The organism is Algoriphagus formosus (genome assembly GCF_002807035.1).
GTDB classification, from domain to species: domain Bacteria; phylum Bacteroidota; class Bacteroidia; order Cytophagales; family Cyclobacteriaceae; genus Algoriphagus; species Algoriphagus formosus.
Map to the genome: position 1 here is coordinate 1 of NZ_NIUC01000004.1, position 57,671 is coordinate 57,671.

Consider the following 57,671-nt stretch of genomic DNA (forward strand, 5'->3'; position numbering starts at 1 on the left):
ACCGTACTCAATCAAATACAGAAATGGATGAATGAATACAATACATATGCACCACATTCCGCTTTAGAAATGAAAACACCAAATGAATTTTATAACTTTAAAATCGCTGCTTAACTAGTCCAACTTTTTAGCGGAAAGAGCAAATGTAAGTCTAAAGAATATAATGGGATTGAAGCTCAACAATTAAATTACTTTGTAAATGAGCTGAAGAATGGAGATTTTATATTTGTCAGTAAGGGGAATAAATATCTAAGGGCCTTAGGGAAAGTAAAAGGAGATTATAAATTCAATTCGGACTCCGAAATCAACTATGAACACTTCAGAGAAGTAGATTGGATATTCAAAAATGAACTAATTCCTGTAGACACTATTTATGATCGGTCATTTACTCAAAAAACATTGTACCCTTTAGACAAGTCTGGATTAAAGGAAAGGTTTTTTATCAAGACTGAAGATTCTCAAGAATCTGTAACTCAAAGAAGTTTTGTTTTAATTATTGATGAGATCAATAGGGGTAATGTATCATCCATATTTGGAGAATTAATTACCCTTCTTGAGCCGGATAAACGTAAAGATAAAGCTGAAGAGATGACTGTAACCTTACCTTATTCAAAGAACTCTTTCAGTGTACCGTCTAATGTTTATATCATTGGAACGATGAATACTGCTGATCGAAGTATCGAGGCTTTAGATACCGCTTTGAGACGGCGATTTTCTTTCCGAGAAATGTCTTCCAGACCAGAGTTACTTCGATCCGAGGGGAAAATTGGAAAGGAAAGAGGGGGCGAAATCCAGGGAATCGATGTGGTAAAGATGCTTGAAAAAATCAATGAACGAATCGAGAAACTAATCGATAAGGATCATAAAATCGGCCATGCCTACTTCATGGAAGATATCACTGCTGATGATCTGAAAAAAACTTTTAAGAACAAGGTAATCCCCTTATTGGAAGAATACTTCTTTGGTGACTTTGGTAAAATCGGATTGGTTTTGGGTTCTTCCTTTATTGGTGCCGATCAGGCCAAAGAGTTTGATTTCGCAGACTTCAAAGATTATGATTCAAATATTTCTTCAGATCTAAAACAGCGGAAAGTTTATAAAATTAAACCGGAAGGTCAGTGGAATTTTCAGAGTATATACTCTCCTGAAACCTAATAAGCTTTTTTATGAGTCGAAGTTCTCTCATTCGGGTTTTTGAATATGAATCTTTAACAACTAATGTTCAGGATGGTGGGCGCTATTTGACTAAATCTGAATTAGATAAACTCTATGATTACAATGATCGGAATAGGAATATCTACTTTACAGGAATCCGAAATGGAATTAAATTCAACAGCTATGTAGGGGTTATCCAGATTGGAGGTCTCACAATTGAAATCCTGCCTAAGACGGACCGAAAAGCTGATTCCACAGAAAATGAATATCAGAATTGGCAAAAAGCCCTTTTGGACATGCTTAATTTCTGTCATCATATCAAGGTAGATTCGGTCTCAGAAGCAGCCCTTGAAAAAAGGTATAACAGCATTCTGGATCTGTATTTCCAATTATTCCTGGACGAAGTCAAATACCTATTGAGAAAAGGGTTGATTAAACAGTATCGGAAAAACTCAGGGAACCTAAATGTGGTTAAGGGCCGAATCCTCTTCACCGAACAGATCCGAAAGAACCTTATCCACCAAGAGCGAGTCTATACCGAGCATCAAGTTTATGATACTGAAAACCTGTATAATCAGATCCTTTTGAGAGCTTTGACTATACTTAATCAGGTATCTTCCAACCCTTCCATCAAAGATCAAATTCACCGAATTAAGCTTGACTTTCCAGAGATTCAGGAAGTACAGATCACCCAAGCCCATTTTACCCGGCTTAAGGAAAACCGTAAAACCAAGCCCTATCAAAATGCGCTGCAGATCGCTAAAATGATCATTTTGAATTACTCCCCTGACATCCGAAATGGGGGAGAAAATATGCTGGCACTGCTATTTGACATGAATAAACTGTGGGAAGAATACATTTATCGAGTCTTACAAAATGATTCTGACTCCGAATACGAAGTCAGCTTCCAGAACTTCGATTATTTCTGGGAGTTCAAGACTATCCGACCTGATTTAGTTCTGAAAAACAAAGAAACCGAGGAAGAATACATCATCGACACTAAGTGGAAAATCATCGATGCCAATAATCCCTCCGATGATGACCTGAAGCAGATGTTTGCTTATAATATCTACTGGGACACAGGAAAGAGTATTCTGCTCTACCCCGGTTCGGAGACAATAGAAGAGAAATTCGGGAACTTCCATAAAGGAAGGCCAAATGGAAATCAATGCAAGGTTGGCTTTATTAATGTTATGAATAAAGAGGGCAAGTTGGATCGAGGGATTGGGAGGAGAATTTTGGAGAAAATTATTTGAGAATTTAATTTTCTTAGTTAATATTAGTTGATGTCTAAACAACGCATCCTTTATAAATTGTTGTTTAGGTAAGATAAATAATGAGTTTTATTTTTCCACTCTCTAAATATGATAAGCCTTAGGCCCTATCAAATTGATGCCATCAATTCAATAAATGAAGCTTGGGAACGATGTAATAGAGTACTGCTTCAAATGCCTACTGGCTTAGGGAAAACAACCGTATTCTCAGAGATAGTTAAAGATTTCCAAACGAATAGATTTCCAAGCAAAAGGATTTTGATTCTCGTCCACCGAATTGAATTATTAGATCAGGTCAAAGATAGATTGGTGCAATTTGGAATTAGAGCGACTACAATTAGTTCAGACAGAGATTTTGACATTAATAATCAAGTTGCAGTCGCTACAATCCAAACGCTGGTAAAAAGACTCGATAAAATTGCTAATTTTTCACTTATCGTGGTTGATGAAGCACACCATAGTATTTCACCATCATATTTAAGAATATTTGAACATTACACCACAGAATCTTTAAAGATCCTCGGTGTAACAGCTACACCTCAACGTTTAGACGGGCGGGGATTTGATCAGATTTACGATGTCTTAATCCCATCAGGACAAATAAGGGATTATATACCGGAGTATCTCTGTGATGTTTCTCAACGAGCAAGCTCGTATCCAGACCTATCTACAATAAAAATTGATTCAATAACTAAGGATTATGAGTCAGAATCGGCCAAAATGATTATGTCAGAATCTAAGGTTATGGCCGATATGGTAAAAAGCTTTAAAGAGTACTGTATTGGAAAGCGAACCTTAATATTTGCTGTAAACACAGAGCATTCTAAAGATATCGTCAGTAGGCTTCAAAAGGAAGGAATAAAGGTTCAACATATTGATTATAAAACTCCGGCTTCACAAAGAAGACAACTTGTTGAAAATTTTAGAGAGGGAAAAATTGATGCCTTATGTAATGTGGAAATTTTTACTGAAGGGTTTGATTGTCCAGATATTGATGTGGTAATCATGGCCAGGCCCACTAAATCCCTTTCACTCTACCTTCAGCAGGCAGGTCGTTGCTTGCGTCCAAAGCCAGACGGAAGAAAAGGTCTCATCTTAGATCATGCTAAACTATGGATTGAACATGGCTTAATCAAAACCAATAGGTATTGGAGTTTGGCTGGAACTAAATCAAAACAGAAATCTGAAGAAACCAATGATCAAATAAAAAAATCAATACTTTCAAAAGAAATTGAACTCCCTGTTGAACTCCAAGAACTTATAATGGAGGAATTTCAATTAGGGGAGGAGAAGAAGATTAATAAATTTGACGATAAAGTTGAGATTGATTTTGAATGGTGGAATTCTCTTTCCGAAGAGCTAAAAGATATGCTGAGCAGTAGTGCTGAAATTTCTAAATCAAGTCCAACAAATTTATCAGAAGAGGAACTTCGAGCAATTTGGGACCTTGAAACTATTGATTTGCGGAACCGAACAATAAAGTCAGGCTTAGTTCCATTAAGAGCCTTAAAGAAAATCAGAAGGGCTGAATGCAGTATGCTACACTATCATACTGTTAGTAGCTTTAGCGATTGGGAATACTTGGAATATCTTGATTTAAGCTTTTCTACTATCAATGGATTAAGACCAATTATTGATCTAAATTCATTAAAATATTTAAATATTTCCAATACGCAGATAGAGACGATCCGTCCAATTTTGAATAATATTTCACTATGCGAACTGGACATATCCTTCTCCAATGTTAAAGAAATTGGTCTGCTTGAACGGCTTCCAAACCTTGAAAGGCTTTCCCTTGCAGGATTGCCAATTAAAAGTGTTGAATTCTTAAGAAACCATCGGAGGCTGGAATTTTTAAATATTAGTCACACCAATTTGACAGAACTGAATTTCTTGAATAATAATCACCCACTTAAGAATCTTATCGCTCATGATTGTAAAAATCTACAGTTCAAAAGGATTGAAATTACTAACCTGGAATCACTGGATTGCTCTTATTCTTCTTTTGATAGAATTAGAAATTTAACTAAAGGATCTCGAAACGTAAATCTTGAATGGTTGAATATTAGTGGCTGTAAAGTGGTCGATTTAGACGAATTATTTTATTTTGACAATCTCAAAGTACTAATTGCGGATGACATTGATGTTGAGGATGATTTTATTCAAAATCTATTAATCAGAAATACTCAACTAACAATTTATCGAAACGGTGAATTAACCTACGACAATCATGTGCTTGCCTAAGAAGTCAAATTTTCACTTATTTCTTCAAACGAGAATTAATTTCTCGATTTTTTACCCTCCTTCTTATTTAAAGTGAATTTTTACCCACGTTTGACAAACTTCTTCTTAAAACAATCTTCTTTAATTCATCAAAAGATTCAAGGTCAAGCAATTTATTGATCATAAACTTTTGCCTGTCCTTCATTGCTTTTACGGATTTAAATTTCCAGGCACGAAAACAATATCATTGGCTAACTGATTTTTCTTAAAAATTCAAACATTTTATCATAAAATGGGATTGCTTTAGGATCAATTTCGCCTTTGACTATTAGTGGTAGGTTTTCCTTCAAAATTTCAATCCCTTCTTCTTTCGGGAAACTGTTTTCATTTAGTATTAGTAAGTAAGTCTGATTACATAAGTTGAACGTGATTTTAGAGTTGTGACCAGCAATAAACTGTGCTCCTTGAAGGGCTTTCAAATGAGTAATATCTCCGTGTTTAATTTTGATTTGAAGAAGGACATTTAAAAGCATTTCTTCTAAAGAAGCATAATCAAAAAAGTCAATTAGAAGAACAGCTAATTTCCTAAAGTAACTTATAGAAAACTCATGGTTTCCAAATGGATATTTTTCTTTATACCCTATCAAAATTCCCTTCAGCAAATTTTCTGGACCTACTTCAACATCCTCATCTTTTTCCTCAAAAACTTTTTCTTGATTCCCCTCTAAAAAGTAAGGGAGGTAAACATCTTTTTGAAGAGACAAATCTTGACCTATTTCGGATTCTGGGGAGGTAATAATCCAAATCAAACTATATGTTTTCATATCTTTTTCAATAAATCCTCGATTGTATTTATTCGGTTTAAACCTACATTTTGTTTTAAAGTAGTCAATTGAATACCCTGAAAATCTTGGTACTGTTAGAAAAATAGGAATAGATGCCTATCTGACCAATGGGGAAAAAGTGGATAAGGCAAAATAATGGCACACCATCCAAATTGATTGCATTTTATGGGGTTGTGTTTTTTTTAGACAAGTTTCAAGACCATTTAAAAACTTAATACATTTTATATCTGCACAATATGTGGAGGCGAGAATCGCTAAGCTCAAAAATCACATTTTAATTTGAAAACAAAGGTCTTCAATTTACCAACAGCCCTATTCTCACCATTTACCATATTATACTGTGGGTTGAGTTATCCCCATCTTCCAAACGAGAGTAAATTTTACCTCCATTATCGAAACGAGGGTAAAAAATCGATGGATTTACCCTCATTGCTTCTATGAGTATAAATTTCGCTCTGATCATGGCCCATGCTGCTGGAAATTATTTTCCGTCTCCCCTATACCAAGAGACAATCCTTAATCGATGCTGGATTGGGCACTCCTAAGACAGTAAGCAACTACCTGAGCGAATTAGAAGCTGCGGGATTTTTGACTTCCAAAAAAGTAGGGAATGAAAAACTCTATCTGAACACTGCCTTAATGAAAATTCTTGAAAACAGCTCACTCGGGTAATCAAAGGACCTGACATCGATCAAATTCAATGGCGTGTACTCCAGGTTCGAATCCCCTAACATACCGCTCATCACAAATTTTTCGAAAAAAAGCGGGTCAGAAAAATCGAGACCTATGGCACTTTACCCGTTACAAAAACCTGTTTATCAAGTAAATAAGGTCGAATATTCGAATCCCTCCTCCTCTGCAAAAAGCTTAAGGCGAGCGAAGAGAGCAAGCTTTTCTTTTGCAACTCCTCCCAAAACGGGATCGACGATGTCAATCCATCCTCCTCCGCATAATTCTAAACTATATCAAAAAGTCGAGCTGTTTTTTTTATCGTTTTGATTAGGGACTATGGATTGAAAAGTAAAGTTTTAAATGATTTTTCAACCCTGGACCCAATCCTTAATTTTTTGACTACAAAAAATAGTTTAGAATACACTACCTAACCAAGCTTTTTTAAATCAATGGGTAGATTCCTTCTTTTTGGCTTAGAATTTCACTAAACTAATAAGGAAGCAACCTTAAAATCTATGCCTGTCAAACAAAAAACTCAAGAAATAGCAAAGTATCTTTTATCCCTTTTTTTCTTTCCGCCTTTTCTAGCTCATTCACAAAATCAACCTGGAATTCCAAAGCCAAGCGGTCCCGTGGATCTGAACGATACTTCTGATTTGGTTATCTACATTATCATTCCTGCGATTATTCTGATCCTATTTCTTGTATTCCGAAAAAGAATTTTCAAAATAAAAGAAGAGAAGCAAGAAGAAAGGGAGGAGAAAGGAAATTGATATTCAATGAGTTTTGTCCTGAAGCTTAGCCTGCTTTCATCCTTTTTTGAAAAAAATGCGATCCTCGTAAACTTTTTCAATCTAACTTTTGTCTAATACCCTATAAAATCTATAGACTTTAAACAAAATAATTATGGCATTACGACTAGGAGATGAAGCTCCGAATTTTACAGCAGAAAGTACAGAGGGTACGATCAACTTTCATGAATATCTAGGCGACAGTTGGGGAGTGCTATTCTCTCACCCTGCTGATTTTACGCCGGTTTGTACCACGGAATTGGGAGCTGTCTCAAGATTGAGAGATGAGTTCTCCAAGCGGAACGTGAAAGTGATCGCCTTAAGTGTAGATGGCTTGGAAAGTCATAAAAGCTGGATCGGTGATATCAACGAAACTCAAAATACGGCTGTGAACTTTCCCATTATTGCCGACGAAGACAAGAAAGTTTCCACACTCTATGATATGATTCACCCAAATGCGAATGAGAGTTTCACCGTTCGTTCGGTGTTTGTCATCGGCCCGGACAAGAAAATCAAATTGACCATCACCTATCCTGCAAGCACAGGCCGAAATTTTGATGAATTGCTTCGGGTGATTGATTCCTTGCAATTGACAGCAAGTTACAGCGTGGCAACCCCAGCTGACTGGAAAGAAGGGGAGGATGTGGTCGTTTCACCTGCGATCAAGACGGAAGACATTCCAGCTAAATTCCCGAAAGGTCATCGAGTAATCAAGCCTTATTTGAGAATGACTCCACAACCGAACAAATAATTCCGTCAGCAATTGGATCTATTTGTAAAGGCAGCGCTAAAGATAGAGCTGCTTTTTTGTTGCGGGTTTTTTGCGATTAGATTTTTTTGAGAAACAGGCTACTTGAAGATTAGACTAAAAACCGTTCGCTTGTCCTGCTCAGACTTTACGACCAAACTGCCCCGATGCAGATTCATTATTTGACGGGAAATTGCCAAGCCAATTCCTGACCCGGTCTTTTTGGTGGTGTAAAAAGGCACAAATATTCGCTCCAAAGCCTCTGGCACAATACCCGGTCCATGATCTTCGACTTCAATCCGGATACCCATATCTCCTTGTGAAATACCCCGAAGGATAATCTGTCTGTCGGCGAGTTTCTGCATGGACTCAGATGCATTTTTTATCAGATTGATCAATATCATCGATATCTGATCCCGGTCACATTGTATTTCCAGCTCTTTGGGATGAAGCTCTGTCTTGACAAAGACGCTTTGGGACTTGAGTTCTTCTTTCATTAGGTTAAGTACATTTTCAAAAAGATCCTGAACCCGAACCAGTTCCTTTTCAGGAATGGGGATATTGGTATAATCCCGATAAGCATTGACAAAATTCACAAGCCCTTTACTACGGTTGGAGATGGTATCCAATCCCTCTTGGATATCCTGAAATCCATCCTTTTTGATCAGCATTCCCTCTTTTTGCACATAGCTGTCTTCATCTAGTATGGTTCGAAGGGATTCGACCAGGCTGGAAATGGGCGTGATGGAATTCATAATCTCATGACGGAGCACCTTGGTAAGATTTTGCCAGGCTTCCAGTTCATTGGATTGTAATTCCGCATTGATGTTTTGGAGGGAAAGCAAAGTCCAACTCTGACCGCCCATTTTCAAAGCCGTGGTTTGGATAATCAGGTGAAGGTTTGAATTGACCTTGTGGGAGATTCGTTGACCGGGTTTGATCTCCATGACTTCCTTCAAAAGTTTTGTGGAAAGCTTTCCCAAATCACTGATATCCCGAAACTGAGGAATCTGAAGCAAGTGCTTGGCGGCATTATTGATGACACCAATTTTGCCTTCAGCATTGAAAGATATGATTCCCGTATTGATGTGTTGAATAATCACCTGCAGGAAAAGCATCTGCTCCTCCTTTTCAGCACGGGTTTGCTTGAAGACTTCCATCACCTCGTTGAAAGCCATGTTGACCTCTCGAAAGGAGTTCCCCATTTTACTGTCTGAGGTAAAAGAGCTTGAGAAATCCGCAAACCGGATGGAGTCAAGGAATCGCGCTAATTTCTGGTTGATCGAGTTCACGTAATAAATCATCTCACCGACGATTCCAGAGACGAGTAATCCCAAAATTGCGGGAGCTAGCAGCAGGCCTTGACTAAAGTAGAGCCAGAGTCCCAAAAAAATACAGGTAGTAATGAGAAGGATCCGGAAGGTGATCCCGACAGAAAATCGCCTATAGACCATATTTTTCCAATCTTCTGTAAAGCGAGGATCGCGTCAAACCCAGTTCCTCAGCCGCTCGTGTGATATGTCCGTTGTGCTTTTGCAGTGCTTTTCTGATGAGTATTCGCTCCACATCTTCAATATTCAGGTGTTCCAAACTCACATTTTCTTCGGATTTCTCCGGCTGTCCCATTTTTTGCAAAAACAAATCCTCGGGCTGAAGCACATTGTGATTGCTCATGATGACTGCACGCTCGATGCTGTGCTGAAGTTCCCGGATATTTCCCGGCCAATGATACTTGGTCATCCGCTTGATCAAAGGCTCGGAGGCTTTTCGGATGTCTTTGTTGTATTTTTTTGAATAAAAATTAATGAAATGGTCTGCCAACAATGGGATATCTTCGACTCGTTCCCGAAGTGGGGGAAGTTGGATTTCGATGGTATTGATCCGATAAAGCAAATCCTGTCGGAAGCTATTATCATACACCATGTTGTGAATGGGCATATTGGTAGCCGAAATCAGGCGGATATTGACTTCCACAGGTTTATTCGCACCCACACGGGTAACTTGTCGGTTTTGAAGAGCTGCCAAAAGCTTGGCTTGAAGAGGTAGGGGAAGGTTTCCGATTTCATCCAAAAATAGTGTTCCTTTATGCGCCTGCTCAAAACGCCCTGCCCGGTCTTCTTTGGCATCGGTGAAGGATCCTTTTTTGTGGCCAAAAAGCTCCGATTCAAATAGCGTTTGGGTGATGGATCCCAAATCCACTCCTACAAAAGCTTCTCGACTTCTTCGGGAGTTTCGGTGAATAGCTCTGGCAATCAATTCTTTTCCCGTTCCGTTTTCTCCAAGAATCAACACATTGGCATCGGTAGTAGCCACTCGTTCGATCGTTTCGAAGACTTTTTGCATGGCCGGGCTTTGGCCGATGATATCCTTGAATTTATTGTCAATATCTTGTTGAAGGGTAGTTTTCTGATCTTTTAGGAGGTTGACCTCCAGTTTTTTCTGACGGAGTTGAAGGGCAGAATTCAGTGTGGCAAGTAGTCGTTCATTTTCCCAAGGCTTCAAGACAAAGTCCGTTGCGCCTTCTTTGATGGCTTTGACGGCAAGATTGACATCACCGTAGGCTGTGATCAAAACCACGACGGCAGATGGATCAAGTTCCAAGATTCGATCCAGCCAATAGAAGCCTTCCTGTCCCGAGCTCACGTCCTTGGTGAAGTTCATATCCAATAAAATCACATCATAATTTTCATTATGTGTGAGAATAGGTAAAAGATCAGGGTTGGTTTCGGTATCTACTTGGGCAAAGTGCCTTTTAAGAAAAATCTTGGCAGCCTTTAGCAGGTCTTCGTTGTCATCTACAATGAGAATTTTACCGATTCGTTGCTCTTCCATACATCTTGTGGTTTTTGTGGTAGGCTGTATAAAGTTCTAAAAGCTTGCCGAAAATTTCACTTTTGATCAAAATTCTGAAAATGGGCGAATCCGAACAATTTTGGCCATTTTTTCTCAATATCGACTTTTTGAATTGAAATTCTATTCGCTTCGCTTTTGAAAGGGATTGTTCGCTGGCGGACGAAAATGTTCGAGTTAGAATTGAGCTTTTTTCTCAAAAACCCATCAAAAAGCTCCTAAGCCCTGATTTTTCCATGGCATAACCTTTGGCATAAGATGGACAGCCTCAAAAAGGCCAACACACAATGGATAGAAAATTAGAAAAGAAAACTTGGACTCCTAGGCGAATTGCCTATATCATCGGAGGTGCGCTTTTGGTCGCCGGAATCATTTATCAATTGGGCTTTGCAGATCACCGATCTACTATGAATGTAGAGCAGGATCGATTGAGTATCACCACCGTCAAAACGGGGGAATTCACCGATTACATTTTGGTTTCAGGTCAGATTGAGCCTGCCCAGACTTTTTTCTTGGATGCAGTAGAAGGAGGGATGGTAGCAGAGGTGATTCGAGAGTCAGGAGCCACCGTCAATCGGGGGGATACGATTTTGGCTTTGACCAATTCTAATTTACAGCTTGACGTCATGCAGCGGGAGACGATGCTTTATGAGCAAATCAATAATCTCCGTCAGACGCGCTTGCTTTTGGATCAAAATGACTTGAGCCAACAAGGTCAATTGGCTGAGATCGATTATCAAATCTCGCTTTTGGAGCCTCAGTACAAGCGATTCAAGGAGCTGCATGAGAAAAAACTGGTTTCAGACCGGGAATTTGAGGAAGTGAAGGAGCAATACGAATACAATTTGAAAAGGAGAAGGCTTACCTATGAGTCTTATAAAAATGACTCGATTGCCAGATCGATTCAATTGAATCAGCTCCGTAATTCTGAGAACCGTATGCAGGCCTCCTTGCAAGGCGTGGGGAAGATTTTGAATAATCTGATTATTACCGCTCCTATTGCCGGGCAATTGGCCATGGAGCAGATCGAAGTAGGTCAGGCGATTAACCCCGGGCAACGATACGGGCAGATTGATGTATTGGATGAATTTAAAGTTCGGGTGCCTATCGATGAACTTTACCTTCCGAGAATCGGCAGAGGGCTTCGGGGTAAGTTTACCCTGAGTGGGCAGGAATACGAGCTGGAAATATCCAAGATCTATCCTACGATCACCAATGGGCGCTTCGAAGTGGACATGGTATTCACTGGAGAAAGTCCTCAAGGTATTAGACGTGGACAAAGTGTTCGGATCCGTCTTGAATTGGGTCAAAGTGAGCAAAGCCTATTGCTGGCCACTGGAGGCTTCTTCAAAGATACCGGTGGCAATTGGGTCTTTGTCATCAATCCGTCAACAGGAAATGCCGAAAAGCGGAATATCCGTCTGGGAAGAAAAAACCCTGAATACTATGAAGTCCTGGAGGGATTGGTAGAAGGTGAAAAAGTCATCGTTTCCGGATATGAGAATTTCGGGGATAATGAGGTTTTGGAGATGAAATAGAGGAGAAGGAAGTTGGAAGAGGGGAGATGGAAGATGGGTGTAGAAATAAATTATTTATTAGTTAAATTGAAGTGATTAACTATTTACTAACCAATCAAATACACCATGAGCTTCAAATTTGAAAATTTATTGATATGGCAAAGGGCAATGGATTTGGCAGAAAGTATTCAAAAATTATCTAAAAACTTTGCGAAAGAGGAGCTTTTCAATTTGACGAGCCAAATCAATAGAGCTTCAGACTCCATAGCATTGAATATCGCAGAGGGATCAATTTTGCAGTTTAATCCCGAACAAAGTAAGTTTTTAGGCTATGCGATCCGCTCTATTGCCGAAGTAGTAACTTGTTTACATAAGGCAAGAAGGAGAGCGTATATTTCTGAGAATGAATTTAAAAAACACTATCAAGATTGCTTTGACCTAATGAATATGACTATTGGATATAGGAGTAAAATCAAAACAACGAATTAAGATGAATCTATCTATCAAAAGAAGACTCAGCGATTTATAAAAGATTTTCTAAAACAAATAAATAATCTGGAATTGGACTTGGGACAACTTCCCTCTTCCTACTTCCATCTTCAAACTTATTACCATGGAACACGTCATCAAAACCAACAACCTTCGAAAACTCTACACCACGGAGGAAGTAGAAACTACCGCTTTGGACGGTATTCAGATCGAAATCAAAAAAGGCGAATTTGTTGCCATTATGGGACCTTCGGGTTGCGGAAAGTCTACTTTGCTAAATATCATCGGACTATTGGACAATCCCGATGAAGGAGAGTATTACTTTCTGGATCAAGAGGTCGCCAATTACTCCGAGAGACAGCGTTCTTCACTGAGAAAAGGAAACATCGGATTCGTTTTTCAGAGCTTCAACTTGATTGATGAATTGACAGTATTTGAAAACGTAGAGCTGCCGCTGCTCTATCTTAAAATACCAGCTGATGAGCGCAAAAAGCGGGTAGAAGAGGTCTTGACTCGGATGAATATCATGCATCGAAGAAATCACTTTCCGCAGCAGCTTTCGGGTGGTCAGCAGCAGCGCGTGGCGATTGCAAGGGCTATTGTCGCCAAGCCATCCGTGATTTTGGCGGATGAGCCAACGGGTAACTTGGATTCTAAAAATGGTGAAGAAGTGATGAGACTGTTGGAAGAGTTGAATAATGAAGGAACAACCATTGTCATGGTAACTCACTCACCCCACGATGCCAACTACGCCCACAGAATCATCAATTTGTTTGATGGAAAAGTTGTGACCGAGAATATCCGGGAGCAGTTTCATGTGTGAGAGGTAGGAGGGAAGGAAGTTTGGAAGATAGGAGGTCCGATTTCCTTAAGAACTTAAGCCTTTTTCCTCGATTTACTTCCTTTCCTTTAAAGTTGCTCGAAAAGCTCCCATGCTATTCATTAAGACAAAAGCTTGTTTGTAAAAGGCTGAAAATTCAGAATCATTTAGATATTTCCTTCTTTTCGCTTTATGCAAGCAAGTGACTACTTCAGCTAGAGACCTTAAAGAATAGCCAATAAATTTCCTAAACTCTTTATTGGTTTGGCCAGTGGACCCTTCTGCAATATTTAAGGCGATTGAATCAGCCGCCCGACGTATTTGAGAGATTAAATTGTATTTCTCATCATTCGGAAATCTACCAGATACCTCAAAAATCAACTCCCCAAAATCCATGGAGGTATGTCAAATTCTCAGTTTCTCAAATTTGAAAGTTTCCATAATTACAGCATTTAATTGGTTACAGGCTAACTAAAAATCAAATTATAAGAATGGGTAATAAAATCCAAAACGTTATTTCTTAACCACCTACTATCTCCCAAACCTCCCAACTTCCCAACTTTCATGCTACCTCATCAGATCAAATTATCCCTCCGAAGCTTCCTCAAACACAAACATATCTTTGCCATCAATCTATCTGGCCTTGCCATTGGGTTGACGACAGTGATTTTGATTATGCTTTGGGTTCAGGATGAGTTGTCTGTCAATCGGCAGCATGCTAAAATTGATCGAGTCTATACGGTTCTGACCAATCATGACAATGCCAACGGTCTTGTGACAATTCCTTTTACTCCGGCTAGAATGGCCGAAGCCATGAAGGAAGAATTCGCGCAGGTTGAAAAAGCTTCCGCAATTTCTCCTTTCATAGAAGGGATGACCTTTGAGCAGGGAGAGGTAGTTCTGGAGGCTTCAGGCTTTTTTGTGGATCAGGATTACCTGGAGATCTTCAATGTTCCTTTTCTGGTCGGGAATCAGGAAAAAGCTTTAACAGGTATCAATTCGGTGATTTTATCCGAATCTTTGGCCACCAAATTGTTTGGATCCCCCCAACTAGCGCTAGGAAAATCGCTGCGTTGGCAGGTTTTTGATTTCAAAAATGAGGTGGAAGTCACCGGGGTATACAAGGACCCGTCGAACCTGGAAACCCGTCAGCCTGAGTACTTACTTGCATTTCCTTTTTTCCTGCAGATGCTAGGAGATGGAGCCCATTGGGATAATTTTAATTCCGGGGCAGATATCCTTTTGAAAGCGGGTGCTGATCCCGAGCTTTTTAATGAGCAGATTATAGATTTTATCAAAAAGAAGGAAGCTGAGTCCAATGTGTCCGTGATGATACAGAATTATGGAGATTCTTACCTCTATGGAACATACGAACAAGGAAAAGTGGTGGGGGGAAAGATCAGCTATGTCCGTCTATTTTCTGTCATTGCCATTTTTATTTTACTCATCGCTTGTATCAATTTCATGAATTTGGCCACCGCCAGATCCATGAGTCGCATGAAGGAGATTGGTGTGAAAAAGTCCATGGGAGCCAGCACCTCAAGTCTTTTTGGGCAGTTTATGACAGAATCCTTACTCTTGACATTTCTTGCATTGGTTTTGGCAGTGCTTGGCGCTTACCTTTTACAGCCTTTTTTCAATCAGCTTACTTCAAAAAGCCTAAACCTCCAGTTTGAGCTGGATTTTATTCTTCTTTTGGGAGGAGTTTGGATCATCACAGGATTAATGGCAGGAGCTTATCCGGCGATTTATCTTTCCCGATTTAAGCCTGTTCAAGTTTTGAAAACTCAAGTCAAAGGGAGTTTTGGAGAGCTTCTGGCCAGAAAGGGGCTGGTTGTATTTCAATTTTCGATTTCCTTGCTTTTAATCATTGGGATTTTGGTGGTGAGCAAGCAGTTGAATTTCATCCAAAATCAGAATCTTGGCTACAATCAGGCTCATCTTTTAGAAATCAACTCTTCTGGTATCAATCCTGAAAACCTTCCTTCCTTTTTAGAGCAGACCAAAAGCCTTCCTGGAGTGGAGAATGCTTCAAGCCTGTCCCACCCCTTGGTCGGTTTGGGGAGCTCTACGATTGGATTGACTTGGGAGGGGAAGGACTCTGATGATCAAATCAAATTTGAAAATATCACGGTCAATATGGACCTGATCGAAACGATGGGATTTGAGATGTTGGCGGGAAGGGCCTTTTCCCCTGAGTTTGGAGAGGAAAGGAAAAAAATCATCCTCAACGAAACTGCTGTGAAAACAATTGGTTTTCAGGATCCTGTGGGTCAGATCGTGAATCTTTGGGGAGAGGATATGGAAGTAATCGGTGTAGTCCGAAACTTCCATTTTGAATCGCTAAAGGAAACCGTCAAACCGGCTTTCCTAAAATTTGATCCCGATTTTGCTCAAAAAATTATGGTTCGAATTCAGCCTGGAAATCAGGCAGAAAGTATTGCTGCGATTGAAGATCTTTTCCATGATTTTACCGGGAAAGCCTTGACTTACCAATTCTTAGATGAAGATTATCAAAACCTTTATGTTGCCGAGCAGCGTACCGCTCAACTGGCCAATTATTTTGGGGTTACAGCAATCTTTCTCTCTTGTTTGGGACTTTTTGGTTTGGCAGCTTTCACAGCAGAGAAGCGTCGAAAAGAAATTGGGGTTCGGAAGGTACTGGGAGCTTCCACGGTAGGGATATTGACACTTGTGTCCAAAGACTTTGTCTCTTTGGTATTGATATCAATTATCCTAGCCATTCCGCTGGCTTGGTATCTGGCCGATTTATGGTTAGAAAGTTATGCCTTTCAGACTGATCTAAGTTGGTGGATATTTGCCGGTTCTAGTCTGCTTCTTGTTTTGATAGCTTTATTGACTGTTGGTTACCAGGCATTTCAGGCCGCCCGAAATAATCCAGTGAATTCTCTGAAAAGTGAGTAATTGTTTTGACCGCAAGCGGACATTTTTGTTCGAACTACAAATATGTGAAATAGTAAAAAAGGCCTTCTATATATCAGGAGGCCTTTTTTTGGTGGCACAAAACCTGAATAATATTTGGCAGAAGAAAACCAGCACTAAAGAAAATCGGAATGCTTCAAAATTATTTTAAAATCGCACTGAGGAATCTTCGCAAGCAAGGTTTCTATTCTTTCATCAACATCTTTGGTCTTTCGGTGGGAGTTGCCGTTTGTATGGTGATTGCCCTTTTCGTGATCAACGAATCATCCTATGATAAGCATTTTAAGGATGGAGACAGGATTTATAGAATTTCAAATAAAACGGTTTTTGGAGGGAGGTCCTCTCATAACTTATATACTCCAGCAGCTTTGGTCAGAGCTTTGCCGGAGGAAATTCCCGAAGTGGAAGCGGCCGTACATTTTCGTGAGCAGGGACCCTATTTGGTCAAAAGACCAAATGATTCAGAAAACCTACTGGAGAGAAGAGTAATATGGGCCAGTAAGGATTTTTTCAAGGTTTTTGATCTTGAAATGGTTAGCGGTACCCAAGAAGGAATTCTGGATGAACCAGGTACTGTGGCGATCAGTGAATCTATGGCTAAAAAATACTTCCCAAATCAGGAAGCCGTTGGAGAATCGCTGATACTAGATAATGAATTGGAATTCAGAATTACCGGAGTTTATAAGGATTTGCCTGAGGAAAGCCATTTTCATTTTGAATTTTTATTGAGCGCTGAAGGATTACAAGAAGCCCAAGGTGAAGTTTGGTTCAGTAATAATTTCCAGACCTATTTCAAGGCCTATGAAGGGGCTTCGCCTGAAGCTATAGAGGAAAAATTCTTCCCAATGCTCAAAAAATATATGGAGTCTCAGCTCTCTTTCTTTTTTGGAGAGGGAACTACTTTTGATGATTTGATTGCGCAGGGAAGCTCACTTGAATACATCCTCCAACCATTACATGATATTCACTTAAAGAGTGATTTGGAAGGTGAGTTTGAGGCAAATTTCAGTGAGCAGTATGTGTACATTTTTGTAGCTATAGGCTTATTTATCCTTCTGATTGCCTGTATCAATTTCATGAACCTTTCTACAGCAAAATCTGCCAGCAGAGCCAAGGAGGTAGGAATCAGGAAGGTGATGGGCTCTTTTCGAATTAATCTAATCCGACAGTTTTTAATGGAGTCTATCCTGCTTAGTTCCATAGCATTTTTGATTGCGATTCCTCTGGCTACTCTTATGCTACCATTCTTCAATGATTTGGCAGAAAGAAGTCTCGAAATGCCTGTTGAATCTGCCGGTTTTTATGCAGCCTTATTCCTTGGAGCAATTGTAACCGGATTGATCGCGGGGAGCTATCCTGCTTTTTTCCTCTCTGCTTTCAAACCTGTAAGTATCCTGAAAGGAAAAATCAGAATGGGGATGAAGAGTGGTAATATCCGAAGTACTTTGGTGGTTTTTCAGTTCGCTATTTCGGTGATTTTGATCATCGCTACGATTACTGTGAATAATCAGTTGAACTTCATTCAAAACCGTGAGATAGGATTCGAAAAAGATCAGTTGATCACGGTGTTTAATACCTACGCCTTAAATGATCGGCTTGTAGGTTTTAAGGATCGGATTTTGGCTGATAACAGTATTGAACAGGCGACCATCAGCGGATATTTGCCAGTAGCAGGATCTTATAGAAGTGATAGTCCATGGCTTGTGGAGGGACGGGATCTGGCCGATATGGAAAGCACAGTAAGTATTCAAAATTGGCGAGTCGACGAAAACTATATACCAACATTAGGTATGGACTTAGTCTCTGGAAGGAACTTTTCTCTTGATTTCCCCTCTGACAGTAGCGCAGTGATTCTGAATGAAACTGCGGTGAAAAAGTTCAATTTTGAAGGTGACCCGATCGGCCAAAAAGTATATTCTCAGATCCTTGGGGATGGGAATGAAGAGATTTACCAAATCCGGACAGTAGTAGGAGTGGTGAAGGACTTCAATTTTCAATCTATGAAAGAATCTGTTTCTCCAGTTATGCTGCTATATTATCAGGTTCCGGGAGGTCCGGTCTCATTTAAATTCAGAGCTGAAAATACGCAGAATGTCATCCAACTGATCGAGGAATCATGGAAAGAAATGGCACCCGGTCAGCCTTTGACTTACGAATTTATGGATGAGCAATTCAGCAAAATGTATCATGCAGAGACCCGGTTGGGTAAGGTGTTTGGGGTTTTTGCCGGATTCGCCATTTTCATTGCCTGCCTAGGACTTTTTGCTTTGACAGCATTTACGGCAGAGCAAAGGACCAAAGAGATTGGGATAAGGAAAGTCTTGGGAGCCACGTCTTCAGGAATAGTAGTTTTGCTCTCCAAGGAGTTTTCAAAACTTGTTTTGATTGCATTTGTATTGGCAAGCCCATTAGCTTGGTGGAGTATGACAAAATGGTTGGAAGATTATGAATACAAAGTAAATTTGGGTCCCTCCATTTTTCTCCTAGCCGGTCTTTTCGTGGCATTTATCGCCTTTGTCACCATCAGCCTTCAAGCCTTTAAAGCCGCATCAAGCAATCCAGTCAAATCACTTAAAAGTGAGTAATCCTTTCTCTTAAACCTGAATTTATGATCTTTAACTATCTAAAAATCTCAGTTCGAAGCCTGCTGAAGAGGCGGGTTTTTTCGGCCGTTAATCTGCTGGGACTCACCTTGGGATTGCTCACTTTTCTGGTTCTTTTTGCCTATGTGGCAACGGAGTTGACCTACAATGACTTTCATGATAAAAAAGAGAATATCTATCGTGTGGTGGTAGTTGAAGGAAATGGCGAGGCTGAAATTTTTCTTCCACCGGGCTTTGCCAATATTCTCGAGGATCAATTTGCTGATTTGGATCATGTGACTAGAGCGGCGGGTTTTATCGCTGGGGGATTAATTTCTAATCGGGAAGCCAATATTGCGATCAAGGAAGCAGACATCAGTTTTGTAGAAGGAGACTTTTTCCAGACTTTCTCCTTTCCTATCAAGCGTGGAAATGCGGATTTATCAGACCCCCAAACTGCCGTCATTTCCCAAGAACTTGCCAAAAAATTATTTGGAGAGGAGGACGCGCTGGGTAAAAGCTTCACGCTAAGCAACAATTTTGGCAAATCGGACTACACCATTTCTGGGGTGCTGGATGAAATTCCTTTGCGTTCAGACCTTCGTGCAGAGGTTTTTCTTTCCATTCATTATCTGGAAAATGAAGCAAATCGAAATGGAAACAGTTGGGCCGATCCGAATGGAATGGACTCTGGATTTGCAAACCTCTATTTGCAAACCAATCCAGGCACCGATGGAGAGCAACTCGCCAAGCAAATGACAGACTACTTCAAGCGGTTTCCAGGTCTTGACGGTATCACTGTGCACCTACAACCCCTTACCGAATGGCATCTGGGTAGATCTATCGATGATCCGCTTCCTACTTTTGGAAGTAGGGCAGGTGTCTTTGTTTTTGGAGCTATGGCGGTTCTGATTTTGGCAATTGCTTATGTCAATTACCTCAATCTTTCTGCAGCGAGTATTCTGACACGTCTCAAGGAGATCAAAATGCGAAAAGTGCTTGGAGCAAATACTTGGCAGCTTGCACAGCAATTTGTACTGGAAACCTTGGTGCTCTTTCTTATTTCAGCACTTTTGGCTTTGATTGGTGTTTTTCTGATGGAGCCCTTAGTCGTAGCGGTTTTAGGTAAATCCATTTGGCTTGGAGCCTTCAATCTTATGATTTTTTGGTTTTTACTCATAGCTATTATCGCCTTATGCTCGCTTATATCCGGTTTTTATGTGGTATTACTTTCGGGGAAATTTGATAAAAAATCCCAAGTCAATTTGAAACCTGAAAGTGGACAATGGCTTCGGAAATCGTTGGTGGTTTTCCAGTTTGTCATATCCATGGGAATGATCATCTCTACCTTGGTGATCCAAGATCAGCTTTCCTTCATGCAGAATAGAGACCTCGGAATGAATCTTGACCAATTATTGGTGATTTCTGGGCCTGATGAGTTGGGAGAAAATGCGAAGGAGAAGTTGGTAAGCTTTAAAAACCAACTCAATAATTTTGCTTTTGTAAAAGGATCAGCCTCATCCAATGTCCTTCCAGGTCGATCTTATAATTTTTCCGCAGCTGGGATTACCCCTATGGTGCCTCGGCCGGAGGACCGAGATCAGAGTTATGCCATGGGAATCATCGATGAAAAGTTTTTGGAGGTATACGAAATTGAAATCAAGTCGGGAAGGAGTTTCAGCCCTGGAGAAGCAAGACAAGGTTGGTATGCAAGCAGAAAGCTCATGGTCAATGAATCAGCAGCCGAAGCACTTGGGTTTGATGGAGCTGAGAATGCAGCTGGTCAAAACATCAAATGGGGCGAAGATGTATATGAGATTGTAGGCGTAGTGGCAGATTATCATCACCTTTCGCTCAAAGAAGAAATTCTCCCTATGATTCTTCTTCCAAATGAAGGTCAGGCCTACTTTTCGCTGATAGTGGATCCTGTGAATTTGGAAGAAAGCTTAACTTCTCTGCAGGCGACATTTGAGGAGATTTTTCCGGGAAATCCTTTCGAATATTACTTTATGGATGAGCAGTTTGCTTCTCAATACGCGGAAGATCAACAGTTGAGCAAAGCCTTTACCACGGCAGGAATTTTAGCGATTTTGATTTCTTGTCTAGGTTTATTTGGCTTGGCGGCCTATGCCGTGGAGCAGCGGACCAAAGAGATCGGTATTCGAAAAGTACTCGGTGCCAGCAGTCCCAGTGTGATTAGGTTGATTATCAGTGATTTTGTGATTCTTCTTTTGCTGGCGATAATTTTAGCCTTTCCGCTGGCTTGGTATGGGATGAAAACCTGGCAAGCGGATTTTCCATATCAGGCTGGTCTTTCTATATGGACCTTCCTATTTGGTGCCTGTGTGACGATTTTCATCGCTTTGCTCACAGTTGGTTTTCAGGCTCTAAAAGCTGCCTGGTCCAATCCCGTTGATGCCATTCGAGCGGAATAGTGTCCGAACTAGCTGAAAACGGACAGTTTTAAATACGTCTGGATATTTCAAAATGCCCTTTAAATAGCTTTAAAGGGCATTTTTATTTTTGGAATTAGGCTTGCAACCTTTCCATGAAAAGCTGCATCTCAGCACTAGAGACTAAGCCAACTTATTTTATTTGCCCAGAAAATACCCAGCCAATCATGTTTAAGAACTACTTGAAAATTGCCTTTCGGAATCTTTTGGAAACGGGGCGCATTCGTGAATCAATTATCTTGAGTTTATCGTCCGCTCGCGGTCATATTTTAGGCAGATCGGACAATCAATATTAATTAACCCGCTAAAAGAGCTTGTAAAGGCACTTTTTGCTCTTGGCACCATCTCTGAATTAATAATTATAAACCAACACATATTATGAATCTGATAAAAACAACCGCTGCAGTTCTGCTCCTTTTTCTTTTAGGTTTTTCTGCTAATGCTCAAGGTACGGAAACACGTACTCCGGGAGCTTTTACGAGTATTGAGTCTGGTGGTAACTGGAATGTATATGTCTCCATTGGTGATCGGGATGAAGTGACCATAGAATCCGGTAATATCGCTCTCAACAAAGTCATCACTGAGGTAAAAGACGGGAAGCTCAAGCTGAAGCTTGAAAAAGGAAATTATCGAAATGTCAAACTCGACTTTTACGTTACGGTTCGTGAGCTGACAGGGCTCGGCTCTTCTGGCTCTGGAAGCATTATCGTGGAGGATGATGTGGAGACTAAGAAAATGAATCTTGGAGTATCCGGATCAGGCTTAGTACAGATGAGAAATGTCTTTGCTGAGACCGTTAATGTAGGGATCAGTGGCTCTGGCGATGTAAAAATTGAAGGTGGAGAAACCAAGAAATTATTGATCGGACAGTCAGGATCAGGAGATTTTAGTGGACCCGGCCTAGTAGCTGAGCAAATCAATGTTGGCAAATCTGGCTCAGGAAAATCCTATTTAGGAGAGTGCAAGTCACTGAAAGTAGGTGCCTCTGGCTCTGGAAATGTGTATTACAAAGGAAATCCAGAATTGAATGTAGGTGTCTCCGGATCTGCTCGTGTAATCAAGCAATAATATTAAACCCAGCCTTATGAAAGTCAAATGCCGGTGAGTACGTACTTATCGGCATTTTTTCTAAACCCCAGCCTCTTATGTTCAAGAATTACTTCAAAATCGTATTTAGGAATGCCAAAAAGCATCCATTGTATGTTTTTATCAATCTCTTTGGCTTAGCAATTGGGATGGCCGTGAGTCTGGTGATTCTGCTCTATGTTCGCTACGAATTGAGCTATGACAACTATCATCAGGATGTCGATCGCCTTTACCGGGTATCTCGGGCTTGGTTCAACCCAAGTGGAGAGGAAAGCCTTCATTTGGGTCATGCAGCACCTCCTTTTGGCCCGCTGATTCAATCTGATTTTCCAGAGGATGTGGAGGCTTCAGCCCGATTGATGAATGCCGATCCATTGATAAAAAATGGGGAGGATTCATTTGTGGAAGAGGACTTTTTCTTTGCCGATCCAGAGGTTTTTGATGTTTTCGGATGGGAGCTTTTAGAAGGAGAGTCGCGAGATGCTCTGACACAGGCGGATGGACTTATCCTGACTGAAGAGACAGCTCAAAGATATTTTGGTGATCAAAGTGCTGTAGGTAAGGATTTGTTGGTAGAGATTCAAGGGATGCAGTTTACCATGCAGGTGCGGGGTGTGATCAAGGATATCCCTGAAAACTCCCACTTCCATGTGGATTTCCTTGCTTCCATGATACCGGTCATCCAATTTTTTGGAGGACAGGAAGCATTTATGGGAAATTATGGATCGAATAATTTTTCAACTTACCTCAAACTCGCTCCAGGTGTAGATTATCAGGCATTCGAAGATAAGCTTCCTACTATGATTGATAGACATATGGGAGAGACCAACTCAGGTATCCCTATGTCCCAAACCACCAAGCTGTTCCTTTGGCCGATTCAGGACATACACCTTTATTCTAATCTAGACTCGGAAATCGAAGCAAATGGTAATATTGACTATGTCTACATCTATGCCGCAGTAGCTCTATTCATTCTTTTGATTGCCTGTATCAACTTTATGAACCTCAGTACTGCTCGCTCATCGCTCCGATCCATGGAGGTTGGTCTGAGGAAAGTAATGGGTGCCGACAAGCTGGTTTTGGTTAGGCAATTTATGGGAGAAAGCTTCGTCATGACCTTTATTTCCATGATAATAGCTGTTGGCTTGGTATATTTATTTTTGCCGACTTTCTCCAACTTTTTAGAAAGCCCACTTTCCCTAAATTTCATTTCCAATCCAGAGTATTTCCTTTGGATTGCAGGTATTGTGCTTTTTGTGGGATTGATATCGGGAAGCTATCCTGCCTTGTTTTTATCTGGTTTTTCACCTGCAAAAGTTCTCAAAGGTGCCTTCAAAGCTGGAAAAGGTCATGAAAACTTCCGAGCTGTCTTGGTCGTGGGTCAGTTCGCCATTTCCGTTATGCTTATTGTCGCCGTCTTGGTAGTGATAGGGCAGTTGAGCTTTATGCAGAATAAGGACTTGGGATTTGACAAAGAAGATATTGTAGTCCTTCCTAGCTCCAATCAAATCAATGAAAACTACCTGATCATCAAAGATAGATTGGAAAATCACCCAGGCATTCAGGAGGTGAGTTTATCTAGTCGGGTTCCTTCTGGTCGATTGCTGGATTCTCAAGGCGCAACAGCTGAAGTGGGAGGAGAATTGACCCAATTAAATGTTCGGATCGCAGATATCCATGTGGCTCATAATTTTCTGGATACTTACGGGATTCCACTGGCAGCGGGAAGAGATTTCGATTATCTACGTGCCAGTGATTCCACTGAAGCATTTATTTTGAATGAAGCTGCTATCCGGGAGATTGGATGGACGTCTTCTGAGGAGGCTATCGGAAAGCAGTTTCTCTATGGAGGAAGACGGGGATTTGTGACCGGTGTGATGGAAGATTTTCACTTCGAAAGCCTTCATCAGCCGATTGTACCCATCGTATTTTTGATTTCTCAGGATAGAAATAATCAGGTCAGCATCAAATTCGATGCAAATCAGCGGGAGCAGGTTTTGTCTTATTTGAGAGGAGAGTGGGCAGAATTCAGACCTGACTATCCCTTCGAACCAAACTTTATCGATGAAGGGTTTAATCGTCAATATGAAGCTGAGGCAAGAGTCAAAACCATCTTTACTTTCTTTTCAGTCCTTGCAATTGTAATTTCAGTATTGGGTCTCTTAGGATTGGTAACTTTTGCCACCGAGCAACGAACCCGAGAAATCGGAATCCGAAAAGTAATGGGGGCTGAGACTTCCAATATTCTAGTACTTTTGGGTAAAGATTTCCTGAAGCTGGTCGGAATTGGGTTTTTGATTGCTATTCCGCTTTCTTATTTCGGAATGAGTAGTTGGCTGGAGGATTTTGCATACCGAATTGGCATATCTTGGACTACTTTCCTATGGGCTGGATTGATTGCAGGGCTAATTGCGGCAGTGACAGTGACCAGTCAAACAATCCGTGCTGCTTGGGCCAACCCCGTAAAAAGTATTAAAAACGAATAATTATAACCCACAATTAAAATCTATAGCTATGAGAACTAATCTAAAACTGTTTGTCTCGGCATTTGCCCTTTTGGCCATGGTGTCTTGTGTACAAGCTCAACAGTCTGAAACTCGAAATCTGGGAAGCTTTTCTAAAGTCAGTTCCGGCGGAAGTTGGGAAGTAATTCTGACCGAGGGAAACCAAGAAGAGGTCCGAATTGAGGTAAGAGGGGTCGACCTGAGTAAGGTGAAGACTGAAATCAATGGCGATGAATTAAATCTTGGACTAGAGCGCGGAAGCTACCGAAATGTGCAGCTGAAATTCTATGTCACCTACCGCAATTTGGAAGGAGTAAGTGTATCAGGTTCAGGAGATATGGAAGTTACCTCTCCGGTAAGAGCAGATCAGTTTTCCATTGGGCTTTCAGGTTCAGGAGATATTTCCATGAAGGAGCTCGTGGCGGGTCAGTTGATGGCTTCGATTTCGGGTTCTGCTGAAATAAAAATCGAAGACGGAGAGGTAGAATCAGCTGAAATCAAGCAGTCCGGTTCTGGTGATTTCAAGGGAGAAAACCTTGCAATAGAAAGTTTGTATGTTTCCAAATCTGGTTCTGGCGACACGCATGTTGGAGACTTGGGAGAAATCTCGGTAAGGTCTTCCGGATCAGGAGATGTAGTGTATTCCGGTTCGCCAAGACTGGGAGAGATCAAAACTTCAGGATCTAGCCGAATCCGAAAGCGATAAGCTGACTATAATCCCCCTAAAACCTGCAAGAATTTATTGCAGGTTTTTTTATGTCTTTTTGTCTCTCCTGTTGAGGATTATCCTAGCTATGCTATGACCAAGAACAAATTCACTTTTCTGCCCGATAGCGAACAAAATTGTCCGTAGTTTCTGATGCTTGTTTTTTGAAAACATTGAAAATGAGCCGGATTGGGGCTTTTTGACTGGTATGGAAGTGGGAAGAGAGAAGTAGGGAGAGGGGAGTAGGAAGTAAGTGGTAAGAAGTAAATTGTGAAAAGTGAAACTTAAAAACCTTCCAACGGTATGTGGAAAAACTACTTTAAAATAGCTCTAAGAAATCTACTGAAGCATAAGCTTCACACGGGAATCAATTTGATTGGATTATCCATCGCTTTGGGAGTCGGGATTTTGATTTTCTTCTTTGTTCAGTTTGAACTGAGTTTTGATTCATTCCACCCGGAGAGCGAGAAAATCTATCGAATCCAAAGTCATGAGCTAGTGGATGGAGAGATGATTGAATCTTTCTCCTCACCTATGATTGTGGAGTCTACTTTCAGGGAAGAATTTCCTCAGATCGAAAAAAAAACCGGATACATCACTGCCGGTGTGCAGGCAAAACTTCCCGATGAGAGCAAAGAAAATCAAAGCTTTTCGCTGGTTCATCCGGATTTCCTGGAAATGTTTGGCTTCGAATTGATCCAAGGGGACATCAGTAAACAACTGAGGGATAAGTATGAAATCGTCATCACGGAAGCTACCGCACAAAAGTATTTCGGAAGTGAAAATCCCATCGGCAAAAGCATAAGCCTCAAGATGGGAGAGGATTTCCAAGAGTATCGGGTATCAGGGCTTTTGAAAGATATTCCTGCCAATTCCTCTATCCAATTTGAAATTTTGATGCCTATTGCCAATATGGACTTTTTCTCTGACCCTGAGGGAATGACCTCTTGGTACAGCGTGTGGGGACAGAATATCGCCAAACTTCGAAACCCGGAAGATGTCAATGTAATTCATGAGCGAATGGATGCGGTTATGAAATCCGCTTTAGGAGAGGATTATGCACAAGGAGAATTTTACTTCACTTTTCATCCAATTGCCGGAATGCACTTTTCTGAAAGTCAGGGTGACGGAGGCTTAGAGACTACACGAAAATCTTTGCTTTGGATTTTATCCGGCATAGCCTTTCTGGTACTCTTGATTGCTTGCATCAACTTTACCACCATGGCAATTGGGCGCGCGACTACTCGAGCCAAGGAAGTGGGAGTACGTAAAACGATGGGTGCTAATTATTCCCAATTGACTTTCCAGTTTTTGACAGAAGCATTCCTGATCACCCTAGTTTCGGCCATTGTAGGGGTGATCCTAGCCGAACTTCTATTGCCGACTTTCAACACCCTTTTTGAAAAGCAACTAGACTTAAATTATGGCTTGGCACAGATTGCCATCTTGATTGGTTTGGTCCTTTTAATTACTGCATTAGCAGGTGCATATCCCGCATTTTATCTTTCCAGCATGCGACCGATTCGGGTTTTGAAAGGTTCTCTTTCAATCCGATTTGGTAAGCAAAACCTTCGGAAAGGACTGGTTGGATTTCAGTTTTTTATATCCTTTCTCCTGATAGCAGCCACGCTTATTATGGTTAATCAGATGAATACGATTCGAAATTATGACCTAGGCTTTGATACCGATCAGGTGTTGGTGATTGATATTCCCGATGTGCCTTCCACGAGCTTCGTGACTTCGCTGAAAGAAAGTTTCCAGGAAGCCGATACTTACCAAAAGGCATTAGCTGCGCGCTCAGAAGTTGCCTCTGCAGGAATCACTGTAGGAACATACGGAGATCAGGCATTTTGGGAGGTGGCTTTTCCTTTGGAAGATGGATCTCAATTTAATTTCTATGTGAATTTTATTGGTGGGGACTATTTGGATGCTCTTGGTTTGGAGATCGTGGATGGAAGAGCATTGAATCCCCAAATAGGGTCGGATAGCAGTGCATTTTTGATCAATGAAGCATTTGCCGAAGCTTTTAACTGGGAGGATCCGACGCAGGAACTATTACCAAATACCCGTTTTGCTCCGCATCAGATTGTAGGTGTAGTCAAGGACTTTCATCATGCATCCTTGTATCAACCTATCGAGCCCATACTCTTTGCCAAAACGCCCGAGGCGGTTTTTAGTGGAATCAGCAATCTCATGATCCGCTCAAATACCAATCCGCGAGTATTGGTGAAAGCTAGTTCTTCTGATTTCGATGCCTTTAAGGCAGCCTTGGAGCAGGAGTGGAATCGGGTGTTTCCGGGTGAAAGTTTCGAATTCACATTTCTAGACGAATCAGTAGAATCTCAGTATCGAGCAGACGAACGTTTGGGTAAAATGGTATTTATCGCTTCCTGCATCGCGATTTTGATTGCATCCATGGGGCTTTTGGCCATGGTTGCACTTTCGATCGCTGGGAGAACCAAGGAGATTGGAATCCGAAAAGTACTGGGTGCCTCAGGCTGGAGTATTTCCTGGATGTTTGGTAAGGAGTACCTTCTGATTACCCTTGCTGGATTGCTGATTTCCTTGCCGCTGAGTATTTATTTGATGCAAAGCTGGATAGCGCAGTTTGCAGTCAAAGCCTGGCCATCTTGGATCAGTTTCACACTGCTGGGCTTGGGCGGAATCGGCTTTACGCTACTGATAGTCTACCTCCAGTCCTTTAGAGCGACGCAGGTCAATCCGGTAAAAACGCTGAAAGACGAGTAAGTGAGTAGCAAGTATCTGGTATCAAGTATCAAGAAAAGAAACAAGAAGTAAGAGCCAAGAAGCGAGAGTTTAGTGTAAGTTTTCTTACCTCTTTCAAAAGCCAATTTTAAGCTCTTATAATCTTTCAATTTCGAAAAACATGTGGAAAAATGACTTAAAAATTGCCTGGAGAAATCTTTTGAAAAATAGGGTGGACTCCATGATCAATCTAGGAGGACTGACGATCGGTTTTTTCGCAGTTTTCTTGATTGCGTTGTATGTGAATTTTTCAAAGAGTTTTGATAAGGACTTGCCTCAGACAGAACAGCTGTATCGAGTAAACTTGAATTCTCGAGTTTCCGGTAAGGAAATGGACAAAAGTGCTCGCACTGCTCCTGCGATGGGAATGGTTTTTAAAGAAGATTTGGCAGAAGTAGAGGATTTTTCCAGATTAATTATCATGGGAGAAGTCATTGCAGGGCAGGATGATTCTTTCGTAAGAGAAGATCAAATTTTTATTACCGATGAAGCGTATTTTGAATTTTTCGATATCAATCTGACCCAAGGAAGTGAAGAAGGAATAGGGCAACCGCTTCAAGTCTATCTTTCTGAGAATATTTCAAAAAGGATATTTGGGGATAAAGACCCCGTGGGACAGACTCTCGATATAAACAGTACGAATTTCGATGGAACGGTAGAATTTCAGGTGGCAGGTGTTTATCAGGATTTGCCTACCAATCGACATTTAAGGCCTGAATTGATGATTTCATATGCTACCCTCCATCATTTTCTTGGTTCCGAAATTGACAACTCCTATGACTGGCTCAATCAATACACATATCTGAAATTAAGTCCCGGAGTCAATATCGAGGAGACCACTAATAAGCTAAATGCAAGTCTTCAAACCCATCACGGTGATCAACTTAATACCAGTGGTACGGAATGGGATGTGGATTTGATTGCTGTAGGAGATATCCATAATAGTCTTGCCTATTCAGGGGAATACAACCAAGGTGTGGATGGTCGAAAGCTTACCTATTTTGTTTGGATCGGCTTTTTTGTGTTGGTTATGGTGTATTTGAATTCCATGAATATAGCTACTTCCAAAGCTCAAAATAGAAGTAAAGAAATAGGAGTCAGAAAAGTATCTGGAAGTTCAAGGATGCAACTAATCAGGTTGTTTCTCATGGAGTCCTACCTAAGTCATTTTATCGCAATTCTAATTGCCTGCTTTTTGATTTTTGGCTTTGGTGATTGGGTCAATCAGATTTTGGGTTTGGGTTTGCCAATTGATAGCCTTCAGCTAAGTCACTATCTAGGATGGATTCTATCCTTTTGGGTACTTGGGTCATTTATTTCAGGTATTTACCCCGCTTTGCTTTTGACTTCATTCTCAGCCCACAAAACCATCAAGGGAGAAAGCAAACTTTCTTTTCGACAGGCATTTGGAAGTCCACTTTTGGTTGTTCAATTAGTTTTTTGTCTGGTTATTCTAGCAGGTATAATGACAACATATAAGCAGATTGACTTCATGCGTAGCAGGGATTTGGGTCTAGAATTAGACAATAGAATTGTGGTACGCTCGCCTATGCTTTTTGTAGATGGAAGTGGCAATTACCAGGAAAAAATGAAAGCCACTACAGGAGCATTACCTGAAGTCCAATCAATCGCGGCAGCCAATGAGATTCCGGGTAATGAAATTTATTGGAAGACTGAAGATTTTCATCTGGAGGGAAAGGAAAAGAGTGGGGTGATGTATAGCATGCTTAGTGTTGGAGAGGAGTACTTCAAACTTTTTGATCTTAAAATACTAGCCGGCAGACAATTTAATCCAATCGGAGAAGGAGAAGAAGCAATTATCAATCAACAGGCTCTCGCAGGTCTCGGACTGGATAATCCTGAAGATGCTTTGGGAAAAAGTTTGATTTCTGGACGCGGTGAGGCAAGAATCGTCGGAGTGGTAGAAGATTATTATCAAGAAGCGGTCAATTCTCCATTGGATCCTATAGTTCTTAACTATTCTCCAGGTGACTTGAATTATTATATTCTGAAAGTTAATTCTTTGGAGGAAATGGGAAATCTTTTGCAAAAAATCGAAAGTTCCTTTCAGGCCAATTTCCCACAGTCGCCTTTTGAGTATTTTTTTCTAGACGAATTTTTTGACAAGCAGTACAAAGCCGAGCTCCAATTTCAGAAACTCTTTGCTTTGGCTTCTTTGGTGGCCATTTTCATTGCCGTCATGGGAATATTCGGTGTGACTTCACAGGTTTTGCTAAGCAGACTGAAGGAGGTAAGCATTCGGAAAATATTGGGAGCATCTTCTTCCTCGATTCTTATGATGATTTCTAAGGACTATTTCTATTGGCTAGGCGCCTGTTTTTTATTGGGTGTTCCATTGGCCTATTTTCTTTTTACAGAATGGCTACAGGAGTTTCCAGTGAGGATCGAAATAGGCTGGTGGTTTTATACTCTTCCGATACTGTCTATTTTGCTCATTTTCTTTAGTACAGCACTGGTCTTGACAATTCGAACTGTCTTTGTCAATCCGGCTAAAATTTTGAAATCAGAATAACCAACAAAACCATGCTCAAGAACTACTTCAAAATAGCTTGGAGAAACCTCCTTCGCAATAAGGTCAGAACTACAATCCATATTTTGGGTCTTTCACTGGGGATTGCAATCTGCTTTTTGATCTTTAATATCGTCTGGCATGCCTATAGTTTTGACAATTTCCATCCGGATAAGGATCGAATTTATAGAATCACGACAATGAATGATTACGGGGACATGCAGTATCAATACCCAGCAGCTCCGGGCCCATTGGGGGAAGTAATAGGTGATGAATTGGTGGGAGTAGAGCTGGCAGGTAGACTTTATACTTTGCCAGAGACCCATGCGAGTATTCCTTCAAGTGATCGAAATTTTGGGCGAAAAAACTATATCGCCTTCGCTGATCAAGGGTTTTTCCAGGTTTTTCCGAGGAAATGGTTGGCAGGAAGTCCAGAAGATGCTCTAAGCGAACCCAATCAGGTGGTGATTTCTGAAAGGAGTGCTCAGGTGTACTTTCCAAATGAGGATTATGCACAGATCTTAGGGAAGGAGATGCGCTATGTGGATAGCGACACGATTTATGCAACTATCAGTGGTATAGTGGAGGATTATGAAGAAAATTCAGACATTGTTTTTCAGGATTTTATCTCATTCCCTACCATTAAAAGGTATGAAAAAGAGGACTGGTACGGGCTTCACTCTTGGAATAATATCAACTCCAGTAGCCAATTATTTTTGAAAACAGCTGACGGATATACAGAATCCGAGATCCAGAAGGGTTTAACTGCCATTTCTGAAAAGCATTATGAAGAAGAGGAAGGGGAGACAACATTTGGACTGGAACCACTATCCGAACTCCACTTTTCTTCAGGCTTGCTAGATGAAACGGGTACTTCTAAAGCCTTGATCAAAGGACTCCTTATTGTAGGCGGGATCATTTTGATCTTGGCATGCTTGAATTTCATCAATTTGGAAACAGCTCAAGCCATCAACAGAGCTAAAGAAGTAGGAATCCGAAAGGCTTTGGGAGGAGATCGTTCTCAACTTGTGCTTCAATTTCTTTCTGAGACGTACTTGATAGTGATTTTCTCCGTTTTGGTGGGTTTGGTCTTTGGTGATTTGATATTGAAAAGCTTTCAGTCCTACCTGCCTTCAGGCTTCTCTATTCCTTATTTGGCGGGTTTTAATCTGGCCTTTTTATTCATTTTTAGCCTACTGCTTACGCTGATTTCAGGCTTTTATCCGGCTACAGTTTTGGCTAATTATCGGCCTCAGCGTGCCCTTAAGGGTGAAAAGGAGGGAGTAGGACGATTTTCATTTGGAGTCTTTCTTCGCAAAAATCTAACGATCCTACAATTCACGGCTAGCTTGATCTTTTTGGTGATGGTTTTGGTCATCAATTCCCAAATGAAATACATCAATAGTCAACCTGTCGGGTTTGAAAAGGATGCGGTGGTGTATGCTTACCTCCCTTTTATGGCAGGCTACGAGAAAGCGTCATTTCTGAGGGACCGGGTTAGGCAATTAAATTACGTAGAAGGTGCAAGTTTAGGAGGAGATGCGATTTCTTCTGCGGGAATTTGGACCTCAGATGTGAGAGTCCCGAATGACACTTCAGAAGTTGAGTTTTTCACCCAGGTCAAAAATGTGGATTCAGCTTTTGTATCAGTGAATGGTGTTCAGCTATTGGCAGGTCGTAACCTTTCCAATCAAGACAATGAAGTTTTGGTCAACGAGCAGTTTCTAAAGGAAGCGGGGATCTCAAATCCCCAGCAGATAATCGGTACCTCGATCGACTTTAGGACAGACCCTCAACTAGTGGTTGGCGTAATGCGAGATTTCAATTCCAGATCACTTAAGGAAGAAATCATGCCAATGATCTTTTTCCAGCAGCCTGATTATTTCAATGTCATATCGATTAAGTTGAGTGATGGAATCAATCTCGCTTCAGCCATGACTGGATTGCGGGATGCATTTTCTACGATTTACCCATTCGAAGAAGTGGATTACCTCTTTTTGGATGAGCAGATTCAGAAGTTTTATGAGGAGGATATGCGCATTCAAACGATCTTGAGTTTTGCCAGTATTTTGGCTATTCTTATTTCAGGAATGGGCTTGTTTGGGTTATCGTCCTTTACGATTTCTCAGCGGATGAAAGAAATTTCCCTCAGAAAAATATTGGGTGCAAGCTTGGGACAAATCCTTGGTCTGATTTCCAAGGAATATGTGATTTTGACGGGGGTCTCTTTTGGTTTGGCTGCCTATCCCACGTATTGGATGGCCCAACAAGTTTTGGAAAGTTATGCCTACCGAATCTCCATGCCTTACTTCCAATTTGTCTTGGGAGGCTTGATGCTTCTTTCCCTTTGTCTAATCATCGTCGGAACCCACGCTTGGGTAGCTGCCCGCACCAACCCAGCTGAAATTTTGAAAGACGAATAGTTATTGTTCGCTGGCGGACAAAAATGTTCGAGATTTTTACAAGATTTAAGTGCAAAAATGCTTGTCTAAGCAATTGGATAGGCTTTTTTTATGGCATGGAAGTAGAATGCTTCTAGTCAAATAAATCGCGATAATGATTCAGTTAAAAGAAATAGATAAGTACATCGAGTCCCGGTTTCAGCGGATTTTTCTGCTGAAAGGTATTCATCTGGAAATAAAGGAGGGTGAGTTTCTCACCTTGATGGGGCCATCTGGTGCCGGAAAATCTACACTTCTAAATATCCTTGGTCTGCTGGATGAAGACTATGCGGGTGATTATTTTTTCGGGGAAAAGAATATCCGCTCCATGAAAGAGCGTGAGCGTTCAAATCTTCATAAGAGTGAGTTTGGCTATATCTTTCAAGCCTATCATCTGATCGACGAATTGACGGTCTATGAAAATATTGAAACTCCCTTGCTTTATCGAAAGGTCCCTTCCTCTGAGCGGAAAAGTATCATCGCAGAGCTATTGGATCGGTTCAATATGGTAGCCAAGAAGGACCTTTTCCCCGCTCAACTGAGTGGTGGGCAACAGCAATTGGTAGGAATCGCTAGAGCGATTGCTGGAAGGCCTCGGGTTTTGCTGGCCGATGAACCAACGGGTAACCTTCATTCTGCTCAGGCAAAGGAAATCATGGAAGTGTTTCAGGAATTGCACCGAGAGGGGACGACGATTATTCAAGCGAGCCATGCCCGTGAAAATGCGGAATATGGTACCCGACTTATCAATCTTTTGGATGGAAAAATTGAAAGTGATGAGAAAATTTAATCAACTCATTGTATTTACTTGGTTCGTATTGACTCCCTTGACGGGGTTTTCTCAGGATACCTTGCTTTTGGACTTTCCCAAGGCAGTGGAATTGGGAATGAAAGCCAATCTGGAGTATCGCATCCAAGAGAATAATCTGGAGATTTTGCAAAAGGAAAAGCAAGTAGCCCTGCTTTCCCATCTTCCTAGTCTAGGAATTAATTCAAATGTATTGAGTCAGTCAGGCCAGCAATTTCAGCAAGTAGAAGGTGAAATTGTCGTAACCAATGTGACCAATAATATTGTATCAGGAGGTCTGAATGTCAATATGCCGGTATTCAATGCCGGAAGGAGAATTTTGGATACACAGTCTGCAAAGTTGGCTTATGAAGCAGGTGAAAAGGGCTTGGAAAGGGCCAAACAGCAAGTGATTTTTGATGTAGCACAGCGATACCTTCAAGTATTGCTGGATGAGGAATTGGTACGAATTGCGAGAGAAAACCTCGAAAATCAACAGGAACAGCTTCGTCAAATTACAGGTTTTGTGGATGCAGGGATCCGTACTGTTTCCGATTTGTACAATCAGCAATCTGAGGTAGCAAGATTGGAATCGGTCTTGGTAGATGCCGAGATTCAATTGGAAAATGACCGCTGGGCTCTAGCAGAATACCTTCAGCTAGAAGGAGGCGTCACAGCAAGATTGGAACCGGTTAATCCAAGGGAAGGCGGAAGTGATTTTGGAAGTCAACCCCTCAATACGCTTTACGAAATGGCCATGTCCAATCGACAGGATTTCCAGCAGCAACAATTACTTTCCAATTCCTTCAAAAAAGACATGCAGGCCGCCAAGTCCATGTTTTACCCTAGGGTCTCAGCCTTCTTCAATTACAATACCTTCTTCACCTCATTGGACGAGCGTGGATTTTCCGAACAGCTTTGGCGAATCTATCCTCAACGAACTGTGGGCTTCAGTATCAATATCCCTATTTTCTCAAATTGGCAGACTCGATTGGATGTGACCCGGGCTAAAATGGCTTTTGAAAATCAGGAGCTGCAAGAGCAGGCACTAGACCGTCGAATTTTCCAGGATATTCAATTGGCTCAACAGAATTACCAAGCTGCGCTTAAGCGACGTGCAAATACAGCGGTCCAAGTGAAAGCAGCAGAGGAGGCAAAGGTGGCCGTGGATGAGCGATTTAGACTTGGTTTGTCAAATTTTGTGGATTTAGCTACGGCCAATCAAACCCTAGTAGCTGCTAAAGCAGATCAAGCCCAGGCTATTTATACCTTGTTCTTTCAGGAGGTGCAGATGCGATTTGCCTTGGGGACTTTAGAGATTCGGCCTACCGAAAACCCTGCTACCGAATAGGTAGAGGTTTCAAGGGCTTGTATTTAGATTCCGAATCTAATCTGTCTTTCATCGAGAGGCCTATATTTCAACTGGCCTAGCTTTCTTGTCTTTTTTGTTCCAAGTCAAGAGAGCGACAGTTATGAGAATAAGGATGGTTCCTATCCAATCGATTCCTAAAAAGCTCACTTTAAGGCAAAATACTGCCGTCAAAGCTGCAGATAGGGGTTCTACGCTGCAAAGTAGACTGGCTGTAGTTGCTCCGATAATGGAAACTGATCTTAAGAAGAAGTAGAATGAAAGTACGGTTCCGAATAAAATGATGTAGGCAAAGGCGAGTAAGGTTTCTCCATCCCAAAGTCCGGAAAGACTCCAAGGTTGGGTGAAAATCGAAAAAGTAAACCCTCCAATCAGCATTCCCCAGCCTGTGATGGCTGCTGGCGAAAATAGCCTAAGGAGCCCCACGGGTTGGATGGTGTAAAAAGCCAAGGCTAAGGCTGACAAAATACCCCAAAGGAGGGCATCTTTTGATATGACGAGCAAATCAAAGGATCCGTGAGTAACCAATAAGAAAATCCCTGAAAGCGCTAGAATTAAAGCTAGGTACTCTGTGGTGATGGGCCATGTTCTATTTTTTACAGCATAAAAAGCTACCACGAATACAGGCCCAATGTATTGAAGAATGGTAGCGGTGGCGGAATTGGAAAGGGAGATGCTGTAGAAGTAGGTAAACTGAACGGCCACCATGCCTACAATCCCGAAGAGCAAAATTTGAAGAATATGGATGGGTTTTTTCCAAACTGAAAATGCAGCCTTCCGCTCTTGGGACAGTGAAAACAAAATCAAAATGCTCCCTCCGATGATCAATCGCCAAGTAACCAGCCAAGCAGGATCCAGGTTTTTCTCCTCAAAAAGAAACTGCGCACAGGTGCCGGAAATACCCCAAAATATGGCCGAAGAAAGTGCCATCAGGATGCCGGGGATTTTCTGATAAGCAGTTGCCTGTGTCATATAAGTTAAATTCAGGCGAATATATTGAGGGTTTTCGATTTTTGATTCCAGGGTCTTAAAATTCATAAATAAAAAGAAAGAGAATCGAGACTAAATTAAGTCGATCAGGAATACGAATAGGCTTATTGATAAACCGAATTCTTAAGCTAAATTCAACATGGAAACTCAAATTTCACTCGTCAAGAGCGATTTTACATTTGAAATATAACCAAGTAATTTAGGCTCAGATAAAAAACCTTCCAAGATCAATTAAATCACATTTAACAATGAAAAACTACTGGATAGCATTTGCTTTAATCAGCTTCCTTTTCCTTTCCTGCAAGTCAGAAACGGCTAGTGAAGATTCTGAGCAGGAAAACACTGCTGAAATAACAATGAGTGAGGATGGAGTAAAAATGATTCCGATCAGTACACCTTTGGGAGAGTATAATGTATTCACGAAGCGAGTAGGGGATAATCCAGACATGAAGGTGCTTTTACTTCATGGCGGACCTGGGATGTCCCATTTGCAGTACGGTAATTTTGACCAATATTTTCCTCAGGAAGGCATTGAGTTTATCTGGTACGATCAGTTGGGTTCAGCGCATTCAGATCAGCCTGATGATTCTTCGCTATGGACTATTGAGCGATTTGTCGATGAAGTAGAGCAGGTTCGTCAGGCTTTGGGGCTTGATAAAGATAATTTTTATCTCTTGGGTCAATCCTGGGGTGGAATGCTATCCATGGAGTATGCTTTTCGTCATCAGGATAAACTCAAGGGTCTCATTATTTGCAATATGATGTCGAGTCTGGATGAGTATGAAAAATATGCCAAAGAGGTCTTGGGGCCACAAATGCCGGATGAGGTTTTTGCTGAATTGATGGAAATTGAGAAAAATGGGGACTTCGAAAATCCCCGCTACATGGAACTCTTGATGGAGCATCACTATCCGGAGCATGTCCTACGCATGCCCTTGGATGAATGGCCGGCAGATGTTAATCAGACCTTAGAGCAGGTCAACCCAAATGTATATGTCTACATGCAAGGCCACAGCGAATTCGGAATCACTCCAGGGGCGAGTCTAGAAGGCTGGGATGTTCGGGATCAGTTGAAAGAGATCACGGTGCCCACCTTGGTAGTAGGAGGAACCCACGACACCATGGATCCTAATCACATGGAATGGATGTCCAAAGAGGTGGCAAATGGGAGATTTTTACTTTGCCCGAATGGTAGTCATTTAAGTCAATATGATGATCCGGAGCACTTTTTTCCGGGCGTGATCAAGTTTATCAAGGATGTGAATTCGGGTGAATTTTAAGATCCAAGGGGAGGCTGTCTTAAAAGTGTGATGTTCCGTCATTACAATCCTGATCTTATCGGATTTAGATGAGGGAAGTCTTTTGAGACAGTCTCTTTTTAATTCAAAATATTCCAGACGGCGATGAAGTGACTGACTGTCCCTCCCAAAACAAATACATGCCAAATCGCATGAAAAAACAGTCGATCACTTTTTACATAGAAAAATACCCCAATCGTATAACTTAAGCCTCCTGCTCCGATCCAGAAAAGCGTTTCCATTGAAAGTTTTTCCAGTAGATCATTGAAAAAAAAGACCGCTAACCATCCCATAGTCAGGTAAAGAATGACTGATAAGGTCTTGAACCTTCCGGTGAAAAATATTTTGAAGAAGGTGCCTACCAATACCGTCCCCCAAATGATGGAAAGGAAAATGATCGCTTTGTCAGTGGTCAAAATAGCCAAAACCATGGGGGTGTAGGAACCTGCGATCAAAAAGTAAATCGATACATGATCGAGTATTTGAAGCCTACTCTTTTTAATAGGGTTCTTTGCAGCATGATAAGCTGTAGAAAAGGCATAGACCATTAGAATTCCTAGGCTAAAAGCTATTGCTCCTATGGTGAACTTGATATCCTGAGTCTCTAGTGATTTTTTGACCAAGAAAGGAATTCCAACTAGGCCTAAAAGCAAGCCAAGCCCATGAGAAAAGGTATTCGCCAATTCCTCTGATGGACTTTGTTGACGTTTGACACGGGGGGTAGTGTTTTTATTGGTCACGGTTGGCTGGTTTTTCCAATAGGCATATTGTTTCGGCTCCATTCACTCCAGGAGCCTACATATAGCGAAGGAATTTCCAAACCTGCATAATCCATGGCAAGGAGAGTATGGCAAGCTGATACTCCCGATCCACAGTGTACAATGACTTGATCATTATTTTCAAGCAATGGCGAATATTTCTGGTGCAAAGCGTCTTTGGAAAGAAAACGCCCCTTTTCATCCATATTTTCTGTCAAAGGAATATTAATAGCACCAGGAATATGACCTGCTATCAAATCGATGGGCTCGTGCTCTCCTCGATATCTTTCTGCTGAACGAACGTCGATCACTGTGAAGTCTGGATTTCCAGCTTTTTGAGCTACCTCATCCAAAGAGGCAATTGGAAGGGTCCATTCAGATGCTGGATAGGAATCGACTGGATTATTGGAAGATTTTCCTTTTTCCACAGGGAAGTTTTCAGCAATTGCTGCTTGAATTCCCCCTTCCAGAACTTGAATCTTGTTATGCCCTAGAGCTCTTAGCATCCACCAAAATCTAGCTGCTGAATTTGCTCCATTTTGATCATCATAAACTACTACATGGGAATCCGGATCAATTCCCAATTTTCCCAAAACCTTACAAAACTCCTTCACCTCTGGAAGCGGATGACGACCTCCTTCAGCCAGGTTTTCTTTGATATCCGCTAATTCCAAATTGGGATCTACAAAGTGTGCTCCTTTCAAATGGCCTTCTTCAAAAACTTTCTTTGGGTTGGCGCTATTTCTAGCATCAACCAATACGAAGTTTGGATTGGTGAAAAGGGATGCTAGCTCGGAAGGGGAAAGGATAGGAGACATGGACTTTTTCTTTTTTTGTAAAGCTAAAAATACCCTTAATGAAAATAAAAAATCCCATCTTTTTAGATGGGATTTTGATCGGAATTAAAACTCATTATTTGATTTGATTCTGGAACTGCTCCATTTTCTGGTCTACTTGCGTATCTACAGGGAAGGTAATTTTGATTGCTTCCCAAGCCATAGAAACCAAAGCAGTTTTGTTGTCATTGGCAGAGATTGTGTAGACCAAACGCTCGGTATTTCCACCTCTTTCGGTGGTAGCTTTGAAAGAGACCAGGTCATCCTTAGCCAAAGCTTCCTCATCGATTTTTCCGTCTTTCATGTAATTGTAGATCCACACACCCTTGCTGTTGATATGTACAGTCCAATCTCCAGTCTCGGCAGGGGTCATAAAGATGGAGTACTTTCCAGCTCGAACGTTTTTACCGGCAATTGAAACATCAGTGCTAAATTCGATGGTAGTCTGAAGATTAGCTCCTGCTCTCCAGGTCACACCATATTTTTCAATTTCTCCAAAAATCTGTCTTCCACGCACAGCAGGTGAGGAGTAATCAATACTGATTTTAGTAAACCCAACTACCTGAGATACGGTCGCTGCAGGGCTCAAGGCTGGAGTTTGTAATTGGGCTAGAGCGGAAAAGGCGAATGCAAAAGCCAAAAAAGCTGTAAGAGTAAAGAGTTTGATGTGTTTCATTTTATTTGGGATTATGGGTTTTTTGATTTTGAAATAAACCCAAATGTAATCGAGAAGTTCGAATTGAGATAAAAAAAGAAGCCGGACCTCGCGGCCCGGCTTCTTTGCTGATCAATTAAATCAATTTGGGTTGAATGTAATACCCGCAATGATGAAGGTTCCTAGATCTGAATTTTGAGGCTTACTCAAAATATAGATAGGTTGTTTTTCAGCACCTGAGTTTTTATTCATTGGAATTGTAGCCTGTCCATACATGACTGGCATATTCGGGTCTTTCACCACTGGTCCTTGAGTGTAAGTTCCTGATCCGATGAGTTCTCCAGTAGGACTTCCGTGCCGGATCTCAAAGTCCACAGGTGTGGTAATCGGTTCTTGGGAAGCCACAGTGAAGGTAACTGATCCGATGCCATTCATATCTAGTGCAGGAAGTGCAAAATGACCCGCCTCAGATGGTACAGTCAACAGGTTTCTTCCTCCAAAGGCCATCGCTGCATAGCCATTAAGGTCGCTTGCGAGACCAGGATCCACAGAATTTGAGATCAAGTATAAGGAATTACTTCCTGTCATTGGCTTAACATCGGTGCCTCCGGCATCTGTATATGAGGCATTGATCATCAATGCACCCATTGGAGAAGGTGCCTTACCCATGGTTGGATCAAGTGTTCCAGTTGCAGGTAAGCTTGGCTTTTGTTCTCCTTTGAGTGAGAAGATGTATGCAAGCAGGGCGTTCAAATCTGATTCTTTTAGATCTGGATTAGCAGGCATTACGGTTTCACCCCAGACGCCTCCGCCTCCGTTTTTAATCTTATCCATCAAGTAACCACGATCTCGGGTTCTATATTTAGCAGCTACTGCTGTGTAGGCAGGACCAATAGACTTTTCATTTTCTTTATGACAAGTCTTACAAGTGAGTGATTGCACAAGGGCTTTTCCTGTCATTGCTTCACTCATCACCTTGTGACCCATATCTGCTTCAGCCTGATCAAATCCTTCTATGTAATCCGCAGCAACATACAGCTGGCTCATATCATCGGTAGCATGATCTTCATCCGTCACACTGACTTGGTATGCAACTCGCTTGCCTGGGAAATAGAATGATTGATTCCCTTGAACAGTAATGCTTACTTCAGGAGCGCTGTTACCAGCATATACAATTGCCTTTGGACTTTCACCTGCCAAACCGGAAGGATCCGAAGCACTTACTGTTACTTCATACTCACCAATTTGATCAAAGGTAGTCGTCAGATTAGGCTCTGTCGTAGTTTCTGTTTTTCCATTGCCCAAATTCCAAGTGTAGGAGATTGGGTCACCCTCTGGATCAGTTGCTTTCGCAGAGAAAGTAACTGTAAGCGGTAAAACTCCAGAATTCTTATCAGAGCTGACCTCTGTGACAATTGGAGCTCGGTTTCCTCCATTGAAATCAATTCTAGCAAGTCCGGAGTCTGCATTTTTACTGAACCATCCCGTACCATATTCCAAAATGTACATTTTTCCATCAGGACCCATTTCCATATCGATTAGGGAGTTGAATTTGGTTCCTGGCATGAATGGCTCCATTTTGGAGAAGTCACCGTTTTCTTCCATGGTGACAACTTTCACCCAGCCTCGAATCCAATCATAGATGAAGAGTTTTCCATCAAAGTAATCCGGGAATCTTGTATCGGCCGGGTATAAATCCGAGTAAAAAACTGGGCCAGCCATGGCATTTCTTCCTCCCGTACCTACTTGAGGGAAATCAGGGGATTTGTCATATGGATACCAAATAAAGGCTGGTTGGGCAGCAGGCAATTCAGTAATTCCTGTATTGTGAGGAGAGTTATTTACAGGCTTGGCAGCATCGAAAGCTGCACCGCTTTGCCCTGATTCGTAATTGAATTCACTGTAGGCGTAATTATTTCCGACAAAGTATGGCCATCCAAAATTACCTGCTTTTCTAGCTTGGTTGACTTCATCATAGCCTTTAGGACCTTTGATTCCCATGGAGTCAGCACGTGCATCCGGACCTACTTCACCCCAATATAGGAATCCATTTTTCTGATCGACTGAAATTCGATAAGGGTTTCTGTTTCCCTGTACATAGATTTCAGGTCTAGTTCCTTCTGTTCCAGGAGCGTAAAGGTTTCCTTCAGGAATGGTATAGCTTCCATCTTCGGCTACTTTGATTCGAAGAATCTTACCTCTAAGGTCATTGGCATTTCCTGAACTTCTTCTGGCATCCCATTGCTTTCTGCCATCTCTAGCATCCAAAGGAGCATAACCGTTTAGCGTGTAGCGAGAATCATTTTGATTAAATGGTGTAGAATTATCTCCCAATGAAAGGAAAAGGTTTCCATCCTTATCAAAGGCAATGGAACCACCTGTATGACAACAGATATATCGATCTGATGGCACGTCCAAAATGACTGTTTCGGAATCCATATCCCAAACGCCATCTTTGAATACGAAGCGTGAAAGCCTATTGATTTCTTCGTCTCCAGCAGGAGAGTAGTATACAAATACGAAGTTATTAGAGGCATAATTTGGATCTTTTTGGATACCCATCAATCCCTCTTCAGCATTGACTCCACGTACGCCACTTTGCCAATAAACATCCAATTTGGCGACTTCCTGAAGGCTTTGCTCTGCCTCATTCCAGAATAAGATTTCCCCTCTTCGCTGAGAAATCAAAATATCCAGATTAGGTAAAACCGTCAATTCAGTTGGTTCGGTAAATTCACCAACAGCAAGCATGGTTTTAGAAAAGCGGTTTTCCTCAGGAGTACGCTTTTGGGAAGCCTGAGAATAATCAAGGGCCATATTTTCACCAATGGCATATTGAATGCCGGCAAGGAGATGCTTCAAGAAATTTTCCTCTTGGAAAGACTCTTTGGTATGTCCTCCTCCGGTGTAGAATGCTCTTCCGCCATCGAATTCATGATACCAAGCGATGGGGTGATCGCCCATATCCAAGCCACCCTGATAGGATGATTCGTCAAGCATTAGCAGTTTTTTCGTGTCAGGATTGACCTTTTTGTAGGAATACCACTCATCTGTACGCTCCCAAGACTCAGGCAAAAAGTCCACAGATGGATGTTTTTCAGCAGTTTTTGTAATGACACCCGGTTGAACATTAGGATGTGGATCATTGATACCCGGATGGTCAGCAAAATAGCCTCCCACCAATTTATTGTACCAACCCCACTCATACTCGGTGTCTGCTGCTGCGTGGATACCCACATAGCCACCTCCGGACTGAATGTATCGCTCAAAATCAGCTTCCTGATAATGATTCAATACATCGCCGGTAGTACTCAGCCAGATGACCGCAGCGTATTTTTCAAGGTTCTCTTCATTGATGTCTTCTGCATTATCGGTAGCATCTACCTCAAATCCGTTCTCAGCTCCCAGTTTTTGAATAGCTGCGACCCCGTCAGGGATAGACTCATGATAGAATCCGGCAGTCTTGTGGAAGACCAGTACTTTTGGCGCACCCTCTCGCTTTCTGGAGCAAGAGCTAAAGAGAATTCCGCCGACCACTATTAGGGTGAATAGGGTCAATAGGTTTCTTAGGTTTTTGTTAAAATTCATGTAATCGTAATTTTTTGTCAAAATAGACAATTTTGAAAATTGAAGAGCTAAATAACTGAAATTCGGTGGATTTCGGTGATGGAATGCTCTATTTTTTCAAAATGATACAATAATTTTTCTTCCAGTTTAAAATTCATCCAAGTCCGATGGAGAGGTCCGATTTTTACAAGGATAAAAATGGGTAAGTAGAAAATTGAAAAAGGAGGGGAAATGATTAATCAAGTCCCAAAATGATATGGGCTCCGGAAGAGATTTCTACCGATATAAAAGTGGCTTGTCGATTAAAGCTAGCCAGATAATCATTCCCTATTCTATCTTGAAATTTTTTTATTTGGCTCTTCCTAATCAAATTGATGGTACAGCCACCAAATCCTCCTCCCATCATTCTAGCCCCTAAAACCCCAGGAGATTCCCAAGCTTTTTCTGCCAAGAAATCCAGTTCTGGACAGGAAACCTCATAGTCTCTGCTAAGGCTTCGATGAGACTCATTCATTAGCTTTCCAAATGCTTTCAAATCACCTGAGCTTAGGTGTTGGGCTGCTGACTGTACTCTTTCGCATTCGGTGATCACATGTTTGGCCTTTATGAATAGAGAAAAGGGGAGCAGTTTCTCGACCTCATTTAGATTTTCATTTTTCAAGTCCCTCAAAGTTTGAATATCAGGGAAATGCGCTTGGAGTAATTGAACGCTTTCTTCACAAGCAGCTCTCCGCTGATTGTAAGCCGAGTCTGCAAGAGCGTGCTTCACATTGCTATTGACCAGAAGTAGGGAGTATTCACCGAGATCAATTGGGATTTCCTGATGCTGATTGCTTCTGCAGTCCAATAGGAGGGCACGGTCTTTTTTTCCAAAGGCCGAAGCGTAAGGATCCATAATCCCGCAATTGACCCCTGCAAATTGATGTTCTGAGTTTTGAGCGTATTTTGAAATGGAAAGTGGACTGAGCTTTAACCCGAAAAGTTGAGAAAGGGCAGTTCCAATTGAGACGGATAAAGCTGCGGAAGAAGATAGACCTGCTCCTAGGGGTATATTTCCCCCAATCACCATATCAAAACCTTCAAAGGGATAACCTGCTTGTTTCACCTGAGCTAAAAACCCCATCACATAAGTGCTCCAATGCCCTATTTTAGGTGAAAAGCTTTTCCAGTCAAAAGTGAACTCCTCTCCAAAATCCATGGAGTACAAGCGACAAAATGGAAGTTCATTTTTCTGAACTCCTGTCCAAATTCCAAATTGAACAGCTGCTGGGAATACAAAGCCTTCTTGATAGTCGGTATGCTCTCCGATGAGGTTGATTCGGCCCGGGGCAAAAGCAATGATTGGATTTCCTCCGAAATATTGATGGAAGAGAGCCTTTAATTCTGAGGTCAAATCAAATTGATTTTTGGGAAGACTTTCTTGGAACAAGTGTCGTGTCCAAAACGATGGAAATTGGATCATCAGAGGCCAAACCGTCCAACTGATCCAAAAGGTGACTGACAGCGAGCTTACCCATCTCGTATCCAGGTTGGGAAACAGTGGTAAGGGGTGGCTCCACAACAGCCGAGGTAGGATTATTAGTGAAACCTGCCAATGCAATCTGCTCCGGAACTTTCAAGCCAATGCTTTTCCAGTAGGTGAGTACGTCCACCGCTACTGGATCTATCATGCAAAAAACAGCGTCTGGCAAGGGATTCATTTCAGCTATTTCTTTGGCGATCTGGATATTACCGCTTTCCGTCAGATCCGATACTTTGATGAAGTCAGGATTTTCTTCCATCCCGTACTCTTTAAGTGCTTTGAGGTATCCTTCTTTTCGTTTTTTGGAGATGTATAGATCCTCAGGACCTGAAACATACACAATGGAGCGACAACCTGTCTCTAGCAAATGGTTGCTTACTTGATAAGCTCCTCCGGCATCATTGAATGTTACTTTTGAAACAGGGATATCCTCTTGCACTCTATCAAATAGTACAAATGGGATTTCACGGTTATAAAGCTCAAAAAGATGCTCGTAATGGTTGGTTTCGCGGCTAAGTGAAATCAATAAGGCGTCCACCTGTGAGGCTACCAAGGTTTTGATGTTGGCAATTTCCTGATCAATGGATTCATTGGATTGACAAATCATCACATTATACCCTCTTGAATTGGCGTGGTCTTGAATACCGCTAATACAGGATGCAAAAAAATGAGAAGTAATCTCTGGTACGATGACTCCCAGGGTTTTTGTACGGCTGATTCGAAGACTTTGCGCCAATAAATTGGGCTGGTAATTCATCTCCTTAGCCATTTCCACGATTTTCCGCTTGGTCTCTTCATGCAGCTCAGGGGAGTCCTTCAGTGCCCTTGAAACAGTAGATACAGACACCCCCAATTTCTTGGCGATTTCTTTCATCGTGACCTGATGCCCTTTTTTCATTTGTTTATAATTTGTCTTTAAGCAGTCTCATAGCCTGTCCCGAACTTGTTTCGGGAGAATCTCGCAATTATAATCATCCCTCTGTGTGTCGCTTGCGTCTTGCCTGTCTGCTTCAGGCAGGCTCGATTTCCTATTCAAATGATTTTAGGAAATCGATTTTTTCAGCAAATTAATTAGAATACTCAATTCCCTTGTGGAATGTTTGAATTTCGGCAATTCAAATCCTTTTGCATTAGCAATATTGCAAAGATTTAGCAGAAAACTACTATTCTTGGAAAACAGTGAATAAAACCGTCTCACCCACGGCTTGGAGTGGTTTTTTATCGATCAAGTCTAGGTTATCCTGATGGGTGTGATGATAGTGCCCAAACCCATACTGCGGAGAAAACTCAATAATGTCGATCATAGGAATCTGTGCATATTGATTGACAAAAAGGTGATCATCCAAGATTTCCGGAGAGTCTTGATTGATGAAAAATGCCGAGTGTCCCAATTTAGAAGCATGATCCCATACTTTTTTGAGAATGCCGGAAGCATATCTTCTGGAGTAGCCTTCTCGGTAGAATCGAGCTCCTTTTGCACCTACCAAATCCACCAAAATACCGTAGTAAGCTGAGTAGTTTGGAGTATGCTTATTTTGTGACCAATGCTGGGAACCCAAACACCACCAAACCTGCGAATTGTCTCTTACACGAGCTGTTTCTGGCTCTCCATCATCCTCTCCGTCAAATAGGATGATGTCTATGCCAACATCCGGTTTGAGGTCACCGGAACCAATTACTCGGGCTATTTCCATCAAAATACCCACACCCGAACCTCCGTCGTTTGCGCCATCGATAGGTTCATCGATCCGCTCGGTGTCTTTATCGGCAATTCTCCGCGTATCCCAATGAGCTGCGAGAAGAATTCGTTTGGTAGCCTGAGGATTATAGGATGCAATAATATTGCTGAGGTCCCAAGTAAGTCCATCATAGGTTTTTGCCTGAAAGTCCTGCGTCTGAACTGACCAATTCCAAGACTCAAGTCGATCGATGATCCAAGCTTTGGTATTGACATGTCCTGTGGTACCAGGTACTCGGGGTCCAAAACTCACCTGCTTTTCAATAAAGGCATAAGCCGAATCAGCACTAAAGGTAGGGTAGGGCTTGACTACCACCTCGGGAACTTGGGTTTCGGTAGTTTTTTCAGATGAACAAGCCCAGACAAAGGCCAATAAAAGCAAAATCCAGAATCTATTCTTCATATGCCCAGTCTATCTTGTCTTTCATATCTTTGACTACAAATCCCATCGATTTTAATCCAGCACGAATTTCATCTACTTTTTGGTAATCTCTTGCTGTTTTAGCCTCTCCATAGAGCTTCAAAAGAAGATCAAGCATAGGTTCCTGTACTTCACTTTTTTCTTCCATAAGACCGAGAATGTCCACAACGAATGTCATGAAAGTGTCCTTGAGTTTTTGGAAAACTGCTTCTCCTAGAGCTGCTGCTTTCAACTGACCCGTGAAGATGGAATTAATCTTTTTCAGTAGGTTGAATAAATGACCGATGGCTTGAGCTGTGTTGAAGTCATCATCCATGGCTCTGTAGGCATTTGCAATACTGGATTCGATCTGCTGGATTTGCTTTTCGTCCAATTCCACTCCGCTTTCTGGCTGGAATTCAAGTATTCTGGCAATTCGAAGTCCATTGATCAGCTTTTTGTAGCCTTTTTGAGCTGCTTTTAGTGCCTCATTGGAAAAGTCCAAAGTGGATCGATAATGCGCTGTCAGCATGAAATAGCGAATAGTCATTGGGCTGTAAGCTTGCTCGAGCAAGTCATGACTTCCGCTGAAAAGCTCTTGCAGCGTGATGAAATTACCCAAGGATTTCCCCATCTTCTGCCCGTTGATGGTAATCATATTATTGTGCATCCAGTAGCGGGCAGGGTCCTGATGATTGCAGGCATTTCCCTGAGCGATTTCGCACTCATGATGCGGAAACATCAGGTCCATCCCCCCACCGTGAATATCAAACTGATTGCCCAGATATTTGGAGCTCATCGCGGTACATTCCAGGTGCCAGCCTGGAAAACCGATTCCCCAAGGTGACTCCCATTTCATCAAGTGCTCGGGTGCTGCATTTTTCCAAAGTGCAAAATCTACGGCATTCCGCTTTTCCCCCTGACCGTCCAAGTCCCGGCTTCCACTCATCAGTTCCTCTAAGACACGGCCAGAAAGCTTCCCGTATTTATAGGATTGGTTGTATTTGAGCACATCAAAATAGACCGATCCATTGACCTCGTATGCCAAACCTTCTTTAAGAATGGCTTCTACTAAGGCTATTTGCTCGGGAATATGTCCGGTTGCCCGAGGCTCAATGCTCGGCTTCCAGGTATTCAAGGCAGCCATATCCCGATGGTAGGTGTCCGTATACTGCTGAGCTACCTCCATGGGCTCGAGCTGCTCCAGTTTGGCTTTTTTAGCGATTTTATCCTCGCCTTCATCAGCATCACCCGTCAAGTGACCTACGTCGGTAATATTGCGAACGTAGCGCACACGATAACCTAAATGAGTCAAATAGCGATTGACCGTATCAAAGGTGACTGCAGGCCGGGCATGTCCCAAATGGGCATCTCCGTAGACGGTTGGACCGCAGACATACATGCCTACAAATGGTGGGTTGATGGCTTGAAATTCTTCTTTTTCCCTGCTAAGGGTATTGTAAAGTTTGAGTTGATGCGACTTCATAAGTCTTCAAAAGTACGAATTACGAATGATGAAACACGATGAGTAGGTAGTCTGGTTTCAATGAAAGCGCAAAATAGCTGAAAAATGGGGGAGATTGAAGTTAGAAGGGAAATTACCAACAGAATCTTAGCATGTTTTAATAAAGGGTTTTAAAAATATATTTCTTTATAGCCCTGATTTCTTCAATAGTTCAAGAAGCTTTTCTTTTGGGAGGTTGTCAAATTCACTTTTATCAAAAATGTGGATTAGGTAGACTTCTTGATCTTTGTCTACGAAAAAATAGATTATTCTAGCACCTCCTGATTTCCCTTTATTTTTACTTTTTATTGAAATCCGAATCTTAAAAAGATTTGATCCTAATGGTATTCCTATCCTATAGTCTATTTCCAATTCTTTGACTAACTCCAATAAATCTTCTTTCAAGGACGGGTATTTTTTGAATAACCGTTTGAAGTATTTTTTAAAGTTTGGCGTAAGGATTACCTCATAATTCATTCAAAAAATCGTTAGCTTTTTCTTTTTTAAGTTTACCCTCTTGTATTTTCTTTACTTGACCTAAACTAGATTCTAATTCATTAAAAAATTCAAGAACCTCTTCTTTGTCAATGACTTCAAATTCAATTCCTTCTTTGGTAAGAAAATCCTCAATGGATTTAATTTGCTTTCTAGTTTTAGTGTATGCCTTTATCCTTATAGCTTCCATGAATTCTCTATTTTTTCCAATTTAAAAATAAAATCGGGGAATTTTGAATACTTAATTTGTGCTTTTCTAGATTCAGAGAATTATAAAAAACCTCCGATCCCCGTTGAATCAGTTGTCAATAAATACCAAATTCTAAATCTTTTAAAAATTACGACTGATTTTTTTAGAGAAGCTAAAAGCCCAAAGCCTTATTCATGATACTGGTAAATGGTAGAAAAGTATTCTTGAAAGTCATATTCAGGATACCTTTCCAATTCCTTTGTTAACCTACCTTGGCTATCATAGGTATATTCGAACATTGGCCTCAATTCTCCAGCTGGAGATGTTGGGATGGATTTGGCAATTAATTTTCCATCCTTATTATAGACATAGTGCCAATTCCGAATAGGAGAATTTGGCTGAGTGAAAACCATCCAAACCTGACGTTGAATACGACCCTGCTCGTCATAATAGAATCGATAACCTTCTTGTAATGAAATCTGGGGACCGAAAGTGATTTTTTCCACTTGACCCTGATCGTTATACTCATACTTGAAATAAATGGTACTTCCCCGATCCTGCTGAATTAGTCTTTTTGATCCATCATACTGGTAGGTAAATACTTCTCCAAAAACGTATTTTTCACCGTCAAATGGAAATACCTCTTTTTTAATCAATTGATCATTTTCATAAGTATAGAGTACAAGACTCGAAGTATCCAAGCTTGAGTTTCTCAGGTAGACATCAAAAAGTTCTCTTCCAGAAGCGTCATAATACTTATCATGTGTTGAAAGAAGTGAGTTCAACTGGTATTTTTTAATTCGAGTTGCTTTGTCATCAAAATTTACAGCCAATCTTTGAAGTTGGGCAACTGAAATCGCGGGAAGAGTTTCTAAAAATTCTTCTTGGCCATCTTCCCCGGTGATTGAGCAAGAGCAAAGCAAAAAAAAGATTAGAAGAATGGCCTGTAATGGTTTCATTTTAATTCGTGAATATCAAATTTGTAAATAAAGCTTCTAAAATCTTGATTATCCGTTTAGGCAAACATCAATTTACCTTTTGGCTTTGGGATTGTCCTTCCCATTTCTTTTGCTGTTTCAATCCATTCTTGAATTACAATTTCAACATTTTGAAGAGCTTCTGAATAACTAGCTCCATCGGCAGCACAACCAGCAAGTTCTGGAACCTCAGCAATGAATGCTTCGTCAGCCTCGCTCCAGTAAATGATAATTTCGTAACGTGGATCAGTCTTCACCTTTTTTTATGCTTAATTGATATTTCAATATAATTAATCTTACTTGTTTTACCTGATAAGGTTTAGCCTTACCATTTTTTTCTTGAAGATTTAGAATCTCTTCCACACCTTCTTTGCTAAATATGTAGTGACTGCCTTTTATTCTTTCCGAAAAACCAAAGATCAAAATCAACTTCCTTAATTCTGCAAAGGTGATGTTAGTATCTGAGCTTCCTGAGAGGATTTTGGCTATAAGTTTTTCATACTTACCCATAGCCTAAATTAATCTATTTTTGAATTTGGTATTCATTTTTGAAATCGATTTCCCCAACAAAAAAACCTCCGAACCCAATGGAATCGGAGGTCCTGATACTAAAATCTTGATACTTAATACTTCAAATTAATGCTTGAAGTGTCTCACTCCCGTCATCACCATGCTCATCCCATGGGCATCGCAGTAGTCAATGCTGTCTTGATCTTTGATGGATCCACCCGGCTGTACCACTGCTGTGATTCCCGCTTCGTTGGCAATTTCCACACAATCTGGAAAAGGGAAGAAAGCATCTGATGCCATAACGGCACCTTTCAGGTCAAAACCAAATTCACCTGCTTTGATAATTGCCTGTCTCAATGCATCTACTCGAGAAGTTTGTCCTACACCTGAAGCGAATAGCTGAGAATCGTTGCTCAACACAATCGTATTAGATTTGGTATGCTTGCAGACTTTAGCTGCAAAAACCAATGCATCGAGTTCTTTATCTGAAGGAGCAACTTTGGTCACCACTTTGAAATCTTCCTTGCTTTCCGTAGCCAAATCCTTGTCCTGCTCGATCACACCGTTCAATAAGGTCTTGATCATTTTGGTGCCTGGCAAAGCCATTTTTTGGCGAAGAAGAATACGGTTCTTTTTGCCTTTCAAAACTTCCAAAGCCTCCTCGGTGAATTCCGGAGCAATCAATACTTCGAAAAACAGGGAATGCATCTCTTCGGCAGCTGCTTTGTCTACTGTTTTATTCGTTACTAATACACCGCCAAAAGCAGAAGTGGTATCTGCGGCAAAAGCTTTCTGATAAGCTTCTTTTACAGAATCCGCCGTGGCACAGCCACAAGCATTAGTATGCTTCAAAATAGCGAAGGCTGTCTGGTCTGGGAATTCGGCAATCAAATTGACTGCTGCATCTACATCGACCAAGTTATTGTAAGAAAGTTCTTTTCCGTTCAGTTGATCGAAAAGGTTCTCCAAATCACCGTAAAAATGAGCCGCTTGATGTGGGTTCTCTCCATAGCGAAGTGCTTTGGCCTTGCTTTCGGAAACCTTCAATGCAGGGATATTTTCGTTTTGATTGAAATAGTTGAAAATATGCGTGTCGTAATTGGATGACACCTGGAAAGCCTGAGCAGCGAAGTATCTTCGATCTTCTAGGGTAGTGCCTCCGTCTTGTGCTTCCAACTTGGCTTCCAATTCTGCATATTGATTCTTGGAAGCGATGATGGTCACATCTTTGAAGTTTTTGGCAGCTGCGCGGATCAAAGAAATTCCTCCGATGTCGATCTTTTCGATGATATCTGCCTCTGAAGCTCCAGAAGCTACCGTTTCCTCAAAAGGATACAAATCTACGATGACCAAGTCGATGGCCGGAATGTCATATTCAGCCGCTTGGGACACATCTCCTTCATTTTCTCTTCGATACAATATCCCGCCAAATACCTTTGGGTGGAGGGTTTTCACTCTTCCTCCAAAAATGGAAGGGTAGGAGGTCAATTCTTCAACCGGGATGACTTCAGCACCTTGTTCTTCGATGAATTTTTGAGTGCCACCAGTAGAGTAGATTTTTACTCCGTGTTTTTTCAGAAGGGCGATGATAGGTTCGAGATTGTCTTTGTAAAAGACTGAGATTAGGGCAGATTCGATTTTTTTGACAGCCATTTTTTGAATGGATAGGTTTGGATTTCAATGAAGGGGCAAAGGTAGGAAAAAAGGCTTTAAAGCATTAAAGAGATTCGGGTTAAAACTTTGTTAAAGGAATTTGATCACTTTTTTCACGATATCCCAAACTTTGGTATTCGATCTGAGATGAGTTAAAGCGGAAATTACTATTTTGGAATAGAAACAAAATCAAATTCAGTTTTAAGCTTTTGAAGATGAAGTTTACTTTTTTTTGGTTGTTTTTTCTGTCTTTCTGTTTTATTCAAAATACTGCTTTCTCACAGTCGGATACTAATTTGATTCTTACTTTGAAACAGAGACTGGAAAACGTGTCTACCGTCGAAGAGGAGGTAGGCCTGCTCAATGATATAGCTTGGGAATACTACTATCAGAATTTTGACAGTGCGATGTATTACACCAACCTAGCATTGGCTAAATCCGACGAACTGGAGGATGAGTATTGGCAGTCAGTATCGCTAGAGATGAAGGCGATTTTGATGGAAATGTCCGGTCAGTATGAGGAGGCGATTTCTCTGTATTTGGAGGTTATTCCTCTTCGTCAAAAAGCAGGTGGTGAAGGTTTGGAAAATACCTACAACAACATGGCGGCACTTTTTCAAAATCAGCAGAATTACGAGACATCTCTTATCTATTTTAAAAAATCCCTTAAAATTGAGGAGGAACGAAACAATCAAAATGGAATAGCTGCCTGTCTGATCAATTTGGGTATTTCTTACAAAAATTTGGGAAAATTGGATACTGCAGGAGTGCTTTTTCGGAAGGCAAATAAACTCTCAGAAGCGATCAGGGACTCTGTACTAATCGTACACAGCAGCCTCAGCTTGGGTGACTTCTTTTATCAAGAAAATAAGTCAGACTCGGCAACATACTTTTACGAAGTGGCTCGGGATAAAGGGCTTATTATCAATGACCTAAATTCGGTGGGTGTTGCTCTTCAGGGTTTGGGAAATTTGACAATGAAGGAAGGAAAACTCGAGCAGGCACTGGATTATCTGAATCAAGCGGAAGTTTATCTGAATACCGTAAAAAGTTTTCTTGGTCTCAGTAATGTGTACTTTAACAAAGCGAAACTACTCAAAGCCTCAGGTCAGTACCAAGAGGCCTCCACATATTATGACAAATACATCGCGCTCAATGATTCCCTGCGAACGATGGAAATCCTCCGACTGACCGCTGATATGGAACAAAAGTATGAGTCTGAACGAAAGGAGCGACAAATCACCGAACTCGAACTCCAAGCTGCTGAGCAAGAACTGAGAGATCGTGCAAATCGAGCTCGTTTGAGTTATGTGGTCGTTTTAGCTTTGTTATTCTTGTTTTTAGGAGGTTTTTATGCTTATCGCTACCGGACGCAGCGAAAGAATTCCTTGATTTTGTCACAAAAGAATAAAACCATTGAAATAGCCCTAAAAGACAAAGAAGTCTTGCTGCGGGAGATCCATCATCGAGTCAAAAATAACCTACAAGTCGTCAGTAGCCTTTTGAGTATTCAGGGGAGAGAAATCGAAGATGCCAAAGCGCTTGAGGCAGTGAAGGAAAGCCAAAACCGGGTCAAGTCCATGGCTTTGATTCATCAGTATCTATATGGAGAACATGATCTGAAGAGCATCAATATGCAGGAATATGTAAGCCAATTGAGCCAAAATCTATTTGACACCTACCGGCTGGACCGGGACCTCGTTGAACTGAAGCTGGAGATTGAAACTGTTCACTTGGATGTGGATACTGCCGTGCCGGTGGGGATTATTTTGAATGAATTGATCACCAATTCGCTGAAATACGCCTTTCCAGAAGGACAAGGTGGACTTTTGGAAGTTAGTCTTTTCGAAAAGGACAACTGCTTGGTTTTAATAGTGAAAGACAATGGCATAGGACAAAGTACGGGGAAACATTCTGGCACCAATTTCGGAATGAAATTGATTCGTGCTTTTGAGCATAAGCTGGGTGCTGCGATCGAAATAGCTTCTGAGAACGGCTATCAGGTCACCTGTAAAATTTCAAAATACAAAAGAATATGGCTAGAAGATATCGCATCCTGATCGTCGAAGATGAGCCCTTGATCGCAGAGGATATTAGGGGCTATTTGGAGGACAGTGGATTTGAAGTGCTTGGTGTGGCACATGAGGGCGAAGAGGCTTTAGAAATTTTGAAATCCAGTCAGCCGGATGCTCTTTTATTGGATATCAATTTGGGAGATGGGATGGATGGAATTACCCTTGCGGGTGAAATTCGGAAAATCTATGAGTTTCCTTTTGTATTCCTCACGAGTCATGCCGATAAGGCTACTTTGGAGCGCGCCAAGCAAACGATTCCATCAGGTTATCTTTTGAAGCCTTTCGACGGGAATAGTCTCATGACTTCATTGGAAGTGGCTATTTTTAACTTTCAACATACATATCAAAAATCAACTGGATGGGATTTCAAAAAAATCAATGAATTCATACCAAATGCCCTCAGCGATCGAGAGCTGGAACTGATCGAGCAACTTCAAACTGGAAAAACCAACCGGGAAATAGCAGATCAACTTTTTATATCCGTTAATACGGTGAAGACTCATTTGCAGCATCTTTTTGAGAAACTTGATGTTAGTAACCGGACTCAGGCCCTTTTTCGAATCAAGGAACTCCTAGAACAGTAATCATAGCTTTCCAAGTATGACAAAATCACCCAAATGGGTGAGGATGCCAAAAGGTAAGCGATCGATATTGTGTCATCAATTTTTATAAAAAAAGATGATGACCATTCGGAAGTCCAAACTATTCAAATATTCTTTTTCACTGATCCTCTGTGAGCTGAGCGAAAGTGTCCTGCTTTTCTCAGGGGTTTTTCTTTTTGCTTTTGGACATGGGGAAGCCATCGGGGTGATAGGCTTGTTAGATACTTTTTTACTTTGCTGCTTTGCTATCGGCAATGCCTTGGCGGATAGTTACCATAATTTTTACACCAGAGCAAAGCAAAACAGCCGGCTTCCCCTTGCCAAGAGCATTTTCAATCGCTCTTTATGGGTGTTTTTATCTCAGGGATTTAAGGTTTTTCTGGTCACAGCTCTACTTGGGGTTCTACTAAGCGGTTGGATGTCCAGCGAATCGATTGAGATTTTTATCCAAAGTCTTCCACTCTTATTGGTTTTAGTCTTGGTATTCTTTGCAGGACTTAGTCATCATGCCTTGTTAGTTGGGATGGGAAAGCTAAAAGCCGTCGGTATTCTTGCACTCATCTCTATTGTGGTCAATACCAGTTTGATTTTAGGATTGCAGCAGTTTGCAGGTGAAGTATTTGATCCGGTTACCATGGTTTTGATTGCGGGGATTTGTTCGGAGTTACTTTGGCTGATTTTACTCCGCATTCATATCAACTCATTGTTAAGTGGGGTAGAGGTCAATTCAGCACCTTCAGCTAGACTTCAGAAAGTAATCGTCAAAGCTGGTTTTTTGCCAGGGCTGGCAGTCTTCTTTTTCTACTTGTTCACTTATTTATTTATGGGGTATCTGACGATCTGTTGTGCAGCTTCCGAGGTGATGTATTTTTCCATGGTGTTTGCACTTTGGAGCGTAATGATGGCTCCAGCCAATGGTGCCTATGAGGCAGCATTGCATCTTTTCTCGCAGGAGTGGAATTCTGGAAATCTTGAACGATTCGAAGCTATCAAGAGATCAGTGACAAGCTTATCATTCCTTTTGAGTTTGGGAGTTTTTTTGGCCCTTTCCTGGGTTCTGATTTATACCATGCCTGGAGATCCATACTTGTGGTTAATATTGATATTGCTACCCTTATTGGCTCTTCTAAATAACCGAACAAAATTTGGGTTTTTATCCCTTTTTGTTCAGATCCGCATCAGTCGCTACTCTAGCTTGAAGGTGGTCTATGCGGGAATTGTAATTCTTACCTTGATGGCTTTCGCCATATTTTTTCAAGTAAATACACTTATTTTGATTCTTGCACTTTTGGTGGGGCAGGCTACTTTGTGTTCCTTACTATCCAGAGAAATTTGTTGGTCCAGCTTTGTGATTCCCCAGTTTTTAGGTTTGCATGGCGTGAATAGGGGAGTTTCAGGAGGGTAGATCAGATTGATACCAGCTCTCTTCTTGATAATCCTTAAATCGGGATCTCCATTCCCTATTCCAAATGATCATATAATGATCGCTTTTTTGCATGGCACGGTACCCGAAAAGGTGTAGGATAGGCTTGGCTAGAAATTTTGCAATTCGTAAATCCACACGCATTGCATCTTTTTCTGGAGATGCCCATTGCACTCCTGGTAGCCAAGTGATAAGTCGGTCTAGTTTTCTTTTCCGAAGAAAGGCAGATAGGCTTAAAAATAACTGGGGTGTTTTCCGAATCAGGAAAAATCCATCTCTGCCTTGAGCTTGATAAAGTGGCATAAAAATCTGTGTGTTTTTCGGCGAATGCACTGCTTTACCCCCAGAAATAGCAAGTTTTTCACCCTTTGTTACCTCCTGAAAACTTTTAAATCCTGGATTCATTTTGAATTCACTCTCAGGCTCAACCTCAAATCGGAAAAAGATCTCATAGAATTCCTGGAAAGATCCATATTCCTTCTTCCAGACATTCAAACTCTCCTCGACGTTCATGGTTTTGGAGTCACAACTTCCTGCAAAAGCAAGAGAAAGCTGAATGAATCGTTCATGGTTTTTGACAGAATTAGGGTCAGTGTGCTGACCTCCTTCAAAGCCAAAGGACACAAAACCCAACTCGTTGATATAGGAAAGCATCGGTCCTTCGATATATTCCTCAATGCCCAAAATAAGCGGTAGGGGATACTGCTGCGCAAAAGCACGATTGATCAGACTGTCATTGACAGGGATAAAAGGGATGGACTGGCTGGAAGTCGTGTGTAAGTCGAAAAAATACAGAGGGCCTGATTGGTTTCGAATGATTTCCTGAATCAGGGCAAATAGCTCCTCTAATTCAATTTCATCTTCATTTTCGGGTTGGAAGTTGTCTTTTGAAAGTGCCTCAATATTTTTTTTAGTCCAAAGTCGATT

At 41.3% G+C, this 57,671-nt stretch carries 45 protein-coding genes (1 of these 45 running past the window's edge); 25 read left to right on the forward strand and 20 right to left on the reverse strand.

Going from position 1 to position 57,671, the window contains the following annotated elements:
* Positions 1-15 precede the first annotated feature (15 nt).
* The 4 genes from CDH51_RS20440 (at position 16) to CDH51_RS17630 (ending at position 4,673) form a co-directional block, all read left to right on the forward strand.
* On the forward strand, positions 16-114 hold the full coding sequence (locus CDH51_RS20440) for a hypothetical protein (protein ID WP_394335579.1): 99 nt from the start codon (positions 16-18) through the stop codon (positions 112-114).
* Between the two features lie 285 nt (positions 115-399).
* Positions 400-1,155 carry an McrB family protein gene (locus CDH51_RS17620; RefSeq protein ID WP_157807163.1) on the forward strand — a complete coding sequence of 252 codons (756 nt, stop codon included), beginning with the start codon at positions 400-402 and terminating at the stop codon, positions 1,153-1,155.
* Positions 1,156-1,166: 11 nt separating this feature from the next.
* Positions 1,167-2,411: an McrC family protein gene (locus CDH51_RS17625; protein ID WP_100629873.1), complete on the forward strand. Its 1,245-nt coding sequence runs from the start codon at positions 1,167-1,169 to the stop codon at positions 2,409-2,411.
* Between the two features lie 108 nt (positions 2,412-2,519).
* Complete coding sequence (locus CDH51_RS17630; protein ID WP_100629874.1) at positions 2,520-4,673, forward strand: DEAD/DEAH box helicase family protein; 2,154 nt, start codon at positions 2,520-2,522, stop codon at positions 4,671-4,673.
* 230 nt (positions 4,674-4,903) lie between these two features.
* On the opposite strand, the gene CDH51_RS17635 is transcribed toward CDH51_RS17630, so the two are convergent.
* A complete protein-coding gene (locus CDH51_RS17635; RefSeq protein WP_100629875.1) occupies positions 4,904-5,476 on the reverse strand; it encodes a hypothetical protein in 573 nt (190 codons plus the stop codon).
* A gap of 489 nt (positions 5,477-5,965) precedes the next feature.
* Between CDH51_RS17635 and CDH51_RS17640 the strand changes: the two genes are divergently transcribed.
* The 3 genes from CDH51_RS17640 (at position 5,966) to CDH51_RS17650 (ending at position 7,711) form a co-directional block, all read left to right on the forward strand.
* Positions 5,966-6,169, forward strand: a complete 204-nt coding sequence (locus CDH51_RS17640) for a hypothetical protein (protein WP_198514342.1) — start codon at positions 5,966-5,968, stop codon at positions 6,167-6,169.
* A gap of 515 nt (positions 6,170-6,684) precedes the next feature.
* On the forward strand, positions 6,685-6,942 hold the full coding sequence (locus CDH51_RS17645) for a hypothetical protein (RefSeq protein ID WP_100629876.1): 258 nt from the start codon (positions 6,685-6,687) through the stop codon (positions 6,940-6,942).
* Between the two features lie 133 nt (positions 6,943-7,075).
* Positions 7,076-7,711 carry a peroxiredoxin gene (locus CDH51_RS17650; RefSeq protein ID WP_100629877.1) on the forward strand — a complete coding sequence of 212 codons (636 nt, stop codon included), beginning with the start codon at positions 7,076-7,078 and terminating at the stop codon, positions 7,709-7,711.
* Between the two features lie 98 nt (positions 7,712-7,809).
* Here the strand turns inward: CDH51_RS17650 and CDH51_RS17655 are convergent, their stop codons facing one another.
* Positions 7,810-9,162 (reverse strand): sensor histidine kinase, encoded by a 1,353-nt coding sequence (locus tag CDH51_RS17655; protein ID WP_100629878.1) that lies wholly within the window; start codon positions 9,160-9,162, stop codon positions 7,810-7,812.
* Positions 9,152-10,540: a sigma-54-dependent transcriptional regulator gene (locus tag CDH51_RS17660; protein WP_026947367.1), complete on the reverse strand. Its 1,389-nt coding sequence runs from the start codon at positions 10,538-10,540 to the stop codon at positions 9,152-9,154. Before CDH51_RS17660 ends, CDH51_RS17655 begins: the two co-directional genes overlap by 11 nt.
* 305 nt (positions 10,541-10,845) lie before the next feature.
* Here CDH51_RS17660 and CDH51_RS17665 point away from each other — a divergent pair, with 305 nt between their 5' ends.
* The 3 genes from CDH51_RS17665 (at position 10,846) to CDH51_RS17675 (ending at position 13,387) form a co-directional block, all read left to right on the forward strand.
* Positions 10,846-12,096 carry an efflux RND transporter periplasmic adaptor subunit gene (locus tag CDH51_RS17665; protein ID WP_100629879.1) on the forward strand — a complete coding sequence of 417 codons (1,251 nt, stop codon included), beginning with the start codon at positions 10,846-10,848 and terminating at the stop codon, positions 12,094-12,096.
* A 105-nt stretch (positions 12,097-12,201) separates the two neighbouring features.
* Complete coding sequence (locus CDH51_RS17670) at positions 12,202-12,564, forward strand: four helix bundle protein (RefSeq protein ID WP_100629880.1); 363 nt, start codon at positions 12,202-12,204, stop codon at positions 12,562-12,564.
* 124 nt (positions 12,565-12,688) lie between these two features.
* The gene (locus CDH51_RS17675; RefSeq protein ID WP_026947370.1) at positions 12,689-13,387 is read left to right on the forward strand and encodes an ABC transporter ATP-binding protein; all 699 of its coding nucleotides are present in this window, start codon (positions 12,689-12,691) and stop codon (positions 13,385-13,387) included.
* 72 nt (positions 13,388-13,459) lie between these two features.
* Here the strand turns inward: CDH51_RS17675 and CDH51_RS20445 are convergent, their stop codons facing one another.
* The gene (locus CDH51_RS20445) at positions 13,460-13,780 is read right to left on the reverse strand and encodes a four helix bundle protein (RefSeq protein ID WP_100629881.1); all 321 of its coding nucleotides are present in this window, start codon (positions 13,778-13,780) and stop codon (positions 13,460-13,462) included.
* 168 nt (positions 13,781-13,948) lie between these two features.
* On the opposite strand from CDH51_RS20445, the gene CDH51_RS17685 reads away from it, so the two are divergent.
* The 11 genes from CDH51_RS17685 to CDH51_RS17735 all read left to right on the forward strand — a co-directional run bounded on the left by CDH51_RS17685 (position 13,949) and on the right by CDH51_RS17735 (position 35,533).
* Positions 13,949-16,309 carry an ABC transporter permease gene (locus CDH51_RS17685; RefSeq protein ID WP_100629882.1) on the forward strand — a complete coding sequence of 787 codons (2,361 nt, stop codon included), beginning with the start codon at positions 13,949-13,951 and terminating at the stop codon, positions 16,307-16,309.
* 149 nt (positions 16,310-16,458) lie between these two features.
* The gene (locus tag CDH51_RS17690; protein ID WP_100629883.1) at positions 16,459-18,912 is read left to right on the forward strand and encodes an ABC transporter permease; all 2,454 of its coding nucleotides are present in this window, start codon (positions 16,459-16,461) and stop codon (positions 18,910-18,912) included.
* A 23-nt stretch (positions 18,913-18,935) separates the two neighbouring features.
* The gene (locus CDH51_RS17695) at positions 18,936-21,344 is read left to right on the forward strand and encodes an ABC transporter permease (protein WP_100629884.1); all 2,409 of its coding nucleotides are present in this window, start codon (positions 18,936-18,938) and stop codon (positions 21,342-21,344) included.
* A gap of 396 nt (positions 21,345-21,740) precedes the next feature.
* A complete protein-coding gene (locus CDH51_RS17700) occupies positions 21,741-22,430 on the forward strand; it encodes a head GIN domain-containing protein (RefSeq protein ID WP_100629885.1) in 690 nt (229 codons plus the stop codon).
* 77 nt (positions 22,431-22,507) lie between these two features.
* The gene (locus CDH51_RS17705) at positions 22,508-24,934 is read left to right on the forward strand and encodes an ABC transporter permease (protein WP_100629886.1); all 2,427 of its coding nucleotides are present in this window, start codon (positions 22,508-22,510) and stop codon (positions 24,932-24,934) included.
* 28 nt (positions 24,935-24,962) lie between these two features.
* Positions 24,963-25,658: a head GIN domain-containing protein gene (locus CDH51_RS17710; protein WP_100629887.1), complete on the forward strand. Its 696-nt coding sequence runs from the start codon at positions 24,963-24,965 to the stop codon at positions 25,656-25,658.
* A gap of 303 nt (positions 25,659-25,961) precedes the next feature.
* Positions 25,962-28,406, forward strand: coding sequence for an FtsX-like permease family protein (locus CDH51_RS17715; RefSeq protein ID WP_100629888.1), 2,445 nt, complete (start codon positions 25,962-25,964; stop codon positions 28,404-28,406).
* Between the two features lie 139 nt (positions 28,407-28,545).
* Entirely contained in the window at positions 28,546-30,957 is a 2,412-nt protein-coding gene (locus tag CDH51_RS17720) for an ABC transporter permease (RefSeq protein ID WP_100629889.1), read from the forward strand.
* An 11-nt stretch (positions 30,958-30,968) separates the two neighbouring features.
* Positions 30,969-33,377 (forward strand): ABC transporter permease, encoded by a 2,409-nt coding sequence (locus CDH51_RS17725; RefSeq protein WP_100629890.1) that lies wholly within the window; start codon positions 30,969-30,971, stop codon positions 33,375-33,377.
* Positions 33,378-33,510: 133 nt separating this feature from the next.
* Positions 33,511-34,185: an ABC transporter ATP-binding protein gene (locus tag CDH51_RS17730; RefSeq protein WP_100629891.1), complete on the forward strand. Its 675-nt coding sequence runs from the start codon at positions 33,511-33,513 to the stop codon at positions 34,183-34,185.
* The gene (locus CDH51_RS17735; RefSeq protein WP_232724852.1) at positions 34,172-35,533 is read left to right on the forward strand and encodes a TolC family protein; all 1,362 of its coding nucleotides are present in this window, start codon (positions 34,172-34,174) and stop codon (positions 35,531-35,533) included. Before CDH51_RS17730 ends, CDH51_RS17735 begins: the two co-directional genes overlap by 14 nt.
* 60 nt (positions 35,534-35,593) lie before the next feature.
* Here CDH51_RS17735 and CDH51_RS17740 read toward each other — a convergent pair whose 3' ends face one another.
* Positions 35,594-36,523: a DMT family transporter gene (locus CDH51_RS17740; RefSeq protein ID WP_100630125.1), complete on the reverse strand. Its 930-nt coding sequence runs from the start codon at positions 36,521-36,523 to the stop codon at positions 35,594-35,596.
* A gap of 266 nt (positions 36,524-36,789) precedes the next feature.
* Between CDH51_RS17740 and CDH51_RS17745 the strand changes: the two genes are divergently transcribed.
* Positions 36,790-37,821 (forward strand): proline iminopeptidase-family hydrolase, encoded by a 1,032-nt coding sequence (locus tag CDH51_RS17745; protein ID WP_100629893.1) that lies wholly within the window; start codon positions 36,790-36,792, stop codon positions 37,819-37,821.
* A gap of 98 nt (positions 37,822-37,919) precedes the next feature.
* Here CDH51_RS17745 and trhA read toward each other — a convergent pair whose 3' ends face one another.
* The 14 genes from trhA to purH form a co-directional block, all read right to left on the reverse strand.
* On the reverse strand, positions 37,920-38,579 hold the full coding sequence (gene trhA / locus CDH51_RS17750; RefSeq protein ID WP_198514344.1) for a PAQR family membrane homeostasis protein TrhA: 660 nt from the start codon (positions 38,577-38,579) through the stop codon (positions 37,920-37,922).
* Positions 38,576-39,415, reverse strand: a complete 840-nt coding sequence (locus CDH51_RS17755; RefSeq protein ID WP_100629895.1) for a sulfurtransferase — start codon at positions 39,413-39,415, stop codon at positions 38,576-38,578. Before CDH51_RS17755 ends, trhA begins: the two co-directional genes overlap by 4 nt.
* Positions 39,416-39,509: 94 nt before the next feature.
* Positions 39,510-40,109, reverse strand: a complete 600-nt coding sequence (locus CDH51_RS17760) for a DUF2911 domain-containing protein (protein ID WP_026947388.1) — start codon at positions 40,107-40,109, stop codon at positions 39,510-39,512.
* A 120-nt stretch (positions 40,110-40,229) separates the two neighbouring features.
* Positions 40,230-43,676, reverse strand: a complete 3,447-nt coding sequence (locus CDH51_RS17765; protein ID WP_100629896.1) for a ThuA domain-containing protein — start codon at positions 43,674-43,676, stop codon at positions 40,230-40,232.
* 214 nt (positions 43,677-43,890) lie between these two features.
* On the reverse strand, positions 43,891-45,048 hold the full coding sequence (locus CDH51_RS17770) for a galactokinase (protein ID WP_232724853.1): 1,158 nt from the start codon (positions 45,046-45,048) through the stop codon (positions 43,891-43,893).
* 1 nt (position 45,049) lies between these two features.
* Positions 45,050-46,075 (reverse strand): LacI family DNA-binding transcriptional regulator, encoded by a 1,026-nt coding sequence (locus tag CDH51_RS17775; RefSeq protein WP_100629898.1) that lies wholly within the window; start codon positions 46,073-46,075, stop codon positions 45,050-45,052.
* Between the two features lie 265 nt (positions 46,076-46,340).
* Complete coding sequence (locus tag CDH51_RS17780) at positions 46,341-47,318, reverse strand: M28 family peptidase (RefSeq protein ID WP_100629899.1); 978 nt, start codon at positions 47,316-47,318, stop codon at positions 46,341-46,343.
* The gene (gene cysS, locus CDH51_RS17785) at positions 47,308-48,801 is read right to left on the reverse strand and encodes a cysteine--tRNA ligase (protein WP_100629900.1); all 1,494 of its coding nucleotides are present in this window, start codon (positions 48,799-48,801) and stop codon (positions 47,308-47,310) included. Before cysS ends, CDH51_RS17780 begins: the two co-directional genes overlap by 11 nt.
* Before the next feature lie 165 nt (positions 48,802-48,966).
* The gene (locus CDH51_RS17790) at positions 48,967-49,296 is read right to left on the reverse strand and encodes a type II toxin-antitoxin system RelE/ParE family toxin (protein ID WP_100629901.1); all 330 of its coding nucleotides are present in this window, start codon (positions 49,294-49,296) and stop codon (positions 48,967-48,969) included.
* Positions 49,286-49,504, reverse strand: coding sequence for a hypothetical protein (locus tag CDH51_RS17795; protein ID WP_100629902.1), 219 nt, complete (start codon positions 49,502-49,504; stop codon positions 49,286-49,288). Before CDH51_RS17795 ends, CDH51_RS17790 begins: the two co-directional genes overlap by 11 nt.
* Positions 49,505-49,692: 188 nt before the next feature.
* Complete coding sequence (locus CDH51_RS17800; protein ID WP_100629903.1) at positions 49,693-50,463, reverse strand: RHS repeat protein; 771 nt, start codon at positions 50,461-50,463, stop codon at positions 49,693-49,695.
* Between the two features lie 56 nt (positions 50,464-50,519).
* Complete coding sequence (locus CDH51_RS17805; RefSeq protein ID WP_100629904.1) at positions 50,520-50,738, reverse strand: type II toxin-antitoxin system HicB family antitoxin; 219 nt, start codon at positions 50,736-50,738, stop codon at positions 50,520-50,522.
* A complete protein-coding gene (locus CDH51_RS17810) occupies positions 50,728-50,991 on the reverse strand; it encodes a type II toxin-antitoxin system HicA family toxin (protein WP_100629905.1) in 264 nt (87 codons plus the stop codon). The genes CDH51_RS17805 and CDH51_RS17810 overlap by 11 nt, the downstream gene beginning before the upstream one ends.
* Before the next feature lie 126 nt (positions 50,992-51,117).
* A complete protein-coding gene (purH, locus tag CDH51_RS17815) occupies positions 51,118-52,644 on the reverse strand; it encodes a bifunctional phosphoribosylaminoimidazolecarboxamide formyltransferase/IMP cyclohydrolase (protein ID WP_100629906.1) in 1,527 nt (508 codons plus the stop codon).
* A gap of 308 nt (positions 52,645-52,952) precedes the next feature.
* On the opposite strand from purH, the gene CDH51_RS17820 reads away from it, so the two are divergent.
* The 3 genes from CDH51_RS17820 to CDH51_RS17830 all read left to right on the forward strand — a co-directional run bounded on the left by CDH51_RS17820 (position 52,953) and on the right by CDH51_RS17830 (position 56,726).
* On the forward strand, positions 52,953-54,704 hold the full coding sequence (locus CDH51_RS17820) for a tetratricopeptide repeat-containing sensor histidine kinase (protein ID WP_198514345.1): 1,752 nt from the start codon (positions 52,953-52,955) through the stop codon (positions 54,702-54,704).
* Complete coding sequence (locus CDH51_RS17825; RefSeq protein ID WP_100629908.1) at positions 54,680-55,303, forward strand: response regulator transcription factor; 624 nt, start codon at positions 54,680-54,682, stop codon at positions 55,301-55,303. The genes CDH51_RS17820 and CDH51_RS17825 overlap by 25 nt, the downstream gene beginning before the upstream one ends.
* A gap of 94 nt (positions 55,304-55,397) precedes the next feature.
* On the forward strand, positions 55,398-56,726 hold the full coding sequence (locus CDH51_RS17830; RefSeq protein ID WP_100629909.1) for a hypothetical protein: 1,329 nt from the start codon (positions 55,398-55,400) through the stop codon (positions 56,724-56,726).
* On the opposite strand, the gene CDH51_RS17835 is transcribed toward CDH51_RS17830, so the two are convergent.
* Positions 56,715-57,671 carry the 3' portion of a succinylglutamate desuccinylase/aspartoacylase domain-containing protein gene (locus tag CDH51_RS17835; RefSeq protein ID WP_157807164.1) on the reverse strand. It continues 258 nt past the right edge of the window, so only the last 957 of its 1,215 coding nucleotides appear in the window; its start codon lies beyond the right edge, outside the window; the stop codon is at positions 56,715-56,717. The genes CDH51_RS17830 and CDH51_RS17835 overlap by 12 nt on opposite strands.

Bases quoted from the DNA above. Each gene is read 5' to 3' on its own strand.
- CDH51_RS17685 (WP_100629882.1), top strand. From the start codon at position 13,949: ATGCTACCTCATCAGATCAAATTATCCCTCCGAAGCTTCCTCAAACAC.
- CDH51_RS17760 (WP_026947388.1), bottom strand. From the start codon at position 40,109: ATGAAACACATCAAACTCTTTACTCTTACAGCTTTTTTGGCTTTTGCA.
- CDH51_RS17830 (WP_100629909.1), top strand. From the start codon at position 55,398: ATGATGACCATTCGGAAGTCCAAACTATTCAAATATTCTTTTTCACTG.
- CDH51_RS17780 (WP_100629899.1), bottom strand. From the start codon at position 47,318: ATGAAGAATAGATTCTGGATTTTGCTTTTATTGGCCTTTGTCTGGGCT.
- CDH51_RS17795 (WP_100629902.1), bottom strand. From the start codon at position 49,504: ATGGAAGCTATAAGGATAAAGGCATACACTAAAACTAGAAAGCAAATT.
- CDH51_RS17730 (WP_100629891.1), top strand. From the start codon at position 33,511: ATGATTCAGTTAAAAGAAATAGATAAGTACATCGAGTCCCGGTTTCAG.
- CDH51_RS17765 (WP_100629896.1), bottom strand. From the start codon at position 43,676: ATGAATTTTAACAAAAACCTAAGAAACCTATTGACCCTATTCACCCTA.
- CDH51_RS17645 (WP_100629876.1), top strand. From the start codon at position 6,685: ATGCCTGTCAAACAAAAAACTCAAGAAATAGCAAAGTATCTTTTATCC.
- CDH51_RS17810 (WP_100629905.1), bottom strand. From the start codon at position 50,991: ATGGGTAAGTATGAAAAACTTATAGCCAAAATCCTCTCAGGAAGCTCA.
- cysS (WP_100629900.1), bottom strand. From the start codon at position 48,801: ATGAAGTCGCATCAACTCAAACTTTACAATACCCTTAGCAGGGAAAAA.
- CDH51_RS17775 (WP_100629898.1), bottom strand. From the start codon at position 46,075: ATGAAAAAAGGGCATCAGGTCACGATGAAAGAAATCGCCAAGAAATTG.
- CDH51_RS17735 (WP_232724852.1), top strand. From the start codon at position 34,172: ATGAGAAAATTTAATCAACTCATTGTATTTACTTGGTTCGTATTGACT.
- CDH51_RS17715 (WP_100629888.1), top strand. From the start codon at position 25,962: ATGTGGAAAAACTACTTTAAAATAGCTCTAAGAAATCTACTGAAGCAT.
- CDH51_RS17675 (WP_026947370.1), top strand. From the start codon at position 12,689: ATGGAACACGTCATCAAAACCAACAACCTTCGAAAACTCTACACCACG.
- CDH51_RS17705 (WP_100629886.1), top strand. From the start codon at position 22,508: ATGTTCAAGAATTACTTCAAAATCGTATTTAGGAATGCCAAAAAGCAT.
- CDH51_RS17825 (WP_100629908.1), top strand. From the start codon at position 54,680: ATGGCTAGAAGATATCGCATCCTGATCGTCGAAGATGAGCCCTTGATC.
- CDH51_RS17700 (WP_100629885.1), top strand. From the start codon at position 21,741: ATGAATCTGATAAAAACAACCGCTGCAGTTCTGCTCCTTTTTCTTTTA.
- CDH51_RS17630 (WP_100629874.1), top strand. From the start codon at position 2,520: ATGATAAGCCTTAGGCCCTATCAAATTGATGCCATCAATTCAATAAAT.
- CDH51_RS17650 (WP_100629877.1), top strand. From the start codon at position 7,076: ATGGCATTACGACTAGGAGATGAAGCTCCGAATTTTACAGCAGAAAGT.
- CDH51_RS17755 (WP_100629895.1), bottom strand. From the start codon at position 39,415: ATGTCTCCTATCCTTTCCCCTTCCGAGCTAGCATCCCTTTTCACCAAT.
- CDH51_RS17635 (WP_100629875.1), bottom strand. From the start codon at position 5,476: ATGAAAACATATAGTTTGATTTGGATTATTACCTCCCCAGAATCCGAA.
- CDH51_RS17695 (WP_100629884.1), top strand. From the start codon at position 18,936: ATGATCTTTAACTATCTAAAAATCTCAGTTCGAAGCCTGCTGAAGAGG.
- CDH51_RS20445 (WP_100629881.1), bottom strand. From the start codon at position 13,780: ATGGATTTTGGGGAGTTGATTTTTGAGGTATCTGGTAGATTTCCGAAT.
- CDH51_RS17745 (WP_100629893.1), top strand. From the start codon at position 36,790: ATGAAAAACTACTGGATAGCATTTGCTTTAATCAGCTTCCTTTTCCTT.
- CDH51_RS17740 (WP_100630125.1), bottom strand. From the start codon at position 36,523: ATGACACAGGCAACTGCTTATCAGAAAATCCCCGGCATCCTGATGGCA.
- CDH51_RS17710 (WP_100629887.1), top strand. From the start codon at position 24,963: ATGAGAACTAATCTAAAACTGTTTGTCTCGGCATTTGCCCTTTTGGCC.
- CDH51_RS17690 (WP_100629883.1), top strand. From the start codon at position 16,459: ATGCTTCAAAATTATTTTAAAATCGCACTGAGGAATCTTCGCAAGCAA.
- CDH51_RS17625 (WP_100629873.1), top strand. From the start codon at position 1,167: ATGAGTCGAAGTTCTCTCATTCGGGTTTTTGAATATGAATCTTTAACA.
- CDH51_RS17800 (WP_100629903.1), bottom strand. From the start codon at position 50,463: ATGAAACCATTACAGGCCATTCTTCTAATCTTTTTTTTGCTTTGCTCT.
- CDH51_RS17660 (WP_026947367.1), bottom strand. From the start codon at position 10,540: ATGGAAGAGCAACGAATCGGTAAAATTCTCATTGTAGATGACAACGAA.
- CDH51_RS17655 (WP_100629878.1), bottom strand. From the start codon at position 9,162: ATGGTCTATAGGCGATTTTCTGTCGGGATCACCTTCCGGATCCTTCTC.
- CDH51_RS17725 (WP_100629890.1), top strand. From the start codon at position 30,969: ATGCTCAAGAACTACTTCAAAATAGCTTGGAGAAACCTCCTTCGCAAT.
- CDH51_RS17640 (WP_198514342.1), top strand. From the start codon at position 5,966: ATGCTGCTGGAAATTATTTTCCGTCTCCCCTATACCAAGAGACAATCC.
- CDH51_RS17720 (WP_100629889.1), top strand. From the start codon at position 28,546: ATGTGGAAAAATGACTTAAAAATTGCCTGGAGAAATCTTTTGAAAAAT.
- purH (WP_100629906.1), bottom strand. From the start codon at position 52,644: ATGGCTGTCAAAAAAATCGAATCTGCCCTAATCTCAGTCTTTTACAAA.
- CDH51_RS17670 (WP_100629880.1), top strand. From the start codon at position 12,202: ATGAGCTTCAAATTTGAAAATTTATTGATATGGCAAAGGGCAATGGAT.
- CDH51_RS17665 (WP_100629879.1), top strand. From the start codon at position 10,846: ATGGATAGAAAATTAGAAAAGAAAACTTGGACTCCTAGGCGAATTGCC.
- CDH51_RS17790 (WP_100629901.1), bottom strand. From the start codon at position 49,296: ATGAATTATGAGGTAATCCTTACGCCAAACTTTAAAAAATACTTCAAA.